The organism is Aquimonas voraii (assembly GCF_900101825.1).
GTDB classification, from domain to species: domain Bacteria; phylum Pseudomonadota; class Gammaproteobacteria; order Xanthomonadales; family Xanthomonadaceae; genus Aquimonas; species Aquimonas voraii.
On record NZ_FNAG01000001.1, the window covers coordinates 509038 to 566708 of the forward strand.

Sequence of the window (57671 nt, forward strand, 5' to 3'; positions counted from 1 at the left end):
TCTTCGAACTGCACGCCCGCTGCCGCCGCCTTGGCGCGGAAGCCGGCGTCGTTGAAGTCCAGAGGCAGCCATTCGCCAGTGCCGTCGGCATTGAACCTGGCCACGTACAGGGTGCCGCGGTCGAGTGCGTTGCGGGCGACGCTCAGCGGCGCAGGCAGATAGACGTCGCGGGTCACGAACTTGTAGATGTATTCGTTCTGCGAGTCGTCGCCCGAGTAGAAGGCCATCGGGCGGCCAACCTTGACCGGGGCGAACACGCAGCCTTCATGGGCAAAGCGGCCCATCGCGGTTCGCTTCACCGGCATCGCGCTGGGGTTGTAGGGGTCGATTTCGAGGATCCAGCCCTGACCGTTCGGCTCGTTGCGGTAGTCCGCTGCCGCCGAGTCGCCCCTCGGGCTCGCGTCGAAGCGCTCTTCCACGGTGTCCCAGCGGTAGCGGCTGTTGGAGGTCGGAACCCCGTAGCGGCTCTGGTCGCGGCCGCGCTGGCCGCGGTTGACGAAATAGCCGGCCCAGTTCTCCTCGCAGGTCAGATAGGTGCCCCACGGGGTGTAGCCGTTGGCGCAGTTGTTGATGGTTCCGCGCGTGCGGGTGCCATCCGGGCTGTACTTGGTGACCACATGGCGGCTTCCGCGGACCGGGCCGCCGATCTCGCAGGGCGTGTTGGCGGTGATGCGCCGGTTGTAGCGGGAGCCCCTGACCACGCTCCATTCACCGCTGCCCTGGCGTGCCACTTCCATCACGGTGACGCCGTGAGCGGCAATTTCCTTGCGCACGTCGTCGGCCAGACGCTTGCCGTCGACCAGCTGCTGGCCGTTCGGATGCAGCTCGCTCTGCTCGATGTATTCGTGGTTCATCACCAGCAGGCCGCGCTGGTTGCGCTGCGAGAAGTCGAGCGTGAAGTAGTGCATGCCGTCGTGGTTCTGACCAATGAGCTTCTCCTGGTCAGCCCCGGTATTGGTGCCATCGGGCTTGTAGGCCGGCGAGTCGGCAAACAGGGCATCACCCCAGCGGAAGGCCGGACGGGCGGTATAGCCCGCCGGTACGGTCACCGTGTCGGCGCGGGTCACCGCCACCGGCGCGAAACCCGGGCGGGTCGGCAGCGGCAGGGGCAAGTTCTTCTCGCCGTTGAGAAAGCCTTGCGGACGAGCGACGCCAGCCAGGACGTCGTGGCTGATGAACATGGCGCCGACCGCGGCGGCCAGGCTGCCTTTCAACAGGTCGCGGCGGCTGCGGCTGGCCAGCACCTCGGCGAAGTGCGGATTGCGCGAGCGGTTGCTGTCTTCGTGGTCGAAATCCACGGTGCCGTAGGGGGCGGGGCTGGCGTCGTGCTGCATGGCGTGCTCCTGGCTGCTTGCGGGGGGCTCACAGGCCCCGGAAGCGGTGCAGCATCGCGGCCGCAGATGACGGCCCGCGTACGCCCAGGTTGCAGTCACATGAAGCGAACATGACGGGTAGGCGGCGGGCGCGTCGGGCGCTATCTTGGCGTCCACACCATGCGGCGCCGGACGGGGTGCTCCGGACGCGGCAGACGATCACGAGGGAGGGACTGCAATGAGCTATTTCGTCACCGGCGCGACCGGCTTCATCGGCCGCCACCTGGTCAGCAACCTGCTGAAGCGCAAGGGCACCGTCTACGTACTGGTGCGCAAGAGTTCGCAGAGCAAGCTGAAGGACATCGGCGAGCGCATGGGTTGGGACATGGCGCGGGTGCAGCCGGTGATCGGCGATCTGGGCAAGTCAAAGCTCGGGGTCAGTCCGGCTCAGCTGAAGTCCCTCTCGGGCAAGGTCAAGCACTTTTTCCATCTCGCGGCTATTTACGACCTTGCCGCCAGCGCCGAGGCGCAGATCGGCCCCAACGTCGACGGCACCCGTCACGCCATCGAATGCGCCGAGGCGATCGGCGCCAAGACCTTCCACCACACCAGTTCGATCGCCGTCGCCGGCCTGTACAGCGGCGTGTTCCGCGAGGACATGTTCGCCGAGGCGGAAAAGCTCGACCATCCGTACTTCCGCACCAAGCACGAAGCGGAGAAGGTCGTTCGCGAGCGTTGCAGCATCCCTTACCGCATCTATCGCCCCTCGATGGTGATCGGCCATTCGAAGACCGGCGAAATCGACAAGATCGACGGCCCCTACTACTTCTTCACCCTGATCAAGAAGCTGCGCAGTGTGTTGCCGCCATGGATGCCAACCGTCGGCATCGAAGGCGGACGCATGAACATGGTGCCGGTGGATTACGTCGCCGACGCAATGGACCACATCGCCCACAAGCCCGGTCTCGATGGCGGCTGCTTCCACCTCACCGATCCCGCGCCGCGGCGCATTGGTGAGGTGCTGAACCTGTTCGCCCGCGCTGGACATGCGCCGCAGATGAGCATGCGGCTCGACGCACGCATGTTCAGCTTCATCCCCGCGCCTGTGCGCATGGCGCTGGGCAGCCTCGCCCCGGTCAAGCGCTTCACCGGCATGGTGCTCAAAGACCTCGGCATTCCGTCCTCGGTGCTGGGCCTCATCAACTATCCGACCCGCTTCGATTGCCGCGAGACCGAGCGCGCGCTGAAAGGCTCGGGCATACGCGTGCCCGACCTCGAAAGCTATGCGTGGCGCCTCTGGGACCACTGGGAGCGTCACCTCGACCCCGAGCTGTTCGTCGATCGCTCGCTGCGCGGTCGGGTCGCCGGCAAGGTCGTGTTGATCACCGGCGCTTCGTCCGGCATCGGCCGCTCTGCGGCCTTCAAGGTCGCGGCCGCGGGTGCGGTGACGGTGATCGTCGCCCGCGGCCAGGAGGAGCTGTTCAAGACCCGTGACGAGATCATCGCCGCCGGCGGCAACTGCCACGCCTATACCGCCGATCTCGCTGACCTGAACTCCTGCGATGAGCTGTTGCGGCAGGTCATGGCGGAGCACGGTCGGGTTGACATTCTGGTCAACAACGCCGGGCGCTCGATCCGTCGATCCATCGCGCTGTCCTACGACCGTTTCCACGACTTCGAGCGCACCATGCAGCTGAACTACTTCGGCTCGCTGCGCCTGATCATGGGCGTGCTGCCGGGCATGAGCGAGCGCCGTCGCGGCCAGATCATCAACATCAGCTCGATCGGCGTGCTGGCGAACTCACCGCGGTTCTCGGCCTACGTGGCTTCGAAGGCCGCGCTGGATGCCTTCAGTCGCTGCGCGCAGGGCGAGTTCTCGGGCCACGGTATCGCCTTCACCACGATCAACATGCCGCTGGTGCGTACGCCGATGATCGCGCCGACCAAGATGTACGACTCGGTGCCGACCATCTCGCCGGACGAGGCGGCGGACTTGATCGTGCAGGCGATCATCGAGCGGCCGGCGCGCATTGCAACACGGCTCGGCATCTTCTCAGCGGTGCTGAATGCCATCGCGCCCAAGGCCTACGAAGTGGTGATGAACACCGCCTTCCAGCTGTTCCCGGATTCCGCCGCGGCGCAGGGCCAAAAGGGCGGGGAAGTGCAGCCGTCCTCCGAGCAGATCGCCTTTGCGGCGTTGATGCGCGGCGTGCACTGGTAGGTCGCGCACAGGCCGGAGCGGCGATCCGTCGCCGCGAGGCGCGGCTCCAAAACGAAAACCCCGCGCCAGGCGCGGGGTCTTCGTTTGCAGCAGTTGCGCAGCGCTTACTTCATGCCGCGCAGATCGCTCAGCGGCCCCTGTTGCGCAGCGAAGTAGGCGGCGAGATCGGCCATCTGCTGCTCGTCCAGACCGGCGACGAAGCCGGCCATGATGGCGTTGTTGCGCTGGCCGGACTTGTAGGCCTTGAGCGCCTGCAGCAGATAGTCCTCGTACTGGCCGGCCAGATTCGGGTACTGGCCGTCGCCAATGCCGTTTCCGTCAGCGCCGTGACAGGCCTGGCAGGTCTTGGCCAGTTCGCGCCCGGCCTCAACGTTGCCGCGGCGGGCGTCCGCAGAGGTCGCAAAGAAGGTCAGCAGTGCGGCCAGGGCCGCCGAGGTCAGGATCTGCGCGCTCACTGGGCGTCACCCTTGTTGTAGCTGGAGAGGAAGGCCGCGATATCGCGCAGTTCCTGCTGGCTGTAGCCCTCGGCCTGCGCGCGCATGGTCGGGTGCGGACGCTCGCCGTTCTGGTAGGCCGTCAGCGCAGCCACCAGGTACTCGTAGTTCTGGCCGGCGATCTTGGGCACGTGATAGTGCGGGTAGACGTTCTTGTAGCCCGCGATCCCGTGGCATCCGGTGCAGGTGTAGGCCAGCAGCTTGCCGTTCTCGGCATTGCCTTCGGCCAGGGCGGGCAGTGCAGCAGTCGCCAGGGCGAGGCTCGCGACGATTCGCAGGATCGGCTTCATCGATGGGTTCCAGCGTCGAGGTGTGGCGTTTGGAGCGCGCTGGCCTGTCTTTCGGCAGGTTCACGGCACGTTGGAAAGCGGCGGAGTATAGCCTCAGCGGCGTGCAGGGAGCCAGCCTTGGTGGGTCAGGTGCGCACCCACCGCGGTTCTCTCGTTTCGACAGGGCATGCCGTCCTTCACGCGCATCAAGGGCGGGCTTCGTCCACGCTTCTGGCCGTCATTCCGCGGCATCGCCGGATTTGCAGACGCAGCCCAGTGGCTCAGTGCTTGACAATGGTGGTGATGTAGACAACTATAACACCACTCCCCCCCCAGCCTCTCCCCGGTATCCGCCATGCGCGCGCAATCCTCACCGCCCATCCTGACGACTCCCGTGCGCCTGCTCGGGGCCTGCGTCCTCGCAGCTGCCCTCGTGTTCGCAGCGGGCTGCGGTCGCTCCGAAAATGCCGCAGACACGGGCGATTCTGCAGCCCAGGCCGACCAGGAAAAAAAGACCGGCGGGCGTGAGGAGCAGGCGGTGCCCGTGGAATCCGCGCTGGCCGTGCGCCAAAGCGTGACCGCCAGCTACAGCGGAACGGCGCCACTGGAAGCGCCGGGCGAGGCCCAGGTGGTGGCCAAGACCTCGGGCGTTCTGCTGCGCCTGTTCGCCGAAGAGGGCGATCGCGTGAAGGCGGGCCAGGTGCTGGCGCGGATCGATCCTGAGCGCCCGCGACTGGAGGTGCAGCGCAACGAAGCCATGCTGCGCAAGCTGGAAGCAGAGTATCGACGTGCCCAGGAGCTGTTCGAGCGCAAGCTGCTCGCGGCCGAGGCGCACGAGCGCCTGCGCTTTGACCTCGATACCCAGCGCGCTGCCTATGAGATGGCCAAGCTTGAGCTGTCCTACACGGAGATCGTGGCGCCCTTCGACGGCGTGGTCGCCCAGCGCATGGCCAAGGAAGGCAATCTCATCCAGATCAACCAGGCCATGTTCCGGGTGGTCGACACCTCGCGACTGGAGGCCGTGCTCAACGTGCCCGAGCGCGAGCTGGCGACGCTCAAGGCCGGCCAGCCGGTGGCCCTGCGCGTGGATGCTGCGCCCGGCGTGGTCTTCGACGGTTCGATCGATCGCGTCAGCCCGGTGGTGGACGCCGCCAGCGGCACCTTCCGGGTGGTGGCGGCTTTCAGCGAGCCCAGCGGCGTGCTCAAGCCCGGCATGTTCGGGCGTATCGAAGTGATCTACGACGAGCGCCAGCAGGCGCTGACGGTGCCGCGCGAGGCACTGATCGAGGGCGAGGGCGTGCCTGCCGTGTTCGTGGTCCGCGAGGGCCGCGCGGTGCGTACCCCGATCGAAATCGGCCACCTGAGCGGCAGTGTGGCGGAAGTGCGCGGCGGCTTGAGCGAGGGCGATCGCGTAGTCACCACCGGCAAGGTCACCCTGCGTGATGGCGCCCTGCTGCAGCTGATCGGTGAACCGTCCGCGGGCGTTGACGCCGAAGCCATCGCCCAGGGCAAGCCCGCGACCGGCACCGCCGGTTGACCCCGGCCGCAAGGAACGCCTCATGAACATCGCCGAGATCGCCACCCGCCGTCGCGTGACGGTGGGGATGGTGACGATCACCTTCCTGCTGTTCGGCTTCATCGCCCTGCGCGACCTCAAGGTCAACCTGCTGCCCGACCTGAGCTATCCCACGCTGACGGTGCGCACCGAGTACACCGGCGCGGCCCCGTCCGAGATCGAGAACCTGATCACCGAGCCGGTCGAAGAGGCCGTCGGCGTGGTCAAGAACCTGCGTCGCCTGCGCTCGGTCTCGCGCACGGGCCAGAGTGATGTGGTGCTCGAGTTCGCCTGGGGCACCGACATGGACCGCGCCGGCATCGAGGTGCGTGACAAGCTGGAACTGTTGCGTCTGCCGCTGGAAGCGGAGAAGCCCGTGCTGCTGCGCTTCGATCCCTCGACCGAACCGATCATGCGCCTCGGCCTGGCGGGACGTGCCGATGTCACGGGCTTCGACATCGCCGAACTCAAGGACCTGCGTCGCTACGCCGACGAGACCCTGAAGAAGCGGCTGGAGCCAGTCGACGGAGTGGCGGCGGTCAAGGTCAGCGGCGGCCTCGAAGATGAAGTGCAGGTGCTGCTGGACCCGCAGAAGCTGGCGCGACTCAATCTGACGCCAGCACGGGTGATCGAGCGCCTGAAGCAGGAGAACATCAACATCTCGGGCGGTGCCATCGACGAAGGCAACCAGCGCTACCTAGTGCGCACCGTCAACCAGTTCGCCAATGTCGAGCAGATGCAGGAACTGCTGGTGGCGGTTGATCAGGGCGTGCCGGTGCGCCTGCGCGATGTCGCCTCCGTCGGCCAGGGCTTCAAGGAGCGCGAGGCGATCATCCGTATGGACGGCCGCGAGGCGGTCGAGCTGGCGATCTACAAGGAAGGCGATGCCAACACCGTCGCCGCCGCGGCTGGCGTGCGCCAGCAGCTGGAACGCCTGCGCGAGAACCTGCCGCCCAACGCCAGCCTGATCACGGTCGACGACCAGTCGGTGTTCATCCAGAACTCGTTGGACGAGGTGGGTTCGGCCGCGCTGATGGGCGGCCTGCTGGCCGTGCTCATCATCTTCTTCTTCCTGCGCGATGGCTGGAGCACCTTCGTCATCGCGGTGTCGCTGCCGGTCTCGATCATCGCCACCTTCTTCTTCATGCAGCAGGTGGGCCTGAGCCTCAACGTGATGTCGCTGGGCGGGTTGGCCCTCGCCACAGGCATGGTGGTCGATGACTCGATCGTGGTGCTGGAGTCGATCGCCAAAGCGCGCGAGCGGGGCTTGGGGATCATCGAGAGCGCCATCGTCGGCGCCTCCGAGGTGCGACTGGCGGTGGTCGCTTCCACGCTCACAACGGTGGCGGTGTTCTTTCCTCTGGTTTTCGTCGAAGGCGTGGCTGGCCAACTGTTTGGCGACCAGGCTCTGACCGTCAGCATTGCCATCATCATTTCCACGGTCGTGGCGATGGCACTGGTGCCCATGCTGGCTTCGCTGCGCTCGCGCCCGCCGCTGGCCTATCCCGAGGACCAGGCCGAGCTCGACGTTGCCCGCGGGCGGGTTGCGCGTCTGCGGTTGGCGGTGTCTCGCGGCCTTCTGCGCTTCGCCCGTCTCCTGGGCCGGTGGGTGGGTGGCAGCCTGAGCGCCATCGGTCGCGTGTTGCTCAAGCCCTATGACTGGCTGGAGGCCGCCTACGCCCGCGCCTTGCCGAAGGCGGTGGCGCGACCCGCGCCGGTCCTGCTCACGTCCACCGCGGCCTTCCTGTTCACCCTGGCCTTGGTGCCCGGCCTGGGCATGGATCTGATCCCGCAGCTCGCCCAGGGTCGCTTCGAGATGACCGTCAAGCTGCCGCCGGGTACGCCGCTGGCCGACAGCGATGCGGTGGTGCGAGAACTTCAGCGCCGCCACGCCGAAGACCCGCGGGTGCGCACCATCCACGGCGTCAGCGGCAGCGGCACGCGCCTTGACGCCAACCCCACAGAATCGGGCGAGAACATCGGCAAGCTGCTGATCGTCCTCGCCGAGGGCGCGGGAGAGAACGCCGAGGCCGGGCTGACGGAAGCCCTGCGCGAAAGTGCCGAAGCCTGGCCGCGGGCGGAGGTGAAGTTCTCGCGCCCGCAGCTGTTCTCGTTCGCGACGCCGTTGGAAATCGAGATCCGCGGCTACGACCTCGACCAGCTGCAGGCGGCCGGCCTGGAGCTGGCGCGACGGCTTCAGGCCGATGACCGCTACGCCGACGTCAAGTCCACGGTGGAGCAGGGCTTCCCCGAGATCCAAGTGGTCTTCGATGCCGAACGGGCGGCGGCGCTGAACCTCACCACCCGGCAGATCGCCGACCAGGTGGTGCGCCAGGTGCGTGGCGAAGTCGCTACCCGCTACAGCTTCCGCAATCGCAAGATCGACGTGCTGGTGCGCGCAGAAGAATCCGCCCGCGCCTCGGCGGCCGATATCGGCCAGCTGATCGTCAACCCGGAAAGCGAGCGTCCGGTCCGGCTGTCTGCCGTGGCGGATGTCATCAGCACCGAAGGCCCCAGCGAGATCCATCGCGTCGACCAGGAGCGCGTCGCCGTGGTCTCGGCCAACCTGCGCTACGGCGACCTCGGCACCGCGGTGGCGAACATCGAGCGCATGCTGGCGGAGCAGCCGCTGGGCGCCGGGCTCGACGTCAACATCGGTGGCCAGAACGAGGAGCTGCAGGCTTCGGTCAACTCGCTGGTGTTTGCACTGGTGCTGGCGATCTTCATGGTCTACCTGGTGATGGCCTCGCAGTTCGAGTCGCTGCTGCACCCCTTCGTCATCATGTTCACGATCCCGCTGGCGGCGGTCGGCGCGATTCTCGCCCTCAAGCTTTCGGGCAACGGCCTGTCGGTAGTGGTTTTCATCGGCCTTATCCTGCTGGCCGGCATCGTGGTCAAGAACGCCATCGTGCTGATCGATCGGGTCAACCAGCTGCGCGAGGAGGGCGTGCCCAAGCTCAAGGCGATCTGCGACGGATCGCACGAGCGCCTGCGCCCGATCGTGATGACCACGCTGACCACCCTGTTCGGCTTCCTGCCGCTGGCGATCGGTGGTGGCGAGGGGGCCGAAGTGCGTGCGCCGATGGCGATCACCGTGATCGGTGGCCTTCTGGTCTCCACGCTGCTGACCCTGCTGGTGATCCCGGTGATGTACGCGCTGCTCGACCGCAAACCGGATGCCTACTACTTCGAGCGCGGTGAGCGTACGCGCGCAGCCGCGGAAGCCGAGCGCCAGGCGCGCCTCGCTGCGGCGGAGTCCGCGGCATGAGCCTCTCGCGCCTCAGCCTGCAGCGGCCGGTGACCGCGAGCATGTTCTTCGTTTCCATGCTGCTGGTCGGTTTGATCGCTGCGTTCCGGTTGCCCCTGGAGTTCCTGCCTGAGGCGGATGCTCCCTTCCTCTACGTGGATTTTCCGTACCCGGGCTCCAGCCCTTCGGAGATCGAGGAGACGATCACCCGCCCGGCCGAGGAGGCGCTGGCGACCCTGCCGGGCATCAGCCGCATGTTCTCGCAGTCGCGCGCGGATGGCGCCGGCGTGTTCATCCAGTTCGACTGGAGTCGCGACATCCAGATCGCCGCGGCTGATGCGCGCGACCGCCTGGACGCGATCCGCGACGAGCTGCCGTCCGACTTCCAGCGCTACCTGGTTCTGAAGTACAGCACCAGCGATCAGCCGGTGCTGCGCATCCGGGTGTCCAGCGATCTCGACTTGCAGGCCCAGTACGACCTGCTGGACCGCGAGGTGAAGCGACGCATCGAGCGCGTGCCCGGGGTGGCGCGCGTCGATCTGTCGGGCATTGCCCCGCCCGAGGTCGAGATCGAGCTCAACAATGATCGCGTCACCGCGCATGGCATCGATCTGAACGCCTTGGCACAGCGGCTTTCCGCGGCCAACTTCTCGGTTTCGGCCGGCCAGATCACCGAGGCCGATCGACGTGTGCGCGTGCAGCCCGTCGGCGAGCTGCGCTCCTTGGAGGAACTGCGTGCGCTGCCGGTCAACGCGGCCGGTTTGCGCCTGTCCGACATCGCCGAGGTGCGACTGAAGCCGGGGCGCCTGGACTACGGACGCCGGCTCGACGGCCGCCCTGCGGTGGGCATCGACATCATGAAGGAGCGCTCGGCCAACCTGGTCGAGGTTTCGCGCGGTGTGCTGGCGGAGGTCCAAGCCATCCACGCCATGCCCGCCTTCGCAGACATCCAGCTGTTCGTCATGCAGGACCAGGCGGAAGGCGTCACCACCTCGCTGTCGGAGTTGGCCAACGCGGGGCTTCTGGGCACCGCCCTGTCGGTGCTGGTGCTGTACTTCTTCCTGCGCCACTGGCCCTCGACCCTGATGGTCTCGGTGTCCATCCCGATCTGCATCGTGATGACGCTGGGCTTCATGTATTTCTTCGGGCTGTCGCTCAACATCCTGTCGATGATGGGCCTTCTGCTCGGCATCGGCATGCTGGTCGACAATGCCGTCGTGGTGGTCGAGAGCATCTATCAGAAGCGCGAGAAGTATCCGGACAACCCCTTCCGCTGCGCCATCGAGGGCACCCGCGAAGTGCAGATCGCGATCTCGGCCGGCACCCTGACCAGCATCATCGTGTTCCTGCCGAACATCTTCGGCGAGCGCAACTTCATCACCATCTATCTGAGCCAGGTGGCCTACACCATCACCATCTCCTTGCTCTGTTCCTGGTTGGTGGCGATCAGCCTGATCCCGATGATCAGCGCGCGCCTGCGCGCGCCCAGGCATCTGGTCGATGCCTCGCGGCAGGCGAGCCGTTTCCAGGACCGCTACGCGCGCTGGCTCGACGCCTCGCTCCGGCACCGCTGGAAGACGCTGGCCGCGATCGCCGCGCTGGTCGCCGTGAGCCTGGTGCCGATGTTTGGCATCAAGGCCGACATGATCCCGCAGGGTGAGACTCGCGAGGCCGAGCTCAGCTACCGCTGGAACGGCAGCTACCGCCTGGAGGACATCTCGGCGGCGGTGAAGCAGGTCGAGGACTACCTCGAAGCCCATCGCGACGAGTTCGAGATCGTGCAGATCTACAGCTGGTACAGCGAGCGCGGCGGCGGCGGAACGCGCATCGATCTCGATCCCGAGGGGCGCACGCCAACCCCGCAGGTCATGGAGAAGATCACCGCGGGCCTGCCCAAGCTGGCGATGGGCGAAGTCGCGTTCCAGGAGAGCGAGGGCGGTGGCCCGGGCGGCGGCGAGGGCATGCAGGTGGCCCTGATCGGCGACAGCTCCATGCTGCTGGAGGAACTGTCCGAAGCCGTGGTGCCGGTGCTCAAGGCGCAGTCCTTCGTGCGCGATGCCTATGCAGACCTCGGCGCCAAGTCGCGCGAGATCCAGGTCCGGGTCGACCGCGACCGCGCACTGCAGTACGGATTCTCCGCCCAGCAGGTGGCGCAGTTCATCGGCATCGCCCTGCGCGGCACACCCCTGCGCGAGTTTCGCTCGGGCATGACCGAGGTGCCGGTCTGGCTGCGTTTCGAGGAGGCCGACAGCGCCAGCGTCGATGACCTTCGGGATTTCAAGCTGGCGAGCCCGCTCGGTGGGCAGGTGCCTTTGCTGGCAATGGTGGACGTGCAGGTTGTCGCGAGCCCGAGCACCATCAATCGCCAGAGCCGGCAGACGGCGCTGCCCATTCGCATCGCGCTGGCCGATGGCGTCACCATGGACGATGCCCGCAAGCAGATCGAACCTCTGATGGAGCAGTTCGAACTCCCCGCGGGCTACCGTTGGAACTTCGGCACCAGCTTCGAGCTGAACGACCAGGCTGGCGCGCAGATGGCCTTCAACACCCTGATCGCGCTGATCATGGTCTACATCGTGATGGCTGCCGTGTTCGAGTCGATCACCTTCCCGGCGGTGATCGTCAGCACGATTTTCTTCTCGGCGCTGGGTGTTTTCTGGCTGTTCTGGCTGACCGACACGACCTTCTCGATCATGGCGGCGATCGGCATCCTGGTGCTGATGGGTGTGGTGGTGAACAACGGCATCGTCATGGTCGAGCACATCAACACGCTGAGGCGGAGCGGCATGGACCGCCATGCCGCGCTGGTGGCCGGCTGTCGCGATCGCCTGCGACCGATCCTGATGACCATGGGCACGACCATCCTCGGCATGCTGCCGCTGACCATGGCTGGCACCCAGATGGGTGGCGACGGTCCGCCCTACTACCCGATGGCGCGCGCCATCGTCGGTGGCCTGGTGTTCTCGACTCTGATCTCGCTGTTCGCGCTGCCGACCTTCTACGCCATGGTCGACGACTGGCGGCTGCGTTCGCGGGCCCGCTGGAAGACCGCCTGGGCGCAGCTGCAGGGGGCGCAGGCCAGCCGCGCCTGAAGCCGCGCAAGGCAGCCTGTGGGGGCATTGCCTAAACTAAGGGGCCCTCGCCCCAGAGCCCTGCCCATGTCGCTTGACCAGGATGCCGTCCGCGCGCTGCTTGCCCCTCTCATTGATGAAAACACTGGCCAGAGCCTGGTCGATGGCGTCCGCGCCATCGGCGTGGATGGGCCCCGCGTGCTGGTCGAGCTGCAGCTGAGCTATCCGGCGGCAGGGTTCCGTGTGGCCTTGGCCGAACGCGTGCGAGCCACGCTGGAGGCCGACCCGCGCATCGAACGCGCCACCGTCGACGTTTCCTCGCGTGTGCTGGCGCACAAGGTGCGCGAGGGCCTGAGCCCGCTGCCCGGAGTCAAGAACATCATCGCCGTGGCCTCGGGCAAGGGCGGCGTGGGCAAGTCGACCACCTCGGTGAATCTCGCGCTGGCGCTGGCCGCCGAAGGCGCGCGCGTTGGCGTGCTGGATGCCGACATCTATGGGCCGAGCATTCCCCGCATGCTCGGGCTTTCCGGCAAGCCGGACAGCCCTGACGGCAAGACCATCACGCCCAAGCGCGGCCACGGCCTGCAGGCGATGTCGATCGGGTTTCTGATCGACGAGGACACGCCGATGATCTGGCGCGGACCGATGGTCACCCAGGCCCTGCAGCAGCTGCTGAATGAAACCGCCTGGGACAACCTCGACTACCTGATCATTGACCTGCCGCCGGGCACCGGTGACATCCAGCTCACGCTGTGCCAGAAGGTGCCGGTGTCGGCCGCGATCATTGTCACCACCCCGCAGGACATCGCCCTCTTGGACGCCAAGAAGGCCCTGCAGATGTTCCGCAAGGTCGAAGTGCCGGTGCTCGGCATCGTCGAGAACATGGCCATCCACGTCTGCTCGAACTGCGGCCACGCCGAGCACATCTTCGGCGAAGGCGGTGGCGCGCGCATGGCTGCGCAGTACGAGGTGCCCCTGCTGGGTGCGCTGCCGCTCGACATCCGCATCCGCGAACAGGCGGACGGCGGCGCGCCGACGGTGGCGGTAGACGCCGAGTCCGATCTCTCGAAGCGCTATCGCGAGATTGCGCGTCAGGCCGCGGGGCGACTGTCGCTGCGCGCGAAGAACAAGGCCTTCGGATTTCCGAACATCGTGATCAAGAGTGACTGATGGAGCTGGGATTGGGGGTGAGGCGGCCCGCTTGCGTGGCAATGGCGCGCAAGCGGGCCGCCTCACCCCCAATCTCCAATCCCGGCTCTCAAGCCCTATGCCAATTCGTCGCCCTGCACCGAAGTCGTAAGGGCGAATGGCACCGGCGGGCGTAGTCTCGGAGCCTCGTTCACGAGCCCTTGAGGATTCCGCCATGCCCGCGCAGCCGCTGTCGTCCACGCCCAGACCCGAGGCGCAGATCGCGCCCGCGCCGGCGCTGGATTACCTGCGGCGAATTCTGACCGCGCGCGTCTACGAGGTTGCGCGCGAGTCCGAGCTGGAGCCTGCGCCCCGGCTGTCGGCGCGGCTCGGCAACACGGTGTTGCTGAAGCGCGAGGACAACCAGGCGGTGTTCTCGTTCAAGCTGCGCGGCGCGTACAACAAGATGGTGCATCTGTCGCCGGAGGCGCGCGCACGTGGCGTACTCGCGGCGTCGGCTGGCAATCATGCGCAGGGCTTGGCCTTGGCCGCGCGCAAGCTCGGCTGCCGCGCGGTGATCGTGATGCCGGTGACCACGCCGGCGGTGAAGATCGAATCGGTGCGCCGACACGGCGGCGAGAACGTCGAAGTCATCCTGATTGGCGACTCCTACAGCGATGCCGCCGCCCACGCGCGCGCGCTTGAACGCGAGCACGGCTACACCTTCGTGCATCCCTTCGACGATCCCGACGTGATCGCCGGGCAGGGCACGGTGGCGATGGAAATCCTGCGCCAGCACACCGGGCCGCTGCATGCCATCTTCGTGCCGATCGGCGGCGGCGGCATGGCCGCCGGCGTGGCCGCTTACGTCAAGGCGCTGCGACCCGAGGTGCGGGTGATCGGCGTGCAGACCGAGGATTCGGACGCCATGGCGCGCTCGCTCGAAGCCGGACATCCGGTCACGCTGGACGACGTCGGCCTGTTCTCCGACGGCACCGCGGTGAAACGTGTCGGCGATGAAACCTTCCGCCTGTGCCGGCTGCATCTCGACGAGGTGCTGCGGGTCGACACCGATGCCCTCTGCGCGGCGATCAAGGACGTGTTCGAGGACACGCGCAGCCTGCTCGAACCCGCCGGCGCGCTGGCCGTCGCCGGCCTGAAGCAGTACGTCGCCCGCCAGGGCCTGCGCGGCGAGCCGCTGGTGGCGGTGGCCTCGGGCGCCAACCTCAACTTCGACCGCATGCGTTTCGTCGCCGAGCGCGCCGAGGTCGGCGAGCAGCGCGAGGCCCTGTTCGCGGTGACCATTCCCGAGGAGCGCGGCAGCTTCCGTCGCTTCGTCAACCTGCTGGGCGGACGCGGCATCACCGAGTTCAACTACCGCATCGGCGATGCCTCCGCCGCACACATCTTCGTCGGCATCAGCACCCGCGGCCCCGGCGAGGCCGAGGCCCTGGCGCAGGCCTTCGCCGACGAAGGCTTCCCGGCGCTGGACCTGACCCACGACGAGCTGGCCAAGCTGCACCTGCGCCACATGATCGGCGGACGCTCGCCGCTGGCCCGCGACGAGCGCGTCTATCGCTTCGACTTCCCGGAGCGGCCCGGTGCCCTGATCCGCTTCCTTGCAGCCATGAACCCGGACTGGAACATCAGCCTGTTCCACTACCGCAACCAGGGCGCCGATTACGGCCGCATCCTGGTCGGCCTGCAGGTGCCCGAGAGCGATCGTCCCGCTTTCGACCGCTTCCTGGCTGGGCTGGGTTATCCACACAGCAACGAGACCGACAATCCGGCCTACCGCTTGCTGCTGGGCTGAAGCGGGGCCCTGAACGGTGCCCAGCGTGCACTTGCAGCATCCCTTGTTTCGGCTAGGCTGGGGCCCACCTCGGGTTCAGCCAGTCGAGTAAGGAGAACGCCATGAGCAGCCAGGGCAGCGTATGCGGCATGAACCCGAACACCGGCCGCGTGGTGGTGCGCACCGAAGGCGGCTATACCGTGATGGACATCGAGCGCGGCATCGTCGGTCCGCGCGATGTGCTGGCCGGCCGCATCACCGGGCCCGGCCGGGCCATCCTGGTCAACACTTCTCGGGAGTCCAGCGAAGTCACCGTGCGCGTGGAAGTCATCGATGCCGCGCTCGACGTCGCGCGCGCGCTGCTGCACGAGGACGAGGTCGAGACCGACGTCGCCCGCAGCTGTGCGGAGGGCTCGGGGACGGCGTGATGAGCCGGGATTGGGGATTCGGGATTGGGGATTGGTGAACAGCGGGTTTGATCCCTGCCTGCGCTGGCCCCGCCACCGCAACCGGCACCGTCGGCGTCGGGCTCCCGGAGCGGTTTAGGCGCGTTGTCCTCCGGCCGCAACGAAGTCGGGCCGCGTGCGCGCAGGCCGGTCATCGGCGAACCGCGGTCGAAGGTCGTGTCCCCGCCGCTGAGTCAGCGTGCTCCCGCGGCACTCTCCACTTGACAACCGTTCGCTCCCGAACGCCGGATGCAAGGACTCACTCATGCCCCTGCCTGACACTCTGGTCTTCCTGCACGGCTGGTCGGTCACCAGCACCGAAACCTATGGCGGCCTGCCGGAGCGGCTGGCGGCCGAGTACGCCGCGCGCGGGCAGACGCTGCGGCTGCGCGACATCCACCTCGGCCGTTATGTGTCTTTCCACGACGAGGTGCGCATGGAGGACTTGGCGCGTGCGCTGCAGGCTGCGGTGGAGCGCGAGCTCGGCGCGCTGATCCAGTCCGGCCGGCGCTTCGCGGTGATCACCCACAGCACCGGCGGTCCGCTCGCGCGCGAATGGTGGTGGCGCTACTACGTGCAGCCGCGTGGGGCCCCGTCCTGCCCGATGAGTCATCTGGTGATGCTGGCGCCGGCCAACTTCGGCAGTGCGCTGGCCCAGCTCGGAAAGGGGCGGCTCGGCCGCATCCAGGCCTTCGCGCAGGGCGTGGAGCCCGGAGCCGGCGTGCTCGACTGGCTGGAGCAGGGCAGCCCCGAGGCCTGGGCCCTGAACGAAGCCTGGTGCCGCGGCCGCTTCGGTGAGCCGGGCGGAGAGCACGGCCGCGGGGTCTATCCCTTCGTGCTCACTGGCCAGAGCATCGACCGCAAGCTCTACGACCATCTCAACCCCTACACCGGCGAGAGCGGCAGTGACGGCGTGGTGCGGGTGGCCTCGGCCAACCTCAATGCGGCCCTGCTGGTGCTGGAGCAGGGCCGCAGTGGCGACCTGCAGCGCCTGGAGCCGGTCGGCGGCCTGAAGCGCGCGCCGCGCACGGCGTTCCGCCTGATCGCCGGCGCGGCGCATTCCGGCAAGGCGCGCGGCATCCTGCGCGGCGTGTCGGCGTCGGCGGGCGGGCAGGGGGGCGAGACCGTGCAGGCGGTGCTGCGCTGCCTCGAAGTCGACTCCAACGCCGCTTACGCGAACGTCTGCGATGCCTTCGAGCGCGAGTCAGAAGTGGTGCAGGACGCCGAGCGGGTCGAGATCGAAGCCGTGGCAGTGCTGCCCGATCGCGCACATCTGCACGATCGCAGCAGCCTGGTGATCTTCCGCCTGCAGGACAGCGAGGGCGGTGCGCTCAAGGATTACGACCTCGTGCTCACCGGCGCGCAGGACAGCCCCGACCTGCTGCCCGCGGGCTTCCTGCGCGACCGCCAGCGCAACAGCAGGCACCCGGGCAGCCTGAGTCTGCTGTTCAACCACGACCTGATGGCCGGCTGCGCCGCGATCCCGGACCCACGCCGTGCGGGCGCCGAACTGCGCGCCGCCCAGCCCGGGGTCGATCGACTAGGCCTGAAGCTGCGTCCGCGCCCGGAGCAGGGCTTCGTGCGCTACGCACAGGCGGCGATCCAGGCCGAGCCCACCCTGCTGCGGCAGGTGCTGCGGCCGAACCAGACCACCCTCGTCGACCTGCGGCTGCAGCGTCTGGTGGACCGCGCCAGCGTCGAGTTCGGCGCTGCCGGTGGGGTGCACTCGTTCAGGGGCGTGAAGCCCAGCGGTGAGTCGGTGCCCTGAGTCGCGGGCCGGTCGGGTCCTGCGCCGCCGCAGGTCGCCTTTGGCGCGGAGGTGGCCCGTCATCGCTCGACGCTTCTCGGATGCCGTCCCGAAGGGCCCTTGGGTCGCTTCGATCTCCAAGCGCCCCCCGGGCTCAAGCCCGGCGGGCGGCGCGCTTGTCCAAGCTCTGCTCCGCTGCGCGGCTCAAAAGCTGTACTGCGCACGCAGCCCGGTGAAGTGCCCGCTGTAGTCGCCGGGGCGGCTCACCCGCAGGCTGCGGTCGGCGTCGAAGTCGCCGTACTGGGCGGCGAACTGCCAGCGTGCACCCACATAAACGGTGGCGGCCAGGCCGATCTGGGTTTGTGCGCCGAGGTGGGCACCGCCCAGGTCGAAGTCGACCCGACTGATGCGCGCCGCCAGCTCGAAGGCGAGGCTGCCGGCCTCGAAGCTCGGCTTGCGCAGCGCGCCGTCGCGCAGGCTGCGAGCGTGCCCGCCGCTCAGCCAGCTGGCCTGCAGCGTGGCGCCGCGACCCTCGGGGTCATCGCCGGCGCGCTGGCCACGCAGGGCGAAGGCCTCGCCCTGCAGGGTCCAGCTGCCGCGCAGCCAGGCCGCTTCCGCGCCGAGGCGCAGGCTGTCGTCGGTATTCGCGAAGTTGCCGAGATCCAGCGGCGCCAGCGGCAGCAGCCGCGACTCCGGGCGCGCGCGCAGGCGCAGGCGCTCGTCTTCGCGGGCCTCATAGGCCGCCGCGAGGCCAAGGTGTAGATCGGGGCGGGCGACACTGACGAGTCGCAGGGCCGCACCGGCCGTGCCCGAAACCTGTTCCGCGGTGCCGGCAAAGCCGCCGGCCTGCAGCTGCATGTCGCCGAGCCGCTGGGTCCACATCAGGCCGACCCGGCGGCCGAAGTTCGAGGCATCGTGCACCTGCGAGCGCTCCAGCAGCATGAGGTCGCGCGAGGAGCCCTGCTCCTCCAGCGAGAAAGGCTGTTTGTACTGGCCGATGCGCAGCTTGCCGGCGCCCAGGGGCAGATCGGCGTAGACGTCGGTGACCGTGCCGATGGCGAAGTCCCATTCGCCGCGCAGCTCCAGGCCCGAGCTGTGGCGAGCGCGCAGGCCAACGCGTGAGCGCCGCGCACCGTCGGCATCGCCATCGCTGCCGCCGTCCACGCGATACTCGATGTAATCGTGCTGAAACGAACCGGCTGGCGTGAAGCTCCAGTCGGAGGCGCTGCACAAGGTGGAGGCGGGCAGCAGGACAGCGGCCACGTACAGGGCGGGACGGTGCAGGCGCATGGGCTGGGATCCGGTGGAGAGGGTCAAGGCGAAGAGAATATTGCGGAGAGATGGCAGTTTTGTGACACCTTGGCCCGCGTGATGTCCCCCACGGGCCTTGAAAATCGGCCCGGCGCCGCCCTGCGGGCACGTGCCGTAAGCCTGCTGTCATTATTCCTTCATGCCGGCACGCGCTTCTCGCCGCTGCCGCGCAGCGCCGTGCACCCACCAAGCCGGGTAGCCCGGGTCCGAACGCTCTCCACTTGTAGCGATGGCGCGTTTCCTGCTTCGCTGCGAGGCATGGTCCGCCTCCTTTCCTGCTTCGCACTGTGGCTGCTCCTGGCTGGCTCGCTGCCGGTCCGCGCCGCCGCGGGCGAGTTTCCGCTGGACGTGCGCGTCCTCCCCGCCGAGTCAGAGCCTGCCGCCGTAGCGCGGCCCTTGCCGGAGCCCGGCTGGCGCAACCGCGTGCTGTCCAGCGCCGCGCCGCGCGCGACCCTGCTGATCCGTCCGCAGTCAGGGGCCTGGCCACCCGGCGACTGGGTGCTGCAGTTGCGCATCTCGCCCCTGCATCGCGTGCAGCTTGAGCAGGGCGAGCAGCGCAGCGCTTGGACGCGTGGCCTCAACCCGCAGCCGGGGCTGCATGCCGGCCACGGCGACGTGGCGTTCGCCCTGGCCGAATTGCCGCCGGGCAACGCCCCGCTGCGCGTGCATCTGGACTCAAGTGGCGTGCTCGCCTCCACGATCGCCCTGCGCCTGCTGCCCGCCGATGAGTATCGGGCGCAGGACGCCGCCTGGCTGGCCTATGCCGGCGCCACGCTTGCAGTGATGGTGGCCATGGCGATGATGGCCCTGCTGTTCGCAGCCTACCTGCGCGATTCAAGCTTTCTCTGGTACGCCGGCTATCTGCTGGCCTACGTGTGGATCCTCGGGTTGCAGAGCGGGTTTCTCGCCGCTCCCCTGGGCTTGAGCTTTACCGCCGGGGGCAGCCCGCTTTCCGGGCGTATCGCCACCGCCGCCGCCGTGGCCTGCGCCGCCATGTTCCTCGATCGCTTCGCCCACCTTGATGTGTACGCCCCCCGCCTGCGTCGCGGCCTGCACCTTCTGGCCGGCGCGATCGTTCTCTCCAGCCTCGCCTCGGTGCTGCCTTCCGAAGCATGGGTGCAGGCTGCGCGCGCGCTGACCAACCCGCTGATCATCCTCGGCGGTCCGCTGCTGCTGGTGACGGCGCTGTGGGCCGCCCTGCGCGGCTCGCGCTATGCCCTGATCTTCGCCATCGGTTGGGCGCCCCTGCTGGCGGTGACGGTGATGGGCAGCCTGCAGATGTTCGGCCTGTTCAGCGCCTGGCGCTGGCTGGACAACGCTGGCATGGGCGCCGGCGCTTTCGAGGCATTGGTGCTGTCGGCAGGCCTCGCCTACCGCAGCATGGAGTTGCGCCGCGATCGCGACTCGGCGCGCCACCTCGCCGACGTCGATCCCTTGACTGGCCTGCTCAATCGCCGGGCCTGGAGCGAACGCGTGCGCCGCCTGATGGCGGACCAGCCCGATGGGCTCTGCGTGCTGTTCATCGACCTCGATCACTTCAAGGCCCTGAACGACGCCCACGGCCATGACCTCGGCGACCGCGCCCTGGCCGATGTCGCCGCCTGCCTCAAGCGCAGTCTGCGCGCCCATGACCTGCTGGCTCGCCACGGTGGCGAGGAGCTGGTCGCTGCGCTGCCGCGCTGTGGCCTCGATGCGGCCGCCCGCATCGCCGAACAGCTGCGCCGCGCTGCCTCGAACCTGCGCTTCGCCGCCGAGGGCCCGCAGGGGGAATCGCCCAGGCTCACCTTGAGCATTGGTGTGGCACGCCAGCGCCCGGGCGAATCGCTCGAATCCCTGATCCGTCGCGCCGACGCCGCGATGTACACCGCCAAGCGCAGCGGGCGTGATCGGGTCGAGGTCGATCGGGAGGGCGCTTGAGCGCGTCTGACTGCGTGCTTCTGCCGCCCCGGCCGATGCGCCTGGCCGAGGCCGCGGATGCGCTGGCGCAGGTGTTGGGAACCGTCAGGCCGACCTGGGTCGAGCGCTGGCTCGCCAATCAGGACTACGACTTCTGCTCTCGGCGGTGCGCCGCCGGCTTCGACAGCGAGCTCCGCTGTGCTGGCTGGGAGCGCGAGTCCCCGCAGACTGAATTCCGGCTGTTCGGGCTGTCGCCGCCTGACCCGCAGTGGCAGCCTCTGGTGCAGCAGGCCGGCTGGCAGTTCGGCGCGTCCACCCCCTCGACCTGAGCCCCTTCACGTGAGTCCGCGCTGATCGCCTTGCTCCCGCGGGCGCTATCGCTGTCGGGCCTGCCGGATGCCGCTATCGAAGCTTGAGGGCGCACCATCGAGGCGGCTCGGGCCGCCAAGGCGGGGCAGTGGCTGGGGCGCTGTCGGGCGCACCCGGAGAGGCGCCCCGCGCCTTCCGCCTGTAGAATCGCGTTTTCCCGCTGCGTGTTCCCCCATGACTCCCCTGATCTTCGTCACCGGTGGCGTGGTGTCCTCGCTTGGCAAGGGCATCGCTTCAGCCGCACTCGCGGCTATCTTGGAATCGCGCGGCCTGCGCGTGACCCTCATGAAGCTGGATCCGTACATCAACGTCGATCCCGGCACCATGAGCCCCTTCCAGCACGGTGAGGTCTACGTCACCGACGACGGCGCCGAGACCGACCTCGACCTCGGCCACTACGAGCGCTTTGTGCGCACGCGGCTCGGCCGCATGAACAGCATCACCACCGGACGCATCTACGAGAACGTGATCCGCAAGGAGCGTCGCGGTGACTATCTCGGCGCGACGGTGCAGGTGATCCCGCACATCACCGACGAGATCAAGCGCTGCATCGATGCCGCCACCGCGGGTTACGACGTCGGCCTGGTCGAGATCGGCGGCACCGTCGGCGACATCGAGTCGCTGCCCTTCCTTGAGGCGATCCGCCAGATCCGCAGCGAGCGCGGGCCGGACAAGGCCCTGTTCATGCACCTGACGCTCGTGCCCTACATCGCCGCCGCCGGTGAGCTGAAGACCAAGCCCACCCAGCATTCGGTGAAGGAGCTGCGCAGCATCGGCATCCAGCCCGATGTGCTGCTGTGCCGCTGCGAGCAGCCGCTGCCGGAAGGCGAGCGCCGCAAGATCGCGCTGTTCACCAACGTGCCCGAAAAGGCCGTGATCTCGGCGATCGACGTCGCCAACATCTTCAGCATCGTGCCCTGGCTGCACGAGCAGCAGCTCGACGAGCTGGTCGTGCGTCAGCTGCATCTGCCGGCCAAGCGTGCGGCCGAGCTGGGCGACTGGATGGAGGTGATCGATGCGGTCGACCACCCCGAGGACGAGGTCACCGTCGCCGTCGTCGGCAAGTACGTCGACCACCAGGACGCCTACAAGTCGGTCGGCGAGGCGCTGAAGCACGGCGGCCTGCGCCAGCGCACGCGCGTGCGTCTGAAGTGGATCGAGTCCGAAGATGTCGAGCGTGAGGGCGTGTCGGTGCTGGCCGGCGTCGACGCCATCCTCGTGCCCGGCGGCTTCGGCGATCGCGGCTTCGAGGGCAAGGTGCGCAGCGTGCAGCATGCGCGCGAGCAGGGCATTCCCTACTTCGGCATCTGCTACGGCATGCAGGCGGCGGTGGTCGATTTCGCCCGCAACGTCGCCGGACTGCGCGATGCCAACACCACCGAGAACGACCGCAACGTCGCCCATCCGGTGATCGGCCTGATCACCGAGTGGCGCACGTCCACCGGTGAAGTGGAGCGCCGCACCGAGGCCTCCGACCTCGGTGGCACCATGCGCCTCGGCCTGCAGGAGTGCCGCCTGAAGCCCAACACCCGCGCGCGCGAGCTGTACGGCCGCGATGTGATCGGCGAGCGCCACCGTCACCGTTACGAGTTCAACAACTACTACCGCACCCAGCTGGAGGACGCGGGCCTGGTGATCGCCGGCAAGTCGATGGACGATCTGCTGGTCGAGATCGTCGAGCTGCCGCGCGAGCAGCATCCCTGGTTCGTGGCCTGCCAGTTCCACCCTGAATTCACCTCGACCCCGCGCGACGGCCACCCGCTGTTCATCGGCTTCATCCGCGCCGCGCGCGAGCACAAGGCGGCTGCCGCGAAGGAGGCCAGCGCATGAATCTCTGCGGGTTTGAAGTCGGCCTGGACAAGCCGCTGTTCCTGATCGCCGGGCCCTGCGTCATCGAGTCCCTGCAGCTGCAGATCGACACTGCCGGCACGCTCAAGGAAATCACCTCCAAGCTGGGCGTGCCCTTCATCTTCAAGTCGAGCTTCGACAAGGCCAACCGCACTTCGGCGACCAGCTTCCGCGGCCCGGGCATGGAAGAGGGCCTGAAGGTATTGGCTGAAGTGAAGCGCCAGCTCGGCGTGCCGGTGCTCACGGACGTGCACGAATACACGCCGATGGACGAAGTCGCCAGCGTGGTCGACGTTCTGCAGACCCCGGCCTTCCTGTGCCGGCAGACCGACTTCATCCAGAAGGTGGCGCGCGCCGGCAAGCCGGTGAACATCAAGAAAGGCCAGTTTCTCTCGCCCTGGGAGATGAAGCACGTCACCGACAAGGCCAAGGCCACCGGCAACACCCAGATCATGGCCTGCGAGCGTGGGGTGAGCTTCGGCTACAACAACCTCGTGTCCGACATGCGCAGCTTGAGCGTGATGCGTGACACCGGCTGCCCGGTGGTGTTCGACGCCACCCATTCGGTGCAGCTGCCCGGCGGCGCCGGCGGCAAGAGCGGCGGCCAGCGCGAATTCGTGCCGGTGCTCTCACGCGCGGCCGTGGCCGTGGGCATCGCCGGCCTGTTCGCCGAGACCCACCCCGACCCCGACAACGCCCTGTCCGACGGCCCCAACGCCTGGCCGCTGGGCCGAATGGCCGAGCTGCTCGAAAGCCTGGTCGAGATCGACCGGGTTGTGAAGAAGCGGCCTTTCATCGAGAGGGGTTGAGCGGCCTGCGCCGCGAGGCCCGATCCTTAGCTACCGCGAATTCCCACCCTCACGGAAACCCTCATGAGCACGATCCGCAGCATCCACGCCCGCGAAATCCTCGACTCCCGCGGCAATCCCACGCTGGAAGCCGAAGTCACGCTGGAATCCGGCCAGGTCGGCCGCGCCGCCGTGCCCTCGGGCGCGTCGACCGGCACCCGCGAGGCGGTGGAGCTGCGCGACGGTGACCGCACGCGCTACCTCGGCAAGGGCGTGACCCGCGCGGTGGCCAATGTGCGTGGCGCGATCAACGACGCCCTGCGCGGTTTCGACGGTGCCGATCAGGCGGGCCTGGACCAGCGGATGATCGCGCTGGACGGCACCGAGACCAAGAGTCACCTCGGCGCCAACGCGCTGCTGGGCGTGTCGCTCGCCAATGCGCATGCGCAGGCTGCCGCCCGCGGTCTGCCGCTGTGGCAGCACCTCTTGGGCGATCGTCAGGCCCTGCTGCCGGTGCCGATGATGAACATCATCAACGGCGGTGCGCATGCCGACAACAACGTCGACATGCAGGAGTTCATGGTGCTGCCGGTCGGCCTGCCGAGCTTCGCCGAGGCCCTGCGTGCGGGCACCGAGATCTTCCACGCGCTGAAGTCGGTGCTGAAGGGCCGCGGCCTGTCGACGGCTGTCGGCGACGAGGGCGGCTTCGCGCCGGACCTGCGCTCCAACGAGGAGGCCGTGGAGGTCATCCTGGAGGCGATCGGCAAGTCCGGCTATCGCGCCGGCGAGGACATCTACCTCGGTCTCGACTGCGCGGCGTCCGAGTTCTACGAGAACGGCAAGTACCAGCTGGTCGGCGAAGGCCAGCGTCTGTCCTCCGAGCAGTTCGCGGATTTCCTGGCCGGCTGGACCCGTCAGTACCCGATCATCACCATCGAAGACGGCATGGCCGAGGACGACTGGGACGGCTGGGCCGGCCTGACCGCGCGCCTGCGCGAAAACGTGCAGCTGGTGGGTGACGATCTGTTCGTGACCAACCCCAAGATCTTCCGCGAGGGCATCGCCAAGGGCATCGCCAACGCCATCCTGATCAAGGTCAACCAGATCGGCACGCTGACCGAAACGCTGGAGGCCATCGCGATGGCCGAGGCCGCCACCTACGCGCAGGTGATCTCGCACCGCTCGGGCGAAACCGAGGACACCACCATCGCCGATATCGCGGTGGCGACCACGGCCACCCAGATCAAGACCGGCTCGCTGTGCCGCTCGGATCGCGTCGCCAAGTACAACCAGCTGCTGCGCATCGAGGAAGCGCTGGGCGCTTCGGCGCGCTACGCCGGTCGCGCCGCGTTCCCGCAGCTCAAGCACTTCCGCTGAACCCCGCGCCCCGCCTGGGCCCGCATGTTCCGACTCGCCATCCTTGCCCTGCTTGCCCTGCTGGTCTACCTGCAGGTGCAGCTGTGGACCGGTGCGGGCGGGCGGGCCCAGGTCGAGGAGCTGGCGAAGGCCGTCGAGCGCCAGCGTGTCGAGAACCGCCAGCTGGAGCAGCGCAATGCCGCGCTGGAAGCCGAGGTTCTCGATCTCAAGGAAGGCGCGTCCGCGGTCGAAGAGCGAGCGCGCGCCGAGCTGGGCATGATCCAGCCCGGCGAGGTGTTCTACCGCGTGGTGGATGGCGACAAGGTGCCTGAGCCGGCGTCCTCCGAGCCCGTCGAGGGCACACCCACCGCCGTGTCGCGTCCGCGGCAATGAGTCCGCGCGTCTGGGCGGTACTCCCCGCCGCTGGCAGCGGCCAGCGCATGGGCTCCGCCGTTCCCAAGCAGTACCTGACGCTGGCTGGAGGCAGCGTGCTCGAGCACAGCCTGCGCGCGGTGCTGGCCCATCCCGAGGTGGCCGGCGCCGTGGTTGCGCTCAGTGCGGGCGACGCGCGCTGGCCGGGTTGGACAACGCTCGATGGCAAGCCCGTCCTGCGCGTCGAGGGCGGTGCCGAGCGCGCCGACAGCGTGCGTGCCGCGCTGCGCTTGCTGGCCGCGCGGGAGGATGCCGACGCGCTGTGGGCGCTGGTGCACGATGCGGCGCGGCCGTGTCTGCGTGCGGAAGATCTCGATCGCCTGATCTCGCGCTGCCTTGCGGCAGGCGAGGGCGGTCTGCTGGCGGCGCCGGTACGCGACACGCTGAAGCGCGTGGATCCCGCGCGACCAGCTCGCGATCAGCGCGCGCTCGGCACCGAGCCGCGCGCAGGCCTGTGGCGCGCGCTGACGCCGCAGCTGTTTCCCCTGCAGGCGCTGCTGGCTGCCCTGGAGGCGGCCGAGGCGCAGTCGCCCGCGGTCACCGACGAGGCCATGGCCATGGAGCGCGCTGGCGTGCGGCCTTTGCTGGTGGAAGGCGCGGACGACAATCTCAAGATCACGACCCCGGCCGATCTGGCGCTGGCGGAGTTCCTGCTCAGCCGCCGCTGAGCTCGCCACGCTCCGGTTTCGCAGGGGTGACATGGTGCGCCTCTCGAAGAGGGGCGTCCGCGCTTCACATCCAACGGCGAGCGACAAGCCCACGCGCAGGGCCGGTCGGCCGGGGGTGGGGTGCAGGTTCTCAGAGGCTCAGCCGCTGCGCAGCCGCCAGGACGTCGCTGAACACGCCCGCCGCCGTGACTTCGGCTCCCGCGCCAGGCCCGCGCAGGGTGAGCGGCGGCTGCTGCTGCAGATCAGTGCGGATCTCCAGCACATTCTCGCGCGGCCGCGCACTTGCCAACACATCGTCGAGAGGCAACGAGGCGACGCCGACCCGGCCGCCTGCCGGGCCGACTCGAGCCACCACGACCAGGCGCTCGCCCCGCGCCTTTGCGGCCGTGATCCGCTCGCGCCAGTGCGCGTCCTCCGCCCTCAGCGCCTTCTGCAGGGCGTCGCCATGGATGGCACTCGCGGTCGTCAGCGGCTCGACCGCGATCTGCTTGGGCTCCAGCGGGAAGCCGGCTTCGCGCCCAAGGATCAGCAGCTTGCGCGCCACGTCCTGGCCGCCCAGATCCTCCAGCGGATCGGGCTCGGTGTAGCCCAGATCGCGCGCCTCGATCACCGCCTCGGAAAAGGCCGCGCCTTCATGCAGTCGCGAGAGCAGGTAGGACAGCGAGCCCGACAGCAGGCCGCGAATGCCGAGCACGCGCTCGCCGCGCAGGCGCAGATCGCGCAGCGGGCCGAGCACCGGGATCGCTGCCCCGACCGTGGTTTCGTAGTGCCAGGGCGTGCGCCGCGCACGCTCCTGCAGCGTGCTGTAGAAGGCCCAGGGGCGCGCGCCGGCATGCTTGTTGGCGGCGGCGATGGCGATGCCTCGACCCAACAGGGCCGGGTAGTCAGCCGCGACCTCATCGCTGGCCGTGCAGTCCACCGCAACCGTGTGGGCAGCGCTGCCCACTCGCGCCCACAAGCGGTCGAGATCGCCGGCGCTGCGCGGCGCGAGCAGTGCGTCCACGCCGATCGGATCGAGACCGTGCTCGCTTTCCGCCAGGCCGCGACGGTCATAGGCCGCGCGCAGGCGCAGATCGATACCCAGCCCAGCCCTCAGGATCTCGCTGCGCTCCGCGAGGCGCGCCCGGAACGCGCTGCCTACGCGGCCGCGGGCGCCGATCAGGACGAGGTCGATGCGTTTGGGGCTGGAAGCGGGCGTGCAGGCGGACAGGGCGGACATGGCGGGTGTTGGCGGTAGGGGCGGGCGCCGAATAAGACCACACATGCATCGCGATGAAAAGATATGTTTTGTCCCATGCCGTTCCGTACGGCGTCGCAGGATCGAGCCCAGAGTGGGCAAGGGCCCATCATGGGCTGCATGCTCGCCCCGGACGGATCGCGCTGAGCTTCAGTTGCTGAACCCAAGGCAAGGCTGAAGAAATCAGTCTTATCGCGCGCCATCGAGGCCGCGTCCGCGGATCGAGCGTGCAAGTGATTGATCCAGCGCCAGCGAGTCCGGATCTGGGCAGGACTCGCGAGCACTGATCAAGGCCAGGATGGACGCGATCCGTATTGCCCCAAGCTCGACCCCGTCCGCTCGGACCACAGGCCGCTCCGGCTCAATGGGGCCTGCGCGAGTGCCTCAAGGCCGTTCCGCGACCAGCCACTCGATCAAACTTGAGAGCGCCGCCGCGCTCGCCTCGTTGAACGCCGCCACCACCGCGGCCGCGTCACCCGCGCGCACCCCGGCCGAGGCCTTGAAGTCACGTTCGGCGACGATGCGCTGCCGCGGGTCCACGCGCTTGGCGTGGAAGTGAATGTGTACCTGCTGTGTCTCGCGCTCGAACTCGAAGCGGCGCAGCTCGCCGATCAGCCGCTCGTCGCCGGCCAGCACGTCGCGCTCGCGGCCGGCGCGCAGGCGGCCGTCGTCCTCGATGGCGCGGATCACGAGTCCCTGCCAGAGCTGCGGCAGGGGCGTACTCCATCGCGCGCCGCGCAGCAGGCCAAGCTCGTCGACGCCAGCACGCACCACGATGCGATCGGAGTCGAGCAGGCCGGCCGCCGAGGGCGCGTCCACCAGCACCTGTCGATTCCCGTTGCCACCTGCGTGAGCGGCGATGTCGACGCTGAGCGCGAACACCCGCGTCTCGCCCTCGCGCGCCTGCGGCAGCGCACAGGCGCCGAGTGCCACGAGCATCAGTACGGCGCCCATCCGGGCCAGGACAGCCAGCGGCCGACGAACACAGGGGAAGGCACTCATCGCGGGTCGTACTCCTTGGGCTGGTCGCGGCCCAGCAGCAGGCCGGAGGCATCGCGCTCGATGCGCTGGCTGAGCGCCGACAGTCGCGCGAGCGTCTCGCGCAGCTCGGCCAGGGTGGGGGCCAGCTGCGGCAGGCCCTGTTCGCCGAACCGATCGATCGCCGCGCGGTTGTGCTCGACCAGCTGCTGGGTGCTGTCGGCCAGGCGTCGCGTGGCCTCCAGTGTTTCGTGCAGGCTGTACAGGATCGGCTCTGCGTCGCTGGCCAGCAGGCCGTCCGCACGTGCGGCGATCGAATCCAGCCGCTGCAGCAGCTGTTCGGCCTGGGCCAGCGAGGTGCGCAGCGATTGACCCGCGGCGGAAAGATCCTCGAGCGCCCGGCCGACCGCATCGCCATGCTCGGCGAGCGTGGCGCTCAGCGATTCGATGTGTGCGAGGGTCGCGCTCACTTTCTCGACGTTGCCTTCGCTGAGCAGGCTCGATGCGCGCGCCATCAGCTGGTTGACGTTGAGCACCACGTCTTCGCCCGAAGCGAACAGCTTGGCCAGGGCGGAATCTTCGGCGACGATCCGCGGCACGGTGTTGTCGGGCGCTTCCAGGCGCGGCGCCTCCGCGCTGCCGCCTCCCAGCTGGATGATCGCGACACCGGTCAATCCGGTGAAGGTGAGCTTGGCCGTGGTGTCGGTCTTGACCGGCGTATCGCTGCCGACGCGGATGTGGGCGATGACTTGGCTGGGGTCTTCCGGCGCCAGCTGCAGCCGCCGCACTTCGCCGACCTGGATGCCGTTGTACTGCACGGCCGAACCGACGGTGAGCCCGGTGACGGCCTCGGCGAACAGCACGTCGTAGTAGGCCCATTCGCGGTCGAGCGACAGCTTGCCCAGCCAGAGCACGAACAGGAAGGCGAGCACGAGCACGGCCAGCGCGAAGCTGCCGATCAGCACGTGGTGGGCGCGGGTTTCCATGAGCTCAGGTCCTCATCGTTTGCGCCTGCGCGCTGCGACCGCGTGGGCCATTGAAGCATTCGCGGATCCACGGGTGCGGATGGGCTTCCACCACATCGACCGTGTCGGCCACCTGTACGCGAGCGTCGGCCAGCACGGCCACCCGATCGCAGATGGCGTACAGGCTGTCCATGTCGTGGGTGACCAGAAAGACGCTGAAGCCGAGTGCAGCGCTGAGCGTGCGGATCAGCGCGTCGAAATCCGCCGCGCCGATGGGGTCCAAGCCCGAGGTCGGCTCGTCGAGGAACAGGATCTCCGGGTCCAGCGCCAGTGCGCGTGCCAGCCCCGCGCGCTTGCGCATGCCGCCCGAGAGCTGGCTCGGGTACTTGTGCGCGGCTTCGGCTGGCAGGCCGGTGAGGCGGATCTTCAGCAGCGCGAGCTCGTCGAGCAGGTCCGCGGGCAGATCGTAATACTCCAGCAGCGGCACCTTGACGTTCTCGATCACCGTCAGCGAGGAGAACAGGGCGCCGTCCTGGAAGAGCAGGCCGAAGCGGCGCTCATAGGGCCGTCGAGCCTCTTCGTCGAGGTGGGTGGTGTCGTCACCGAACAGTCGCACCGTGCCGCCATCGGGCTGCTTCAGGCCCACGATCGAGCGCAGCAGCACCGACTTGCCCGCGCCCGAGCCGCCGATCACCCCCAGCACTTCGCCGCGGTAGAGGTCGAGGTCGACGCCGTCATGCACGCGCTGTGCGCCGAACTGCGAGATCAGCCCGCGCACCTCGATCACCGCCTCGCGCGTCGGTGCATTCATACGCCGAGCTCCATGAAGAACATCGCGAACAGGGCGTCGAACAGGATCACCAGGAAGATGGATTGCACCACCGACGAGGTGGTGTGGCGGCCGACCGACTCGGCGCTGCCGGCGACCTTCATGCCCTCGAGGCAACCGACCACCGCGATCAGGAAGGCGAATACCGGCGCCTTGATCATGCCCACCCAGAAGTGGCGGATCTCGGTCATCTCGTAGAGCCGGCTTATGAACATGCCCGGGCTGATGTCGAGCGCGGCCGAGCCGACCAGGGCGCCGCCGAGCAGGCCGCTCATCATGCCGATGAAGGTCAGCAGCGGCAGCATGATCAGCAACGCGAGAAGCCGAGGCAGCACCAGCAGCTCGACGGCATCGAGGCCGAGCGCGCGGATGGCGTCGAGCTCTTCGCGACTTTTCATCGAACCGATCTGCGCGGTGAACGCGCTACCCGAGCGCCCGGCCAGCAGGATGGCGGTGAGCAGCACGCCGAACTCGCGCAGGAAGGAATAGGCCACGAGCTCCACGGTGAAGATGGACGCGCCGAAATCGCGCAGCACGGTGGCGCCCAGAAAGGCCACCACGGCGCCCACCAGAAAGGTCAGCAGGGCCACGATCGGCACGGCGTCGAGGCCGGTCTGCTCCATGTGGAAGACCGTCGAGGTCAGGCGCAGACGACGGCGCCCGCTCAGCACTTTCGCGAGGGTGGCCAGGGTCAGGCCGACGAAACCCAGCAGTTGGCGGGTATCGAGCCAGAAGCTTTCCAGCGCCGCGCCCATCCGCGCCAGCACGGCGATGAAGCCGTGCGGCCGCGCCCTGGGTGCTGCCGGCGCACTGCGGCGTTCGATCAGCAGACGCAGCAGATCGGCATCGGCCGGGCGCAGTCCCTGCAGATTCTCGAGGGTGTCGCCATGGCCGGCGCGCTGCAGCAGACGCAGCAGGATCAGCGCGCCGCAGGTGTCGAGGCGATGCAGGCCGGTGCAGTCGAAGGCCGCGTCTGTCTCGATGCTTCCGAGCACGGACGCCGACTCCGCCAGCGGCCGTGCATTCGCCAGCGTCCAGTCGCCGCGGAGCGCGAGGCCAGTCGGCGTGCGCTCGATGCGGGCGGGCAGGGTGGTCGTATCGGACATGGGGCGGAACATAGCATCGCTGCGGCGGGGCCTGGCTTGGCTTTGCTCAAGTCAGGCAGCGCATGTTGAAAACCTGCGCGCCGCGCGAAGTCGCTGCTTGCTCCCCTCTCCCCTCTCCCCTTGTGGGCGAGGGGCCGGGGGAGAGGGGGCAGCTCGCGTGAGACTTGATGTCCTCGGCTGACGATCAGCCCGGTCCCAACCAGAACCAGAGCCTGGATGCGCTGGACCGACGAGGGCCGATGGAGTGATCGCCCTGTTTGGCTGGGATTCCTGCTACGCCGCTGCGCACCTGTTCCAGCCAGCCGGTACCCGCGCGCAGCGTTGCCGGCTCGGATGGGCTGGGGAAGTGCCAGTGCTCGCCGCCTGGATCCCGTCGGATCACCCACAGTTGAGGGGCGATCCAGGCGGCTGCCCGGTTGTTGGGAATTGCGAGTTGCCGCGGCGACGGCTCAGAGAGACGTACCTTGCCCTCGCTGTCAGGGTGCCGACGCAGCGCATGGATCAGTTCGAGGAGTGAGGCGCAGCCCTCGCCATCCGCATTCAGATGCCAACCGGGAAAGTGCTTCTGATTCTCGGTGTATCGCCAGAGCGTGATCCTGCCTCGCTGTTTCCAGCCCGGCGCCGCACTCAACACTCCACGCCCCCCGCCACCCGCAGATCGCTTGGCGTCTCCAGCGCCGTGCCGATGGCGATGCCCAGGCCCTTGGCCAGGGTCGCCAGCGACATGCTGGGCGCGCCTGGATGCCGGCAGGCCTGTTCGGGCAGGTAGGGGATGTGAATGAAGCCGCCGCGCACGCCGGGGCGCACCGTCGAGAGGTGATGCATCAGCGCGAAGAACACCGCGTTGCAGACGTAGGTGCCGGCGGACAGCGAGAGCTCGGCCGGCACGCCGTGCTGGTTGAGGCTGGCGTGCAGCGCCTTCACCGGCAGCGAGGCAAAGTAGGCGTTTGGCGCTCCCTCGATCAGCGCGCTATCAATGGGCTGGGCGCCGCTGTTGTCGGCGATGCGCGCATCCGCGAGGTTGATGGCGAGGCGCTCGATCGACATCCGCGCGCGGCCACCGGCCTGGCCGACGCAGACCACCAGGCTCGGCTTGACGCGCTCGATGGCATCGATCAGCGCGCGAGGGCCATCCGAGAAACACACCGGCAGGGCAGCGGGCTCGACCCGATGGCCGGCAATGCGTTCGCCCGAAAGCTCATGCAGCACTTCCAGCGCGGGGTTGATCGGCTCGCCGTCAAAAGGCTCGAAACCCGTCAGCAGCACCCGCGGCAGACCGGCCATCAGTAGTTCGAGGCCAGCACCTGGGTACTGACGGCGACGAAGTGGAAGCTGCTGCCCGCGAGTACGAAGAGGTGCCAGATGGCATGCGCGTAGGGCAGGGAATCCCGGTGGTAGAAGAGGGTGCCGAGCGTGTACGCCGCACCTCCGGCGAGCAGCCAGGCGATGGTGGCGGTGGACAGCTCTTCGACCATCGGGCCGAAGGCGATCACGATCAGCCAGCCCATGGCGATGTACATCATCGTCGACAGGCGCGGGAAGCGTCCGGTGAAGAACAGCTTGAACACTACGCCCAGCACGGCCAGCACCCAGATCACGCCGAACAGGGTCCAGCCCCAGCTGTCGCGCAGGCCAAGCAAGGTGAAGGGGGTATAGGTGCCCGCGATCAGCAGGAAGATCGCGCAGTGGTCGAGCACCTTGAGGCGCTGCTTGAGGCGCTCATGGCGCGCCGCGTGGTACAGGGTCGAGGCGATGTAGAGCAGCGACAGCGTGACCACGAAGACAATGGCGGTGCCGAGTTGCCAGGCATCGCCCCAGAGCGCGGCGAGGGTGATCAGCACGGCGCCGGCGGCGGCGCTGGCGAACACGCCGACACCGTGGGTCAGCGCATTGAGCAGTTCTTCGCGGTGCAGCGGCGTGGCGAGGTGCATATCGGTCCTGTGCATGGTCGGCCCTGCGGCTTGGATGACAGTGGGGTCGCGCCTTGGCGCGACGCGCAGTGTGGCATGCTGCGGCGGCGGGTTAGCATACCCGTCGGTTCAGTAATTCCGCATCCGCCCATGATCCCGATGCAGCCGGCATTCACCACCCTGCGCGTGCGCAGCCCCGACGGCGCCGAGGCCGACCTGCGTCTCGCGATGCCGCCGGAGCCGGTCGCGGGGCTCTACCTGCTGCCAGCGCTGGGCGTTGGCATCCGCCCCAACGAAGCCTTTGCCGCCGCGCTCGCCGAACAGGGGGTGGCGGTGGCGATCCACGAATGGCGCGGCCTTGGCGGCAGCAGCCTGCGCGCCTCGCGAACCTGCGACTGGGGCTATCGCGAACTGCTGCAGCAGGACATTCCCGCGGGACTCGCCGCTGCGGAGGCTGCACTGCCGGGGCTGGGCTGGTCGATCGCCGGCCACAGTCTGGGTGGCCAGCTCGCACTGATCTCGGCGGCGCTGCAGCCCCGGCGCTTCCAGCGCGTGCATGTGCTGGCGAGTGGCCTGCCGGACTGGCGCGCCTACCCGCGTCTGCGCGGTCTGGGGATCATGGCGGCCCTGCATTTCATGCCGCTGTCGGCGATCCTGCTCGGCCATTACCCCGGCGAGCGCTTGGGCTTCGCAGGGCGTGAAGCCCGCGGGCTGATCCGCGACTGGTCCTACAGCGGACGCCGTGCGCGCTATCGCATCCGCGAGGGCAGCGTCGATCCGGAACAGGCCTTGCGTGAGTTCAAGGGCGAGGTGCGGGCCCTGCATCTGGCGTCCGACTGGCTGTGCCCGCGGGCCTCGCTGGAGGCACTGGCGGCCAAGACCCCGCAGGCGCGCTGGCAGATCGAGACCCTCTACGACCCCGAGTTCGCCCCGCGCCGCGCTGACCATTTCAGCTGGCTCAGACAGCCCGGGCCGGTGGTGCGCAGGCTGCTGGCGGCGTAAAGCGGGCTCGCGCGATGCCCCTCTTGGGCCGCGGTGCCTTCGCGCTCGGCACGCGGGGTCGGCATCGCCCGGGACGCGCCGCAGATCGGGTCGACCGGCGCGCCTGCGAGTGCGGAAATGCGCGTGCGACCCGGGCCGCGGGGTCAGCGGTCCGTCGGGTGGGTCAGCAGCGGCCGGCCCCGCGTCGGGTCGCACGCCCGGTTCGCGCGAATGTCGAAGAGTCGCGCGCTTGCGACACCGCTTTTCGGTTTCCTCAGGGCGTGGAAAACTGCGCGCCTTTCCCCGGTCATTGACTCCCTTCTGGCATGCACATTTTCGGTCTCGGTCTGCACGTTCTGATTGCGCTGTATTTCGCCATCCACGCGGTGCGCAGCGGTCGGGAGATGTACTGGCTGTTCGTGCTGTTCGCGTTTCCGCTGCTGGGCAGTGTCGTGTACGCGCTGGCCATCTGGCTGCCTGAGCAGCGCGGCAGCCGTGCCTTCCGCAACGTCAAGCGCGCGGCTGGAGAACTGATCAACCCCGGCCGCGAGCTGCGTGAAGCGCGTCAGGCGCTCGAGGCTTCGCCGACGCCGGCCATGCATCTGCGCTTGGCCGATGCGCTGTTGGCCATGGGCCAGGCCGAGGCGGCGCTTGAGCATTACAGTCAGGCCCGGCGCGGTTTCCATGCCGAGGATCCCGAGATCGAAGTGCGGCACGCGCATGCGCTGCTGGACGCCGGGCGACCCGGGGACGCGCGCGCCATGCTCGACGCGCTGATCGAGCGCCGGCCCGACTTCCGCTCGCCGCGCGGGCACCTGGTCTATGCGCGCGCCGTTGCCGCCTTGGGCGACCGCGAGCGCGCGCGCGAGGAGTTCGATGCGGTCATCGAAGGCTTTGCCGGGCTCGAGGCGCGCGCGCGCTATGCCGAAACCCTGCTGGAGTGGGGCGCCTTGAGTGATGCCGCGGAGGTGGCAGCCGCGGGTTTGCGCCTTGCCGAGCGCATGCCGGCGCATTCGCGCGAATTGAATGCCGAGTGGCGGCGGCGTCTGAAGACCGTCGCTGCGCGCGCCCGGGCGAGCTGATCGCGCCAAGCTCTGCGTCCGCGGTGAGCGGATGCAAGGCTTGAACAGGAGGGGCCCTGGCCCACCCCGGGCTCGAGCGCGCTGCGTGTCCTGAGCCTGCACCGTGCCCTGCGCTCGCAGCATGGGCGCTCGCCATCTCACCGCGTGTGGCGAGCCTCCGGCCAGGGTGGGGCAGTGCCATTTGCGGGGAGCGTGTTGAGAGACCCCCTTGTGGGGAGTGTTTCAAGTCGGCGGTGCGGCGCAGGTCCTCACTGCCTCCCGACACAAATCGCTTGTGCACTTGCTTCGTCGTCCCGGCCATGCCTGGCCGGGCAGGCAGGCTGTTTTTCAATAGCCTGCTAGAGCTGTTGCTGGACCTCGCGATGCCAGTCGGCGAGGGCGTCGAACAGGGCGAGGGCTTCCGGATCGGCCGCATGCTGGGCCCGCAGTTGAGCGAGCAGTGCCGGATAGCCGTCCAGGTCGTATTCCGAGCGCCCCGAGGCCGGCGCCAGACGCCGCTGCAGGTAGTCGCGCCAGCGCATCTGCTCGTCCAGCGACAGTGTCTGTGGCCAGTTGCGCGCACGGTAGCGGAACAGCAGCGCCTTCAAGCGCGGGTCGCGCAAGCGGGGCTCGAATGCGGCCAGCTGCTCGGGCCGGCTTCGCCGCAGGGCCTCGAACTCCGCGCGGTCGGCGTCGGGCAGAAAGCCGGCGTACAGCGCGCCGTCGGCGTCTTCGTCCTCGAAGCTGCGCCCGCGCGCGAACACCGCGCGGACCTTTTCGGCGAGACCCGGTGTTTGCTTCAGCAGCGCATGGGTCTGCAACGCGCGTTCGCGGTCGAGCTTGAGCCGCGCCAGCTCGGCCTCGCTGACGTGACGCAGTTCGATCAGGGCCGGGCATCGGTTGGGGTGGATCTCTTTCAGCGCGACACGCTGCTCGCCTTCAGGCAGGTCGGCCTGGGCCACGTAGAGGCGGTCGGCGATGTCGTCCGGCGCAAGCTCCAGCAGGCCCCGCGGGTCGCTGCCGAGATCGAAGGCGATGATCCGCCCCGGCACCAGCGGATGCTCGGCGATCGGCGCCACGATCGCCGCACAGCCGTGTTCGGCGCTGAACATGCCCGACACGTGCAGCACCGGCGTCATGTTCGCCACGTCGAGCAGGCCGAGCGCGCGCGGCTTCTTGCGGAAGCCGTAGTAGTACTCCCACATCCGCGGCTGGGCGCGACGGAACACCCGCGCGAGGTCGATCAGGGCCTCGACGTCGGACAGCGCGTCGTGCGCGCGGCTGTGGCCGCAGCCGTTGGCGCGGGCCAGTTGTTCGAGCTTGAAGCTGGGCAGGCCGTCCTCGCGGGTCGGCCATTGAATGCCCTCGGGACGCAGCGCGTACAGCAGGCGGGCCAGATCCAGCAGGTCCCAGCGCGAGTTGCCGCGCGCGTACTCGCGCTGGTACGGATCGAAGAAGTTGCGGTAGAGCGCGTGGCGGAGGTGTTCGTCATCGAAGCGCAGGCTGTTGTAGCCCACCGAACAGGTGCCGGGCTGGGCCAAAGCCTCGTGCACGCGGGCGAGGAACTCCGGTTCGATCAGGCCGTCGCGGCGCGCCTGCTGCGGCGTGATGCCGGTGATCAGGGTGGCCTCGGGCGAGGGCAGCAGGTCCAGCGCCGGCTGGCAGTACAGCATCAGCGGGGCATCGACGACCTCCAGTTCGGCGTTCGTGCGGATGCCCGCGAACTGCGCGATGCGGCTGGTGCGCGGGCTGCGGCCGAAGGTTTCAAGGTCGAACCAGAGGAAGGTGTCTTTCATTGAGCGACGGGATTCGGGATTCGGGATTGGGGATTCGGGATTCGCGGAGCGCTTCGCTGGTCTCCCGTGTGGGGTGTCATCTCCCTGGGCTTTTCGACAGGGAGCGGGACGACTGCGAGGGCGGATGATCACTAGGTGGCCTAGAAGATCCACGCGAACGCGAACAGGCCGAGCATCATGAAGGCGATGGCGACCTTGAGCACGGCGCCGACCACGAAGCCGATCCAGGCGCCGACGCCGACATGGGTCGCGCGCTGCAGGCTGCTGCCGGCGATCAGTTCACCCAGCAGGGCGCCCAGGAAAGGCCCGAGCAGCAGGCCGAAGATGCCGAAGAAGAGCCCCGCGACTGTGCCCACCGCTGCGCCGACCAGCGCCCACACGCTGGCGCCCACGCGCTTTGCGCCCAACAGTCCGGCGACGAAGTCCGCCAGCAAGGCGAGGCCGGTCAGCACCGACAGCGCCGCGATCCAGCCCCAGCCGACCTGCTCGAATCCCCCTGCCCAGGCCGAGAGGATCATGCCGCCCAGCATCAGCGGAATACCCGGCAGCGCCGGCAGGATCGTGCCGGCCAATCCCACCAGAATCAGCACGACCGCGATGGCGTGCAGCAGGATGGGTAACCATTGGGAAAGGTCCACGCGTGCTCCGGTCTGGTTTGATCTGTGGCGGAAAGATGGGTGCTTGGGCGGCGCGTGACAATGGCGACTCCGCTTGCACCGCCCCATCGGGGCGATGCGCACGAACAGCGCGCTGGGGCCCGCCTGGGCTGTGATGCCGAGGCGATCTTACGGTTCTGCGAACTCGCAGCTGCCGCGGCGCTGCTAGACTCCAGGAGGGCCGGGGGAGCCGGCACTTCAAGGAGAAAGCCCGTGGATCCGAACCAGACGCCGCCACCCAACCCCTACGCCGCACCGCAAGCGGCTGTCTCTGATGTTGCCGTGGACACCGTTGGCGAGCTGGCCTCGCCCTGGCTACGGCTCGGGGGCTACATCATCGACTTGTTGATCCTGATGGTCGTGGTGTCGCCGGTGTACTTCATGCTTTTTTGGAGTGCCGTGAGTTCTGGTCAGCAACCTGGCTTTTTGACGGGTCTGGGTTTCTCGGTGTTCGTTTTCATCGTGTTTGTAGCGCTGCAGGGCTACTTCCTCAATCAGAGCGGTCAGACCATTGCCAAGAAGCTGCTGAAGATGAAGATCGTCGACGAGAACGGCAACAAGCCGGAGTTCGTGAAGCTGATCGGTCTGCGCTATGGCGTGGTGCAGCTTGCTCAGATCGTTCCATTTCTAGGCTTCCTCTACGCCATCGTCGATGCGCTCTTCATTTTCCGCGATGACCGCCGCCGCATTTCCGATCTGCTGGCGGGCACGCGCGTGGTGATGACCGAGTAAGGCGCCACCTCCGCCGCGAGCGGTACCGCAGGGGCGGCGCCGGCAGGCGTCGCCCCTGTGCTTTTGGGGCGCTGCGGGGCATTTCGTGCGCCTTGCCAGCGCTTGCTCGAGTCGCGCGCTCTTGATCTTCTGAGGCGCCTGTGTCCTATTGCATTGCAGCACGCGCGGCATCGGCTCGGGGGAGCCGACAGCGCCGGGACGCGCCGATCGGCCGTCGCAAGGGGAGGGACAGGGGGCGTGGCTAACCAGTACTTCGACGAGATGAATACGGATCCGCAGGGCTTGGCGTCGGCCGCCGTGCGTCCGCACTACCGGGCCTTCCACGAGTGGCTGCAGAGCACGCCGGAGCCGCGGATCGCGCAGAAGCGACGCGAGGCGGAGGTCGCCTTCCATCGGGTCGGCATCACCTTCACGGTCTACGGCGAGAAGTCGGGCACCGAGCGCCTGATTCCCTTCGACATCATCCCGCGCATCATCCCGGCCCACGAGTGGCGCCTGCTCGATACCGGCCTGCGACAGCGGGTTCGCGCGCTGAATGCCTTTCTGGCCGACATCTATGGGCCGCAGCGCATCGTCGAAAACGGCGTCATTCCACGCGAGCTGGTCCTGTTCAACGGTCAGTACCGGCCCGAAATGCGTGGACTGGGCCTGCCCGGCGACATCTATGCACACATCGCCGGCATCGACGTGGTACGTGCTGGCGATGGCGAGTACTACGTGCTTGAGGACAATCTGCGCGTGCCCTCGGGCGTGTCCTACATGCTCGAAAACCGCAAGATGATGATGCGGCTGTTCCCCGAACTGTTCGCAAGGCAAAGCATCGCGCCGGTCGAGGACTACCCCGATGCCCTGCTCGACATCCTGCGCAGCGTGGCGCCGGCCGGCGCTGAAGAGCCGACCGTGGCCCTGCTGACGCCCGGCGCCTACAACTCGGCCTACTACGAACACGCCTTCCTTGCCCAGCAGATGGGTATCGAACTGGTGGAGGGTCAGGACCTCATCGTCAGGGACGACACCGTCTACATGCGGACCACACGCGGTCCCCAGCGCGTGCACGTGCTGTACCGCCGCGTCGACGACGATTTCCTCGATCCGGAAGTGTTCCGCTCCGATTCGATGCTGGGCGTGCCAGGCCTCATGCGGGCCTACCGTGCGGGTCGGGTCAACCTGGCGAACGCCATCGGTACCGGCGTGGCGGACGACAAGTCCATCTATCCCTACGTCCCGGACATGATCCGTTTCTACCTGGACGAAGCGCCCATCCTCAACAACGTGCCGACCTGGAAGCTGCGCGAGCCGGAGGATCTGCGCTACGCGCTCGATCACCTCGACGAGCTGGTGGTCAAGGAGACCCAGGGCGCGGGCGGCTACGGCATGCTGATCGGGCCGACGTCGTCGCGCGCCGAGATCGAGGAATTCCGCCAGCGCATCCTTGCCAACCCTGCCGGCTACATCGCGCAGCCGACCCTGGCACTCTCGACCTGCCCGACCTTTGTCGCGACGGGCATCGCTCCGCGCCATATCGACCTGCGTCCCTACGTGCTCTCCGGCGAGGAGGTGCGGATCGTGCCCGGCGGGCTCACCCGGGTCGCCCTGCGCGAGGGCTCACTGGTGGTCAACAGTTCGCAGGGCGGCGGCACCAAGGACACCTGGGTTCTTGAGGAGGACGCCTGATGCTGTGTCGTACGGCCAGTGACCTGCTGTGGATGGCGAGGCACATCGAGCGCGTCGACAACGGTGCGCGCCTGATCGACTACGCCCATCGGGTGGCGCTGCTGCCCGATCGCCTGGAGAAAGGGCGTGCGCTCACCGAGTCGTGGGGTGCGGCCCTGAGCGCACTGGGCCTCGAAGCCGAATACGCGCGCCGCTACGGGCGGCTCGATGAGCATTCGGTCCTGCAGTTCCTGATCTTCGACGCCGACAACCCGAGCTCGATCTACGCCTGCCTGCATGCGGCGCGCGAATCCGGCCGCGCCCAGCGCGGTGCCATCAGTGCGGAGATGTACGAGGATCTCAACTCCAGCTGGATGCGCGTGCGTGACCTTGACTGGGACCAGCTCAACAGTGAGGGGCTCTCGCAGTTCCTCGACTGGGTGAAGCGCCGGTCCGCCGCGTTCCGCGGCATCACCCTGGGCACGCTGGTGCGCGACGAGGCCTACACCTTCCTGCAGCTGGGCACGTTCCTGGAGCGCGCCGACAACAGCCTGCGCCTGCTCGACATGTATTTCGGCGAGACGCGGCAGCGCCCCGAGCAGGAGGCGAGAAGCGCGGTCGAGTACTACCGCCTATCGGCCCTGCTGCAGGCGCTCTCGGCCTTCGAGACCTATCGCAAGATCTACCGCGACACCGTCGCTCCAGCGCGTGTCGCCGAGCTGTTGGTGCTGCGATCGGATATGCCGCGCTCGCTGGCGACCTGCGCCTCGGCGATCCACCGCAACGTCGAAAGCCTGGCCGGCGGACGCCGTCTGGAGGTCGTCCGCCAGTGCGGGGCGCTGGCGTCCGAGCTGCGCTATGCGCGCATGGAAGCCCTGCTGGCGCCTGGAACGAGCGCGTTTCTGAAGTCGGTGATGGCGCGACTGTATGCGATCTCGGACGGCATCTTCCGCGAGTTCATGCTGTCGACCGACGTGGTGTCGGCATGACCGCGCCGGACGCTCCCGCTATGCTCTTGCGCCCCGTTTGGCCGGATCGACCATGACCTACTGCCTCGGCATGAATCTCGACGCCGGCCTGGTGCTGGTGTCCGACTCGCGCACCAATGCGGGCGTCGACAACGTCGGCCGTTTCGAGAAGATGCGGGTCTTCGCGCGCGAGGGGGAGCGGGTGGTGGTGACACTGTCCGCGGGCAACCTGTCCGTCACCCAGAACGTGCTGAGCCTGCTCGAGCAGCGTGCCCGCGGCGGCGGTGAGCACAGCCTGTGGTCCGCCGAATCCCTGTATGACGTGGCCTGCCTGCTCGGCGAGGCCATGCGCGAAGTGCAGCGGCGTGACGGTGACTATCTGCGCAAGCACAACATCGATGCATCGGCGAGCTTCATTGTGGCGGGACAGATCCGCGGCGAGGCGCCGCGCATGTTTCTCGTCTACACCGAAGGCAATTTCATCGAGACCTCGCACGACACGGCGTTCTTCCAGATTGGTGAGATCAAGTACGGCAAGCCCATCCTGGATCGCGTGATCGAACCCTCCACCGCCCTGCACGATGCGGTGAAGTGCGCGCTGATCTCCTTCGACAGCACCATGCGCAGCAACATCTCGGTCGGCCCGCCGCTGGACGTGCTGGTCTACGAGCGCGACAGCTTGAAGCTGGGCCTGCAGAAGCGGCTGGACGAAGGTGACCCCTACCTGCAGCGCATCCGCCAGCAGTGGGGCGAAGGCTTGCGACGCGTGTTCACCGGGCTCGAAGGGCCGGATTGGACACGCGCCTGAGTTCCGGTTGAAGGGTGGGCGCACTGTGGCACCGGGCACCCAGCATGGGGCCGTGCGTCGAAGGGCGGGTGGCGTCCGCTGAGTCCGCGCTGCCCGAGCCGGGTGCCGGCCGACGGCGGCTCGCGCTCCCGAGTCTCGTGAGGCAACAAGGTCGCGGCTCTGTCCGCTGATCGGGCATCGAAGGACGCCACCGGGCATCACCGATCCTGAATTCCTCAGCCTTGCCTCAGGAATGCGAGCAGATCGTCTGCCTGCATGGGCTTGGCGAACAGGTAGCCCTGACCCACATCGCAGTCCAGCTCCTTGAGTCGGCTGAGCTGGGCGGGCGTTTCCACCCCTTCGGCAATGGTTTCCAGCCCCAGTCGGCCGGCCAGGCCCACGATCAGGTTGGCGATCGATGGATCGGTTTGCAGCATGCCCACGAAGGAGCGGTCGATCTTGATGCGCTGCACCGGCAGGCGGCGGATCACCGAGAGCGAGGAGTAGCCGGTGCCGAAGTCATCGACCGAAATGCTCGCGCCCAACTGGCGAACCCGTTTCAGGGTCTCGACGATGTGATCAAGATCCTCGATCGCAACCGATTCAGTCAGCTCGATCTCCACGTCGCGCGGGTCAGTACCGCAGTCGGCCATGGCGCGCTCCAGCGAGTCGACGAAATCGGGCTCCCTGAACTGGATGTGCGAGACGTTGATGGCGATGCGGAAGGGGCCGCTCGCCGCGGCCTTGAAGCGCCGATGTTCGCGGAAGGCGACGCGCATGATCCATTGGCCGAGCGGCACGATCAGGCCGGATTCCTCGGCCAGCGGGATGAAGCGATCCGGCGCGACATAGTCACCCTGGTCGTTCTTCCAGCGCAGCAGGGCCTCGGCACCCAGGATGGCACCCGTGGCGAGTTCGACGAAGGGCTGGTAGACGAGGAACAGGCGCTCGGCCAGGAAGGACGCGCGCAAGTCGTTGAGCAGCAGCAGCCGCTCCTTGGCGGCTTCCGATTGGCTGGACTCGAAGTAGAGGCACTTGCTGCGCGCCAGCATCTTGGCCTGCTTCAGCGCGATCGAAGAGTTCTGCAGGGCCGCGCGGCATGTAGTGTTTTCCTGTCTGCAGTCCACCAGGCCGCAGGTGGCGGTGAGCCGAAGTGCGTGATCGCCCACCTGGAAGGGCTCGGAGAACAGCGCGGCCAGGGTGTCGGCGTTGACCCGCTCCCGCGGCCCGGCAAGGCCGAACACGTCGGTTCCGAGTCGTGCGGCGATCACGGGGTCCGGGAACCGCTCTTCGATCCGTCTCGCCACGGCGAGCAGTACCTCGTCGCCGAAGCTGAAGTCGAGCACGCTGTTGATGCCCGAGAAGTTGTCGATGTCGATCTGGGCCACCACGGCATCGCCGTGGCCGAGATCGCGCACCCGCTCGATGAAGGCATTGCGATTGGGAAGGCCGGTCAGCGGATCGACATAGGCCAGCTGTGCGATCCGCTGCTGCAGGAAGACGTTCTCGAAGCCGGCGGTGATGTTGGTGCTGAACACCTCGACGAGGTGCTGGTCAATGCCGTCCAAGGGGGCGGGGGTATCCAGATAGGCGGCGACGCCGGCGCTGTGGCTCACCGGAAAATGCAGGTAGGTGCCGGCATCGGTGATGGCCCTGCGCAGTCGCAGGGCGTCCTTGAGGCGTGACGCCACGCGCGTGTCGGGCAGGGCCTCCAGCGGCAGCCCGATGAAGGGGGCGAACCGGCCAGCCGCAGCAAGCACCATCGGCGGATCGCCGGGTGAGGGCGCAGAGGCGCAGACCAGGCCCTCGGGCTCCATGCCGAGCAGGGCGCAGAGTTGGGTGACCACTCCATCGGCGAAGCGCTTGATCCCCTTTGAGCGGCCGAGATCGATGCTCGCCGCAATGATGTTCTCCAAGCCCTCGCGCGTAGCCTCGAGCTGGCGGATCTGCCGGTAGGAGCGGATCGCCACGGTCAGGCTGGTGAACAGACGTATACGCGTCAGCTCAGCCTTGGATTTGTAGTCGTTGATGTCGTATCGGGTGATGGTCTCCACCTCGGGCGCGTAGCCAGGCTGGCCGGTGCGCAGCACGATGCGAAGCTCGCGACGCTCCAGCCCCTCGCGCGCATACCTGACGAGATCGAGGCCGGCTCTCTCGGACTCCATCACCACATCCAGCAGCAGCACGGCGATGTCGGGATGGGCGGCGAGCACCTCCCGAGCCTCGCTGGCCGAGTGGGCGTGCAGGAACAGCAGCCGCCGACCCTCCATCTGGATGTCGCGCAGGGCCAGAAGGGTGGCGCTATGCACGTCCGGCTCGTCGTCGACGATCAGGATCTTCCAGCAATCGACGTGAGGATGCGTCTCGCGGTCGCCCGAGGGCTCCGGAGCGAAGTCGAAGAGCGGCTCACTGTTCGGATGGGCGGTTGGCACCATGGGGGATTCCGGCGGGGCGTCCTGGGGCTTGGCGTGCAAGCGTCATGCCGTCCGTTTTGCGCCCCGCGAGTCGGGAATCTCGATGGTGAACGTGGTGCCTTCACCCAGCCTGCTGTCGACCGAGATCCGCCCCCCGAGAACGCTCGTCACCAGGTTGTAGAGGATGTGAAGCCCAAGCCCGGACCCCCCCTGCCCGAATCGGGTGGTGAAGAAGGGCTCGAAGATGCGGCCCAGGTGCTCGTCGGCGATGCCCGCGCCGTCGTCCCGCACGCTCAGCTGCACCCAGCCGTTGCCTGCGCGGCGTCCATCGATGTGCAGCGAGCCCTGTTCACGCTCGGTGTAGGCATGGGTGACCGCATTGCTGATGAGGATCATCAGGGTTTGCGAGAGCGCGCCCGGGAAACTGTCGAGCTGGATCTCCGGCTCGATGTCGATGCCCAGTTGGATGCCCGCCTTGCGCAGGGAAGGGGTCATCACGATGCCCACTTCGGCCACCAGATCAGCCAGCCCGAAGCGTCGCTGCTGATGGCTGGCCTGGTCCACCGCCAGCTGCTTGAAATTGTTCACGAGGTCGGCGGCGCGCTGCAGGTTGCGGCTGAGCATGTCGGAGGCCTCGCCCACGGTGTCCATGAAGGCGTGCAGTGCCTGTCGCGTCAAGCCGCTCTCCAGCGATCTCTGCAGAGCTTCGTGCGCATGCTTGACCGTCGAGGCTACGGTGATGGCGTTGCCGATCGGCGTGTTCAGTTCGTGCGCCACCCCGGCGACCAGCGAGCCGAGGGCGGCGAGCTTCTCGGATTGGATCAGGTCCTGCTGGGTCCGGCCAAGGTCCAGGAGCGCTCTTGACAGCTCGCCCGTACGTTGTTGCACGCGGGCCTCCAAGTTCTGGTTGAGCTCTTCCAGCTTGCGCTCGACCTCCTTGCGTTCGCTGATGTCGCGGACGAAGCAGTTGTTGTATTCCCGGCCATCGAAGGCCAGGTAATTGGCGATAACCTCCACCGGGAACAGCGTGCCGTCCTTGCGCCGATGTCGCGTCTCGAAGCGCAGGCGTCCGCGCTCACGGAGTTCTTCGAAGACGGCCTTCGCGCTTGCCGCCGGGAAGTCGGGATCGATGTCTGCAACCTCCATCGTTGCCAGTTCTTCCCGCGTGTAGCCGAGGTTGGTGCAGGCGGTGTCGTTGACGAAGAGAAAACGCGTATCCGGGGCGATCAGGAAGAACGCATCGCCTGCGCGCTCCACTGCGAACTGGGTCAGCCGCAGCGCGGTTTCGTCCTGCTTGCGCTGGGTCAGGTCGCGCGTCAGCCAGACGCCGATTCGGCGATCGCCAAGCTCGATCCGCTTGGCCGAGACCTCGCAGTAGAGCGTGCTGCCCGAACGGTCACGGCAGGTGATCGGCGCGGATTCCACCTGTCCAGCGCGCGCGAGCTGATCGATCAGCTCGCGGTAGCGGCTCGGGTCGGCAAACAGTCCGAGTTCCTCGCCGCTGCGACCGACCGCGACCTCACGATCGATGCCGAAACATTCGCCCCACCTTCGATTGACGTCGATGAAGCGGCCGCTCTCGATATCGAGGGTGGCGAGCGGCTCAGGCATGAGCTGAAAGGTTGCCGCCAGCAGGGCGCGACTGTCGCTGAGGCGATCCTCGGCCTGCTTGCGGTCGGTGATGTCGGTGATGAAGCCATCGAGGTAGAGCACCTCGCCGCGGGCGTCGCGGACGGCGCGCCCGGTCTCGGCCACCCAGCGGTAGTAGCCCGCACGGTGGCGTACCCGGTACTGGATCTGCCAGCTGCGATCCGCCCGGATCGCGGCATGCACTTCCGCCGCCACGCGGTCATTGTCCTCGGGGTGGTTGAGCTTGCCGTAGGAGATCACCGCGTTGTTCAGCAGTTCCTCGGCGCGGTAGCCGGTGATGCTGTCGATGCTGCTGCTGAGGTAGAGCATGGTCCAGTCTTCATCGCATCGGCAGCGGAACGCCGTGCCCGGCAGGTTCTCGAGCAGTGACTGGAACTGATCGTGGCTGGCGCGCAGTTCCGCCAACGCGCCCTGCGACTGCGCGAATTCCTTGTCTGTGGCCACAGCGCTGCCTCTTATGACGGGGGTGCAGTCCGGGCGTGATCGCGTTGTGAGGACGCGCGCAGCCCGTGGATTCACCCGCCCATGCAAAATCGGCGCCCGTATGGGCAACCGCGCGGGTGGGCCCGTGGCGGCGCTCACAGTCGGGCGACTGGGCTATTGGACCGCGGTCCGCGAGCGCCCGCCTCTGTGGGCCGCCAGCGCGGACGGGCGCGCCGGGACAGCTCAGCCCCAGTCGCCGCGCAGGGCTTGCAGCGCCGCCAGGGCGGCGATACCGGCGGTTTCCGTGCGCAGAATGCGTGGCCCGAGGCGCAGGCCCTGGGCGCCGGCCGCGCGCAGCTGTCCGAGATCGCGTGGACTCAGGCCGCCCTCGGGACCGATCACCAGGGTCAGTCGTTCGAAGGCCGGCAAGGCGGACAGGCTGTGTTCGCCGTCGGGATCCAGCGCCAGGATCAGGTGGCCGTCGGCCCTTGAGGCCGCGAGGAAATCCGCCAGCGCGCGCGGCTCCTCGATCTGCGGCAGGCGCGCGCGTCCGCACTGCTCGCAGGCGCTGGCGACCACGCCGCGCCAGTGCTGCAGTCGCCGGTCGGCGCGTTCGGCATCGAGTTTGACCTCGGTACGCTCAGTGACCACGGGTGCAATTCGGCTGACGCCCAGCTCGGTGGCTTTCTGCAGCACCCAGTCCATCTTCTCGCCGCGCGCCAGCGCCTGCGCCAGGGTCACCTGCAGCGGCGATTCGCGCTGGACCTCTATCCGCGCTTCGACCTGCACCTCGGCGCTGCGCTTGGCGACCGCACTGATCCGCGCGCGGTAGTCGTAGCCATCGCCGTTGAACAGCAGCACCTCGTCGCCGAGGCCAAGGCGCAGCACGCGCAGCAGGTGGGTGGCGGCGGATTCGGGCAGGGCGAGGGTCTGGCCCTCGATCAGCTCGGCGTCGATATGGCTGCGGATGCTGCGCATGGCGGTGTCTGGCATCGGAAAACAGGCGTGAATGTACCAGCGGTCTCGCATGGCGCTTGCGTCGATGCGGCACACGCGCGTCGGCGCAAAGAGCGCGGGTGACGGGGTCGGCGCGCGCCCGTGCGCCCCAGTCTCAGGCCCTGAGACAGCGCTGCGCTTCGCTTGCCGCCCCGCGCTTCGAGCCCGTCGCCATGTCCCTGCCTGCGCCCTTGCCCTATGCCCCGCAGCTGATCGAAACGCACAGCCGTGCCATCGCCGAGGCGCCGCGCATCGAGCGAGTCCGTGCCGACCGGCTCACCGGCAAGCTCAAGCACAAGTACGGCAGCCGCATCACCGGGCATTCGGTGCAGCCGGCGCGCGAGGGCCGCTACGCCGAGCTGCCCGCCGACCTGCCGGCACCGATCGCGAATGCGCTGCGCGCGCGCGGCATCGAGCGTCTCTACAGCCACCAGGCGGAGGCCTGGCAGCGCGCGCAGGCCGGCGAGAATTTCGTGGTGGTGACACCGACCGCCTCGGGGAAGACGCTCTGCTACACCCTGCCGGTGCTGGCCGGCGCCATCGAGAATCGCAGCAAGGCGCTCTATCTGTTCCCGACGAAGGCTCTGGCTCAGGACCAGCTGGCCGAGCTGCTGGAGTTGAATCGCGCCGGCGGGCTCGGCATCAAGGCCCACACCTTCGACGGCGACACGCCCGGCGATGCGCGCCAGGCGATCCGCCTGCACGGTGATCTGGTGATCAGCAATCCGGACATGCTGCACCAGGCGATCCTGCCGCACCACACCAAGTGGGCGCAGTTCTTCGAGAACCTGCGCTACGTGGTGATCGACGAGATCCACAGCTACCGCGGCGTGTTCGGCGCGCATCTCGCCAACGTGCTGCGCCGGCTGCAGCGGATCTGCGCCTTCTATGGAGCGAAGCCGCAATTCATCCTGGCCTCGGCGACGATCGGCAATCCGGCCGAGCATGCCTCAGCGCTGATCGGCGCGCCTGTCGAGGCGATCACCGACAGCGGCGCACCCAGCGGCGAGAAACACCTGCTGCTGTGGAACCCACCGATGGTCAATCGCGAACTCGGCATCCGCGCCTCGGCGCGCTCGCAGAGCACCCGCATCGCCCGGCTGGCGATCAAGGCCGGCCTGAAGGCGCTGGTATTCGCGCAGACGCGGCTCTTGGTCGAGGTCATCACCAAGTACCTTAAGGACGTCTTCGACCACGACCCGCGGCTCCCGCCGCGGATTCGCGGCTACCGCGGCGGCTACCTGCCGACCGAGCGCCGCGAGGTCGAGCGGGCCATGCGCGAGGGCCGCATCGATGGCCTGGTAGGCACCTCGGCGCTGGAGCTCGGCGTCGATATCGGGGCGCTGGATGTGGTCGTGCTGAACGGCTATCCGGGCAGCATCGCCGCGACCCGCCAGCGGCTCGGCCGCGCTGGCCGCCGTGGCCAGCCCAGCTTGGGCGTGCTGGTCGCCGGCAGCACCGCGCTGGACCAGTACATCGTGCGGCATCCGGAGTTCTTCGAATCGGCCTCGCCGGAGATGGCGCGCATCCACGCCGACCATCCGCTGATCCTGCTCGACCACATCCGCTGCGCGGCATTCGAGCTGCCCTTTGTCGAAGGCGAACGTTTCGGCGGCGTCGAGCCCGCGCCCTGGCTGGAGGTGCTGGCCGAGGCCGAGGTGCTGCACCAGGAGTCCGGCCGCTGGGAATGGATCGCCGACAGCTTTCCGGCCAATGCGGTGTCGCTGCGCTCGATCGCCGATGGCAATTTCGTGGTGGTCGACCGCAGCGACGGGCGCCAGCAGATCATCGCCGAGGTCGACTACTCGGCGGCCGCGCTGACGCTGTACGAGGGCGCGATCTATCTGCTGCAGTCGCAGCCCTTCCAGGTCGAGAAACTCGACTGGACCGGCCGCAAGGCCTACGTCACACGGGTCAGCGTCGACTACTACACCGACGCCATCGACTACACACGCCTGCGTGTGCTGGAGCGCTTCGACGGCAGCAAGGCGGGCGAGGGCAGCTGCCATCACGGCGAGGTGCACGTCGTGCGCCGTGTCTCGGGCTACAAGAAGATCCGCTACTACACCCACGAGAACATCGGCTATGGCCCGGTCAACCTGCCGGACCAGGAGCTGCACACCACGGCGCTGTGGTGGTCGCTGCCGGCGGAGGTGCTGGAGTCGGGTTTCGACAGCCGGCAGGACGCGCTGGATGCCTTCCTCGCCGCCGCCCACGCGCTGCATCTGGTGGCGGGGCTGTCGGCCATGGCCGAGGCCCGCGACCTGCAGCAGTCGGTCGGCAGCGCCGATGGCAGCTGGAGCCGGGTCGAAGGCTTCGGCCGCGACTTGCCCGATGCCGCCGAGGCAGACAGCCGCTTCGCGCCGGCAGTGTTCCTCTATGACAACTACCCCGGTGGTATCGGTCTGTCGGAGCCGCTGTTCAAGCGTCGAACCGAACTGGTGCGGGCGGCGCTGGATCTGGTCGAGGCCTGCGACTGCGCAGCGGGATGCCCGGCCTGCGTGGGGCCGGCCCTGCAGGTCGATGAAGAACAGGGCAAGCAGGGGGCGGGACCGAAGGGGTTGGCCCAGCGCGTGCTGGAGCTCTGGGGCGGGCAGGCTGCGCATGGCTGAACTCGCCGAGCGTCTGCGGCGCCTTCGAGCGCAGGCCGGTGCACCGCCAGAGCCGGTGCCCGTGCGTACCGCGCCAACGGTCGACACAAGCCCGCCCGCAATGTCCACGCAGTCGGCGCTCCATCCACCGCCAGCGCGCGTGGACGGCCTCAAGGTTCTGCTGCGGCGGCAGGTGGCGCGGTCGGGCCACGGCGCTGTTTCGAACGTGGCGGCAGGCCCTCCAGCAGAAGGGGAGGGCGTCCTGATCCCGGGGCCGACTGTGGGTGTCGCGATTTCGTCGCAGGCTCCCGGCACCGAGATCAGCCACGGCCTGTTCGAGCATCGCGAGCTGCTCGCGATGCCTGCGCCAGTGCCCTGGCTGTGGCTGCCCGATCTGCATCCGCAGCTGCTGCCCACTGATGCCCTGCTGCACTTCGATACCGAGACGACGGGCCTGGCGGGCGGCACCGGCACGCGAGCCTTCATGTTGGGATTCGCGCGCTGGCGGCCTGAAGGGCTCGAGGTCCGCCAGCTGTGGATCAATGCCCTCGGCGCCGAGCCGGCGATGCTGGAGCGCTTTGCGCAGTGGCTCGCCGAAGGCGCCTTCCAGCTGGTCAGCTACAACGGCCGCAGCTTCGACGCGCCTCTGCTGCGCGCGCGCTATCGCCTCAGCCGTCAGCGCGATCCGCTGGCGGGGCTGCCGCACCACGACCTGCTGCACGCGGTGCGGCGCCGCTTCCGCCGTGAGTGGCCGAACTGTCGGCTGGCCGAAGCCGAGGCGCGCCTGCTCGGCGTGCGCCGGATCGATGACCTGCCCGGTGCGGCGGCGCCCGCGGCTTTCCTGGAAGCCCTGCGCGGCAGCAGCGCGGCACCGCTGCAGCGCGTGCGCGCGCATCATTTCCAGGATCTGGTGAGCCTGGCTGGGTTGCTGCCGCGGCTGTGCGAGCTGGCGTTCCAGGCGCCGCGCAGCTGGAGCCTGCAGGCCTCGCTGGCAGTTCGCGGCGGCGGATGAGTCGCCGACCATCGCTGCGGTCTTGTTCTGTGTGAAATTTCCTTTGACGGATGTCTTGGAAAAGTGATATTTCGACTATCACGTCTGGGAGCAGCTCGGCTTCCGAGCGGCAGCTGCGCGGACGGAGGCGGAGCGAGTGGCCTCGCGTTGAGAGTGGCGTCTGTCGGCCCTCAGGCACCCCACTTCCGAACCCGAGGCTGCCAATGCGTCATTCCCTGCTGCGTTCCGCCCTGCTGCTTGCCCTTGGCTGTTCCGCCGCGCTACCCGCGGCCGCCAGCGTCGTCCGCGAATGGAACGAGACCCTGCTGGAGGCGGTGCGTGAAAACGCGCCGCGGCCAACCGTGGTCTCGCGGACCCTGTTCATGACGTCGGCGGCGGCCTATGACGCCTGGGCCGCCTTCGATGCGCGCGCACTGGCGGCAACGCCGGCGAACCGCGGCCTACGCCGTCCGTCCGCCGAGCACACCGAGGCGAACCGCCGCATCGCAGTCAGCCATGCGATGTTCCAACTGCTCCTGCACGCCTACCCGAGCGAGCGCCCGCGCTTCGAGGCGCGCATGCGTGCGCTGGGCCTGGACCCCGGCTTCCAGTCGACCGATCCGGCCACGCCGGCCGGCCTCGGCAACCGGGTCGCGCAGAACGTCATCAGCGCCCGCGCCAACGATGGCAGCAACGCCGCCCGCAATTTCGCGGACACCGCCAATGCGGTGTTTCCCGTGCCGTATGCCGCGGTCAACGCGGCTGACCCGGCCGCACCGAACGCCCCGGGCGGTGCGCAGTTCGATCTCAACCACTGGCAGCCGCTGCGCGTGCCCACCGGCACCGTACGCGACGCTCAGGGCCAGCCCGTGGTCGACCCAACGCGGCCGGAGTCCTACCGCGACCAGACCTTCCTAACCCCGCACTGGGGCTCGGTGCGGCCGTTCGCGATCGCCTCGGCTGCCGCCCTGCTGCCACCGGCGCCGCCGCGCCATGGCTCGCAGGAGCCCTATGTCGATGCCATGGGCCAGCGCAGCACCTCGCATGAGGCCTTCGTCCGCCAAGTTACCGAGGTGCTTGAGATCAGCGGCGCGTTGGACGACCGCACCAAGGTGATCGCCGAGTTCTGGGCGGACGGCCCGCGGTCGGAAACCCCGCCCGGCCACTGGAACCAGCTGGCACAGGGCGTGTCGCTGCGCGACGGCCATGACATCGGCGCGGATGTGCGCCTGTTCCTGGCCCTGAACGGTGCGCTCATGGACGCTGGCATCGCCACCTGGAATGCGAAGCGCGTCTACGACCTCGTGCGTCCGGTCTCGGCCATCCGCCATCTCTTCCATGGCGAGCAGGTGCGCGCCTGGGTTGGGCCGAATCAGGGCACCGGCATGATCCTGGGCCAGCATTGGCAGCCCTACCAGGAGTCGACCTTCGTGACGCCGCCGTTCTCCGAGTTCACTTCGGGCCACAGCGGCTTCAGCGCGGCCTCCGCGGCGGTGCTGGAGGGAATGACCGGCAGCCCGCGCTTCTTCGACGGGGTCACCCGCATCGACCGCGATCTGGATCGCGACGGCCAGCCCGATCTGATCGGCGAGTTCCGCGCCCAGCCGGGCTATCTGCGCTTCGAGACCGGGCCGGCCGCCCCTGTCGTGCTGCGCTGGCCGACTTTCAAGGACGCCGCGGACGAGGCCGGTTTCTCTCGACTCTACGGCGGCATCCACTTCCAGGACGGTGACTTGCGCGGACGCGAGATTGGCGAGCAAGTGGGCGCCGCGGTGCTGCAGCGCGTGCAGGCGCTGGCGTCCGGTGCGCTGCCGATCGGCGCCGGGTTCACCGGCGTGTGGATGGACCCTGCGCGCGATGGCGAGGGCCTGTCGCTGCAGATCGATGCCGCCGGCACCGTCGTGGTTCAGTGGAATACGTATGACAACGAGCGTCGGCAGATGTGGCTGGTGGGTTCGGCCCGGGCCAATCCCGATGGCAGCGTGACGGTGCCGCTGATTTCAACTTCGGGCGCGCGCTTCGGCGTCGCGTTCAACCCCGCCGATGTGCGCACCCAGGCCTTCGGCAGCCTCAGCCTGCGTTTCACCGACTGTGACCGCGCTGAGGCCAGCTACACGCCCACCGTGGCGGGCTACGGCGCCGGCCAACTCAGACTGCAGCGCCTGTTCAACCCGGGCGGCAGCCGCTGCGGCGAGCTCTGAAACGACGAAGGCAAGGCTGAAGAGTTCAGGGTTGTCGCGCGCCATGGAGGGCGCGCCCGCGGATCAAGCACCGGATCCCTGATCCAGCGAAAGCGAGTCCGGACCCGGGCCGGACTCGCGACCACGGGTCAAGGACAGGAGGGACTTGGTCCGTGTTGCCCTAAGGGACGACGCAGGTGCGTCGTCCCTTCCGTTGCTTGCCCGCGCTCGCGGTTGCGTTGCCGCGGCGCTCAGATCGCCTTGGAGAAGCGCACCGGCTGCGCGGGGTTGCGCAGGTAGCGGTCGAAGCACATCGCCACCACACGCATGAGCAGACGCCCACGCGGGGTGATGCGGATGAAGTCTGGCTCCAGGCTGACCAGCCCGTCCTCAACCAGCGGCGGTAGCTGTAGCAGGGCGTCTTCGAAGTAGCTGTCGAAGTGGATGCCGTAGCGGCCCTCAAGCCCGCGCTTGTCGATCTCGCCTTGGCACATCAGGTGCTGGATCAGGTCGGCGCGCAGCACATCGTCGGTGTCCAGGGTCAGCCCGCGGACGATCGGCAGGCGGTCCGCCTCGACCGCCTCCACGTAGGCACCGAGTTCGCGGGCGTTCTGTGCGAAGTGGTCGCCGATCCGGCTGATCGCACTCATGCCCAGTCCGATCAGATCGGTCTCGGCATGCGTGGTGTAGCCCATGAAGTTGCGCTGCAGGCTGCCGGCTCGCTGGGCGCGCGCGAGCTCGTCCTCGGGCAGGGCGAAATGGTCCATGCCGATGTAGTGATAGCCCGCCGCCGAGAGCTTCTCGATGGCGAGCTGCAGCAGGCGCAGCTTCATCTCCGGCGGCAGCAGGTCTTCAATCTTGATTTGCTTCTGTGCCTTGAACAGGTCCGGCAGGTGGGCGTAGCTGTAGACCGCGAGACGGTCCGGGCGCACCGCAATCACGGTGTCCAGCGTGCGCGCGAAGCCCTCGAGGTTCTGTCGCGGCAGGCCGTAGATCAGGTCGATGTTGACACTGCGAAAGCCGTTGTGGCGGCAGGCCTCGATAACGGCCAAGGTGTCCTCGACGCTCTGGATGCGGTTCACCGCTTCCTGCACATCGGGGTCGAAATCCTGCACGCCCAGGCTGGCGCGGTTGAAACCCAGCTCGGCCAGATGGGCGATACCGGCGGGATCGACGCTGCGGGGGTCGAGCTCGATCGAGAAATCGCGGTCGCTGCGGGTACTGAATTTGAATTCGCGGCCGAGGCTGAGGATCAGCTGCTCCATCAACTCGGGCTTTAGGAAGTTGGGTGTACCGCCGCCCAAGTGCAGCTGCACCACTTCGCGATCGCGGTCGAACAGCGGTGCCACCAGGCCGATCTCGCGCTGCACGTGTCCAAGGTATTTCTCGCCGCGGCCCAGATCGCGCGTGATGATGCGGTTGCAGCCGCAGTAGAAGCAGGGCGACAAGCAGAAGGGGACATGCACGTACAGCGAGAGCGAGCGTGGGATCGGATCGGCATTGCTCTCACGAGCGGCCAATCGATAGGCGCGGGCATCGAACTTCTCGGTGAAGTGCGGTGCGGTCGGGTAGGAGGTGTAGCGCGGACCGGGACGGTCATAGCGGCGCAACAGCTCGGCATCGAAGGGCGGGAGGGTCGGCATGGCGCGCAGTCTTGCGCCGACGCTACGCGCCCGCGTTGATCGCGATCAACCCAGGCGGATGCATGCCTCAACGCGCAGGCGGGTTGGCCAGCATTCGCCCCAGCTCTGCGTCCTTCTCTGCCCACAATCCGTTGAGCCAGCTCTGGAAGCGCTCTCGAAACTCGGCGTCTTCCTGATAATCGCGGCCCAGCAGATCGCGCGGCAGCGGGCGTGTCCGCACGCGCAGCCGGATCTCGGGAATGCGGCCCGCCAGCAGGTCGTACAGGCTGGGCCGGCCGGCAGGGTAGGCAATGCTCACGTCCACCAATGCCTGCAGGCTGTCGCCCATGGCCTGCAGCACGAAGGCGACACCACCGGCCTTGGGCGCCAGCAGGTAGGTGTAGGGCGAGTTCTGGCGCGCATGCTTGCCCGGCGTGAAGCGTGAGCCCTCGACGAAGTTCATCACCGACACCGGGGTGTAGCGGAACTTGGCGCAGGCTCGGCGGGTGGACTCGATGTCCTTGCCGCGCAGGCTGGGATCACGCGCGATCTGCTCGCGGGTGTGGCGGCGCATGAAGGGAAAGTCCAGCGCCCACCAGGCGAGGCCCATCACAGGCACCCACATCAGCTGTTGCTTCAGGAAGAACTTCAACATCGGAATGCGGCGGTTCAGCGCCATCTGCAGCACCGGGATGTCGACCCAGCTCTGATGGTTGGCGATGACCAGGTACCAGCCCTCGACCTGCAGCGCGTCGAGTCCCTCGAACACGTAGCGGGTCGGCGTCAGCAACCGCATCAGCGCGCTGTTGACCGCCACCCAGCTGGTGGCGATCGCGATCAGCAGCCGGGTCAGCCCAACCTGTGCCGCGCGGAAGCGCAGCACCAGTTTGAACAGTGCGAACAGCAGCAGCACCGGCACGTGGATGGCGGTGTTGAGCGCGACGAGACTGAAGGTGAACGCTGCGCGCAGCGACGCCAGAACGGGTTTCATCAGTGAGCGAGGATGGCGGCGGGGTGCGGGGAGTATGCCTTGGAGCGGAGATTGGAGATTCGGGATTCGGGATTCGCAGGGCTTTGCTGGTCTCGGGAGCGCCCAGTGCAACCCTTGATCAAGCACCCTCACGCGAGGTGAGCAAGCCTCGGGCCCCAATCAGCCGCGCCCGCTGCCAACGAATCCCGAATCCCCCACTCCCGAATTCCGGCTCTCAGAACATCTCTTCCCCGATCGCCATCAGGGTGTCCGCGCCCGCGCGTGCGGCGCGGAAGTGGTAGGCCGTTTCCGGCAGCAGGCGGCTGAAGTAGAAGCGGGCGGTATGCAGCTTGCCGGCGTAGAAGGCGTCGCCGCTGTCCTTTTTCTCCAGCGCGATGCGGGCCATGCGTGCCCAGAAGTAGCCGTAGACCAGATGGCCGACGATGCGCAGGTAGTGGGTCGCCGCGGCGCCCACCTCGTCCGGGTTGCCCATGGCCTTACCGCCGAGCTCCATGGTCAGCTGGGTCAGCTTCTGGCCCAGTTCGGCCAGCGGCGCGATGAACTCGGCCATGCCCGGATAGGCCTGTTCGGCCTCGGCGAACTTCGCGATCAGGGCGCCGAACTTCTGCAGGCGCTTGCCGCCGTCGCCCAGCACCTTGCGGGCCAAGAGGTCCAGCGACTGGATGCCGTTGGTGCCCTCGTAGATCATGTTGATGCGGGCGTCGCGGAGGTACTGGCTCATGCCCCATTCCTCGATGTAGCCGTGACCGCCGAACACCTGCTGGGCGAGCATGTTGGTTTCCCAGGTGTTGTCGGTGATGAAGGCCTTGACGATCGGTGTCAGCAGGGCCACGAGATCCGCGGCTTCCTCGCGCGCCGCCGGATCCGGATGCGACAGCTCGCGGTCGATGAGCTGGGCGATCCAAGCGGTGAACGCGCGGCCGCCTTCGGTGTAGGCCTTGGCGGTCAGCAGCATGCGGCGCACGTCGGGATGCACGATGATCGGATCCGCGGCCTTGTCCGGGTGCTTCGGCCCCGTCGCCGAGCGGCTCTGCAGGCGGTCGCGCGCGTAGGCCACCGCGTTCTGGTAGGCGGCTTCGGCCAGGCCCAGCGACTGCATGCCGACGCCGAGGCGCGCCGAGTTCATCATCACGAACATCGCATTCAGGCCGCGGTTCGGCTCGCCGATCATCCAGCCGGTGGCGTCGTCGAGGTTCATCACGCAGGTGGCATTGCCGTGGATGCCCATCTTGTGCTCGATCGAGCCGGCCTTGATGCCATTGCGGGCGCCCAGGCTGCCGTCTGCATTCGGCACGAACTTCGGCACCAGAAAGAGCGAGATGCCTTTGGTGCCGGCGGGCGCATCGGGCAGACGTGCCAGCACCAGATGCAGGATGTTCTCGGCCATGTCGTGCTCGCCGGCCGAGATGAAGATCTTGGTGCCCGACAGACGATAGCTGCCGTCGCCGTTCGGCTCGGCGCGGGTGCGCAGGATGCCGAGGTCGGTGCCGCAGTGCGGCTCGGTCAGGCACATCGTGCCGGTCCACTCGCCGGAGACGATCTTCGGCAGGTACAGATCCTTCTGTTCTTGGCTGCCGTGCGCCTTGATGCACTCGTAGGCCGAGTGCGACAGACCCGGGTACATCAGCCAGGCCTGGTTGGCCGAGTTGAACATCTCGTAGACCGAGTTGTTCAGCACGATGGGCAGGCCCTGTCCGCCGTAGGCGGGGTCACAGGCCAGCGAAGGCCAGCCCGCTTCGATGTACTGCTGGTAGGCCGCTTTGAAGCCGGTCGGGGTGGTGACCACGCCATCGCCGTGGTAGGTGCAGCCCTCACGATCACCGACCGCATTGAGCGGGTGGATCACGTTCGACGCGAACTTGCCCGCCTCTTCCAACACTGCATTGAGCATTTCCGCGTCGACCGCCTCGTAGGCAGGCAGGGTCTTCAGCTCGTTCTCCGCGTTCAGCAGTTCGAACAGCACGAAACGCATGTCGCGCAGGGGGGCGGTGTAGCTGGGCATGGTGGAGCTCCGGCAGGCCTTGAGGAGGACAGCCGCGGGCGGAAAGCCATACGCGGCCGTATGTTGGCGCCGCGCAGTATGCCGGAGAGGCGCGCTGATGTCAGCGCGGAAAGCGTGAAACCCTTTGGGAATCAGTTGTTTCGAATGGTGAAACAAGCGTTTGAAAGCGCGCGATGGCGATTGGGACTGACGCCACGACCG

At 68.0% G+C, this 57671-nt stretch carries 43 protein-coding genes (1 of these 43 running past the window's edge); 24 read left to right on the top strand and 19 right to left on the bottom strand.

Annotation, left to right across the window (positions count from 1 at the left end):
• Positions 1-1334, bottom strand: partial view of a PhoX family protein gene (locus BLP83_RS02235; RefSeq protein ID WP_091238272.1) — the 5' portion only. Its footprint begins 655 nt before the window's first position; the window shows 1334 of its 1989 coding nt (coding positions 1-1334); its start codon is at positions 1332-1334; its stop codon lies beyond the left edge, outside the window.
• 217 nt (positions 1335-1551) lie between these two features.
• Between BLP83_RS02235 and BLP83_RS02240 the strand changes: the two genes are divergently transcribed.
• Positions 1552-3534, top strand: a complete 1983-nt coding sequence (locus BLP83_RS02240) for an SDR family oxidoreductase (protein ID WP_091238275.1) — start codon at positions 1552-1554, stop codon at positions 3532-3534.
• A gap of 104 nt (positions 3535-3638) precedes the next feature.
• Here the strand turns inward: BLP83_RS02240 and BLP83_RS02245 are convergent, their stop codons facing one another.
• Entirely contained in the window at positions 3639-3989 is a 351-nt protein-coding gene (locus tag BLP83_RS02245; RefSeq protein ID WP_176763972.1) for a c-type cytochrome, read from the bottom strand.
• A complete protein-coding gene (locus BLP83_RS02250) occupies positions 3986-4318 on the bottom strand; it encodes a c-type cytochrome (protein ID WP_091238278.1) in 333 nt (110 codons plus the stop codon). Before BLP83_RS02250 ends, BLP83_RS02245 begins: the two co-directional genes overlap by 4 nt.
• 334 nt (positions 4319-4652) lie before the next feature.
• Between BLP83_RS02250 and BLP83_RS02255 the strand changes: the two genes are divergently transcribed.
• The 7 genes from BLP83_RS02255 to BLP83_RS02285 all read left to right on the top strand — a co-directional run bounded on the left by BLP83_RS02255 (position 4653) and on the right by BLP83_RS02285 (position 17304).
• Positions 4653-5834 carry an efflux RND transporter periplasmic adaptor subunit gene (locus BLP83_RS02255; protein ID WP_091238282.1) on the top strand — a complete coding sequence of 394 codons (1182 nt, stop codon included), beginning with the start codon at positions 4653-4655 and terminating at the stop codon, positions 5832-5834.
• A 22-nt stretch (positions 5835-5856) separates the two neighbouring features.
• Positions 5857-9120: an efflux RND transporter permease subunit gene (locus tag BLP83_RS02260; protein WP_091238285.1), complete on the top strand. Its 3264-nt coding sequence runs from the start codon at positions 5857-5859 to the stop codon at positions 9118-9120.
• Positions 9117-12191, top strand: a complete 3075-nt coding sequence (locus BLP83_RS02265) for an efflux RND transporter permease subunit (RefSeq protein WP_091238288.1) — start codon at positions 9117-9119, stop codon at positions 12189-12191. The genes BLP83_RS02260 and BLP83_RS02265 overlap by 4 nt, the downstream gene beginning before the upstream one ends.
• Positions 12192-12257: 66 nt before the next feature.
• Positions 12258-13340 carry an iron-sulfur cluster carrier protein ApbC gene (gene apbC, locus BLP83_RS02270; protein WP_091238290.1) on the top strand — a complete coding sequence of 361 codons (1083 nt, stop codon included), beginning with the start codon at positions 12258-12260 and terminating at the stop codon, positions 13338-13340.
• Positions 13341-13533: 193 nt separating this feature from the next.
• A complete protein-coding gene (gene ilvA / locus BLP83_RS02275) occupies positions 13534-15111 on the top strand; it encodes a threonine ammonia-lyase, biosynthetic (protein ID WP_091238293.1) in 1578 nt (525 codons plus the stop codon).
• Between the two features lie 101 nt (positions 15112-15212).
• Positions 15213-15518 carry a hypothetical protein gene (locus BLP83_RS02280; protein WP_143006521.1) on the top strand — a complete coding sequence of 102 codons (306 nt, stop codon included), beginning with the start codon at positions 15213-15215 and terminating at the stop codon, positions 15516-15518.
• A gap of 283 nt (positions 15519-15801) precedes the next feature.
• Positions 15802-17304 carry an esterase/lipase family protein gene (locus tag BLP83_RS02285; protein ID WP_091238300.1) on the top strand — a complete coding sequence of 501 codons (1503 nt, stop codon included), beginning with the start codon at positions 15802-15804 and terminating at the stop codon, positions 17302-17304.
• 183 nt (positions 17305-17487) lie between these two features.
• Here the strand turns inward: BLP83_RS02285 and BLP83_RS02290 are convergent, their stop codons facing one another.
• Entirely contained in the window at positions 17488-18573 is a 1086-nt protein-coding gene (locus BLP83_RS02290) for a porin (protein WP_091238303.1), read from the bottom strand.
• A 279-nt stretch (positions 18574-18852) separates the two neighbouring features.
• Between BLP83_RS02290 and BLP83_RS02295 the strand changes: the two genes are divergently transcribed.
• From BLP83_RS02295 to ispD, 7 genes are all read left to right on the top strand, one after another.
• On the top strand, positions 18853-20511 hold the full coding sequence (locus BLP83_RS02295; RefSeq protein ID WP_176763974.1) for a GGDEF domain-containing protein: 1659 nt from the start codon (positions 18853-18855) through the stop codon (positions 20509-20511).
• The gene (locus BLP83_RS02300; RefSeq protein WP_143006522.1) at positions 20508-20819 is read left to right on the top strand and encodes a hypothetical protein; all 312 of its coding nucleotides are present in this window, start codon (positions 20508-20510) and stop codon (positions 20817-20819) included. The genes BLP83_RS02295 and BLP83_RS02300 overlap by 4 nt, the downstream gene beginning before the upstream one ends.
• Positions 20820-21033: 214 nt before the next feature.
• Entirely contained in the window at positions 21034-22689 is a 1656-nt protein-coding gene (locus BLP83_RS02305) for a CTP synthase (RefSeq protein ID WP_091238313.1), read from the top strand.
• Positions 22686-23516, top strand: coding sequence for a 3-deoxy-8-phosphooctulonate synthase (gene kdsA / locus BLP83_RS02310; protein WP_091238316.1), 831 nt, complete (start codon positions 22686-22688; stop codon positions 23514-23516). The genes BLP83_RS02305 and kdsA overlap by 4 nt, the downstream gene beginning before the upstream one ends.
• A 63-nt stretch (positions 23517-23579) precedes the next feature.
• The gene (gene eno / locus BLP83_RS02315; protein ID WP_091238319.1) at positions 23580-24872 is read left to right on the top strand and encodes a phosphopyruvate hydratase; all 1293 of its coding nucleotides are present in this window, start codon (positions 23580-23582) and stop codon (positions 24870-24872) included.
• Between the two features lie 24 nt (positions 24873-24896).
• On the top strand, positions 24897-25244 hold the full coding sequence (gene ftsB / locus BLP83_RS02320) for a cell division protein FtsB (protein WP_091238322.1): 348 nt from the start codon (positions 24897-24899) through the stop codon (positions 25242-25244).
• Positions 25241-25951, top strand: coding sequence for a 2-C-methyl-D-erythritol 4-phosphate cytidylyltransferase (gene ispD / locus BLP83_RS02325; protein WP_091238323.1), 711 nt, complete (start codon positions 25241-25243; stop codon positions 25949-25951). Before ftsB ends, ispD begins: the two co-directional genes overlap by 4 nt.
• Before the next feature lie 130 nt (positions 25952-26081).
• Here ispD and BLP83_RS02330 read toward each other — a convergent pair whose 3' ends face one another.
• From BLP83_RS02330 to trhA, 7 genes are all read right to left on the bottom strand, one after another.
• On the bottom strand, positions 26082-27170 hold the full coding sequence (locus BLP83_RS02330; RefSeq protein ID WP_176763975.1) for a homoserine dehydrogenase family protein: 1089 nt from the start codon (positions 27168-27170) through the stop codon (positions 26082-26084).
• Positions 27171-27572: 402 nt separating this feature from the next.
• Positions 27573-28190 (bottom strand): ABC-type transport auxiliary lipoprotein family protein, encoded by a 618-nt coding sequence (locus BLP83_RS02335; protein ID WP_091238329.1) that lies wholly within the window; start codon positions 28188-28190, stop codon positions 27573-27575.
• Positions 28187-29152, bottom strand: coding sequence for an MlaD family protein (locus tag BLP83_RS02340; protein ID WP_091238332.1), 966 nt, complete (start codon positions 29150-29152; stop codon positions 28187-28189). Before BLP83_RS02340 ends, BLP83_RS02335 begins: the two co-directional genes overlap by 4 nt.
• Positions 29153-29156: 4 nt before the next feature.
• A complete protein-coding gene (locus tag BLP83_RS02345; protein WP_091238334.1) occupies positions 29157-29942 on the bottom strand; it encodes an ABC transporter ATP-binding protein in 786 nt (261 codons plus the stop codon).
• Positions 29939-31066 carry an MlaE family ABC transporter permease gene (locus tag BLP83_RS02350; protein WP_091239408.1) on the bottom strand — a complete coding sequence of 376 codons (1128 nt, stop codon included), beginning with the start codon at positions 31064-31066 and terminating at the stop codon, positions 29939-29941. The genes BLP83_RS02345 and BLP83_RS02350 overlap by 4 nt, the downstream gene beginning before the upstream one ends.
• A gap of 627 nt (positions 31067-31693) precedes the next feature.
• Positions 31694-32350 (bottom strand): pyroglutamyl-peptidase I, encoded by a 657-nt coding sequence (pcp, locus tag BLP83_RS02355; protein ID WP_218121169.1) that lies wholly within the window; start codon positions 32348-32350, stop codon positions 31694-31696.
• The gene (gene trhA / locus BLP83_RS02360; protein ID WP_091238337.1) at positions 32350-32997 is read right to left on the bottom strand and encodes a PAQR family membrane homeostasis protein TrhA; all 648 of its coding nucleotides are present in this window, start codon (positions 32995-32997) and stop codon (positions 32350-32352) included. The genes pcp and trhA overlap by 1 nt, the downstream gene beginning before the upstream one ends.
• A 129-nt stretch (positions 32998-33126) precedes the next feature.
• On the opposite strand from trhA, the gene BLP83_RS02365 reads away from it, so the two are divergent.
• Both BLP83_RS02365 and BLP83_RS02370 read left to right on the top strand, forming a co-directional pair.
• The gene (locus BLP83_RS02365; RefSeq protein WP_143006523.1) at positions 33127-33978 is read left to right on the top strand and encodes an alpha/beta hydrolase family protein; all 852 of its coding nucleotides are present in this window, start codon (positions 33127-33129) and stop codon (positions 33976-33978) included.
• 305 nt (positions 33979-34283) lie between these two features.
• Positions 34284-35039: a tetratricopeptide repeat protein gene (locus tag BLP83_RS02370; RefSeq protein ID WP_091238342.1), complete on the top strand. Its 756-nt coding sequence runs from the start codon at positions 34284-34286 to the stop codon at positions 35037-35039.
• Positions 35040-35377: 338 nt separating this feature from the next.
• Here the strand turns inward: BLP83_RS02370 and sbcB are convergent, their stop codons facing one another.
• Both sbcB and BLP83_RS02380 read right to left on the bottom strand, forming a co-directional pair.
• Positions 35378-36814: an exodeoxyribonuclease I gene (gene sbcB, locus BLP83_RS02375; protein ID WP_091238344.1), complete on the bottom strand. Its 1437-nt coding sequence runs from the start codon at positions 36812-36814 to the stop codon at positions 35378-35380.
• Between the two features lie 140 nt (positions 36815-36954).
• Complete coding sequence (locus tag BLP83_RS02380; protein ID WP_245679932.1) at positions 36955-37452, bottom strand: DUF456 domain-containing protein; 498 nt, start codon at positions 37450-37452, stop codon at positions 36955-36957.
• Positions 37453-37683: 231 nt separating this feature from the next.
• Between BLP83_RS02380 and BLP83_RS02385 the strand changes: the two genes are divergently transcribed.
• The 4 genes from BLP83_RS02385 (at position 37684) to BLP83_RS02400 (ending at position 41631) form a co-directional block, all read left to right on the top strand.
• Positions 37684-38202: an RDD family protein gene (locus tag BLP83_RS02385; RefSeq protein ID WP_176763976.1), complete on the top strand. Its 519-nt coding sequence runs from the start codon at positions 37684-37686 to the stop codon at positions 38200-38202.
• Between the two features lie 237 nt (positions 38203-38439).
• A complete protein-coding gene (locus tag BLP83_RS02390) occupies positions 38440-39876 on the top strand; it encodes a circularly permuted type 2 ATP-grasp protein (protein ID WP_245679933.1) in 1437 nt (478 codons plus the stop codon).
• Entirely contained in the window at positions 39876-40844 is a 969-nt protein-coding gene (locus tag BLP83_RS02395; RefSeq protein ID WP_091238350.1) for an alpha-E domain-containing protein, read from the top strand. Before BLP83_RS02390 ends, BLP83_RS02395 begins: the two co-directional genes overlap by 1 nt.
• A 52-nt stretch (positions 40845-40896) precedes the next feature.
• On the top strand, positions 40897-41631 hold the full coding sequence (locus BLP83_RS02400; RefSeq protein WP_091238352.1) for a proteasome-type protease: 735 nt from the start codon (positions 40897-40899) through the stop codon (positions 41629-41631).
• A gap of 215 nt (positions 41632-41846) precedes the next feature.
• Here BLP83_RS02400 and BLP83_RS02405 read toward each other — a convergent pair whose 3' ends face one another.
• From BLP83_RS02405 to BLP83_RS02415, 3 genes are all read right to left on the bottom strand, one after another.
• Positions 41847-44045: a GGDEF/EAL domain-containing response regulator gene (locus BLP83_RS02405; protein ID WP_091238354.1), complete on the bottom strand. Its 2199-nt coding sequence runs from the start codon at positions 44043-44045 to the stop codon at positions 41847-41849.
• A gap of 42 nt (positions 44046-44087) precedes the next feature.
• Positions 44088-46118 (bottom strand): PAS domain-containing sensor histidine kinase, encoded by a 2031-nt coding sequence (locus BLP83_RS02410; protein ID WP_176763977.1) that lies wholly within the window; start codon positions 46116-46118, stop codon positions 44088-44090.
• Between the two features lie 222 nt (positions 46119-46340).
• Positions 46341-47075: a 16S rRNA (uracil(1498)-N(3))-methyltransferase gene (locus BLP83_RS02415; RefSeq protein ID WP_091239416.1), complete on the bottom strand. Its 735-nt coding sequence runs from the start codon at positions 47073-47075 to the stop codon at positions 46341-46343.
• Positions 47076-47266: 191 nt separating this feature from the next.
• Here BLP83_RS02415 and BLP83_RS02420 point away from each other — a divergent pair, with 191 nt between their 5' ends.
• From BLP83_RS02420 to BLP83_RS02430, 3 genes are all read left to right on the top strand, one after another.
• The gene (locus BLP83_RS02420; protein WP_091238359.1) at positions 47267-49705 is read left to right on the top strand and encodes a DEAD/DEAH box helicase; all 2439 of its coding nucleotides are present in this window, start codon (positions 47267-47269) and stop codon (positions 49703-49705) included.
• Positions 49706-49964: 259 nt separating this feature from the next.
• Positions 49965-50696, top strand: coding sequence for a ribonuclease H-like domain-containing protein (locus BLP83_RS02425; protein ID WP_245679934.1), 732 nt, complete (start codon positions 49965-49967; stop codon positions 50694-50696).
• A 203-nt stretch (positions 50697-50899) separates the two neighbouring features.
• A complete protein-coding gene (locus BLP83_RS02430) occupies positions 50900-52876 on the top strand; it encodes a vanadium-dependent haloperoxidase (RefSeq protein WP_091238364.1) in 1977 nt (658 codons plus the stop codon).
• Positions 52877-53106: 230 nt separating this feature from the next.
• Here the strand turns inward: BLP83_RS02430 and hemN are convergent, their stop codons facing one another.
• The 3 genes from hemN to BLP83_RS02445 form a co-directional block, all read right to left on the bottom strand.
• Positions 53107-54498: an oxygen-independent coproporphyrinogen III oxidase gene (gene hemN / locus BLP83_RS02435; protein ID WP_091238366.1), complete on the bottom strand. Its 1392-nt coding sequence runs from the start codon at positions 54496-54498 to the stop codon at positions 53107-53109.
• A gap of 67 nt (positions 54499-54565) precedes the next feature.
• The gene (locus BLP83_RS02440; protein WP_091238369.1) at positions 54566-55468 is read right to left on the bottom strand and encodes an acyltransferase; all 903 of its coding nucleotides are present in this window, start codon (positions 55466-55468) and stop codon (positions 54566-54568) included.
• A gap of 214 nt (positions 55469-55682) precedes the next feature.
• The gene (locus BLP83_RS02445) at positions 55683-57470 is read right to left on the bottom strand and encodes an acyl-CoA dehydrogenase C-terminal domain-containing protein (RefSeq protein WP_091238370.1); all 1788 of its coding nucleotides are present in this window, start codon (positions 57468-57470) and stop codon (positions 55683-55685) included.
• Positions 57471-57671: the final 201 nt, after the last annotated feature.

What these genes read in the sequence shown, in the direction of transcription:
- BLP83_RS02240 (WP_091238275.1), top strand. Translation starts at nt 1,552, where the DNA reads ATGAGCTATTTCGTCACCGGCGCGACCGGCTTCATCGGCCGCCACCTG.
- BLP83_RS02250 (WP_091238278.1), bottom strand. Translation starts at nt 4,318, where the DNA reads ATGAAGCCGATCCTGCGAATCGTCGCGAGCCTCGCCCTGGCGACTGCT.
- BLP83_RS02255 (WP_091238282.1), top strand. Translation starts at nt 4,653, where the DNA reads ATGCGCGCGCAATCCTCACCGCCCATCCTGACGACTCCCGTGCGCCTG.
- BLP83_RS02260 (WP_091238285.1), top strand. Translation starts at nt 5,857, where the DNA reads ATGAACATCGCCGAGATCGCCACCCGCCGTCGCGTGACGGTGGGGATG.
- BLP83_RS02265 (WP_091238288.1), top strand. Translation starts at nt 9,117, where the DNA reads ATGAGCCTCTCGCGCCTCAGCCTGCAGCGGCCGGTGACCGCGAGCATG.
- apbC (WP_091238290.1), top strand. Translation starts at nt 12,258, where the DNA reads ATGTCGCTTGACCAGGATGCCGTCCGCGCGCTGCTTGCCCCTCTCATT.
- ilvA (WP_091238293.1), top strand. Translation starts at nt 13,534, where the DNA reads ATGCCCGCGCAGCCGCTGTCGTCCACGCCCAGACCCGAGGCGCAGATC.
- BLP83_RS02280 (WP_143006521.1), top strand. Translation starts at nt 15,213, where the DNA reads ATGAGCAGCCAGGGCAGCGTATGCGGCATGAACCCGAACACCGGCCGC.
- BLP83_RS02285 (WP_091238300.1), top strand. Translation starts at nt 15,802, where the DNA reads ATGCCCCTGCCTGACACTCTGGTCTTCCTGCACGGCTGGTCGGTCACC.
- BLP83_RS02290 (WP_091238303.1), bottom strand. Translation starts at nt 18,573, where the DNA reads ATGCGCCTGCACCGTCCCGCCCTGTACGTGGCCGCTGTCCTGCTGCCC.
- BLP83_RS02295 (WP_176763974.1), top strand. Translation starts at nt 18,853, where the DNA reads ATGGTCCGCCTCCTTTCCTGCTTCGCACTGTGGCTGCTCCTGGCTGGC.
- BLP83_RS02305 (WP_091238313.1), top strand. Translation starts at nt 21,034, where the DNA reads ATGACTCCCCTGATCTTCGTCACCGGTGGCGTGGTGTCCTCGCTTGGC.
- kdsA (WP_091238316.1), top strand. Translation starts at nt 22,686, where the DNA reads ATGAATCTCTGCGGGTTTGAAGTCGGCCTGGACAAGCCGCTGTTCCTG.
- eno (WP_091238319.1), top strand. Translation starts at nt 23,580, where the DNA reads ATGAGCACGATCCGCAGCATCCACGCCCGCGAAATCCTCGACTCCCGC.
- ftsB (WP_091238322.1), top strand. Translation starts at nt 24,897, where the DNA reads ATGTTCCGACTCGCCATCCTTGCCCTGCTTGCCCTGCTGGTCTACCTG.
- ispD (WP_091238323.1), top strand. Translation starts at nt 25,241, where the DNA reads ATGAGTCCGCGCGTCTGGGCGGTACTCCCCGCCGCTGGCAGCGGCCAG.
- BLP83_RS02330 (WP_176763975.1), bottom strand. Translation starts at nt 27,170, where the DNA reads ATGTCCGCCCTGTCCGCCTGCACGCCCGCTTCCAGCCCCAAACGCATC.
- BLP83_RS02335 (WP_091238329.1), bottom strand. Translation starts at nt 28,190, where the DNA reads ATGAGTGCCTTCCCCTGTGTTCGTCGGCCGCTGGCTGTCCTGGCCCGG.
- BLP83_RS02340 (WP_091238332.1), bottom strand. Translation starts at nt 29,152, where the DNA reads ATGGAAACCCGCGCCCACCACGTGCTGATCGGCAGCTTCGCGCTGGCC.
- BLP83_RS02345 (WP_091238334.1), bottom strand. Translation starts at nt 29,942, where the DNA reads ATGAATGCACCGACGCGCGAGGCGGTGATCGAGGTGCGCGGGCTGATC.
- BLP83_RS02350 (WP_091239408.1), bottom strand. Translation starts at nt 31,066, where the DNA reads ATGTCCGATACGACCACCCTGCCCGCCCGCATCGAGCGCACGCCGACT.
- pcp (WP_218121169.1), bottom strand. Translation starts at nt 32,350, where the DNA reads ATGGCCGGTCTGCCGCGGGTGCTGCTGACGGGTTTCGAGCCTTTTGAC.
- trhA (WP_091238337.1), bottom strand. Translation starts at nt 32,997, where the DNA reads ATGCACCTCGCCACGCCGCTGCACCGCGAAGAACTGCTCAATGCGCTG.
- BLP83_RS02365 (WP_143006523.1), top strand. Translation starts at nt 33,127, where the DNA reads ATGATCCCGATGCAGCCGGCATTCACCACCCTGCGCGTGCGCAGCCCC.
- BLP83_RS02370 (WP_091238342.1), top strand. Translation starts at nt 34,284, where the DNA reads ATGCACATTTTCGGTCTCGGTCTGCACGTTCTGATTGCGCTGTATTTC.
- sbcB (WP_091238344.1), bottom strand. Translation starts at nt 36,814, where the DNA reads ATGAAAGACACCTTCCTCTGGTTCGACCTTGAAACCTTCGGCCGCAGC.
- BLP83_RS02395 (WP_091238350.1), top strand. Translation starts at nt 39,876, where the DNA reads ATGCTGTGTCGTACGGCCAGTGACCTGCTGTGGATGGCGAGGCACATC.
- BLP83_RS02400 (WP_091238352.1), top strand. Translation starts at nt 40,897, where the DNA reads ATGACCTACTGCCTCGGCATGAATCTCGACGCCGGCCTGGTGCTGGTG.
- BLP83_RS02405 (WP_091238354.1), bottom strand. Translation starts at nt 44,045, where the DNA reads ATGGTGCCAACCGCCCATCCGAACAGTGAGCCGCTCTTCGACTTCGCT.
- BLP83_RS02415 (WP_091239416.1), bottom strand. Translation starts at nt 47,075, where the DNA reads ATGCGCAGCATCCGCAGCCATATCGACGCCGAGCTGATCGAGGGCCAG.
- BLP83_RS02420 (WP_091238359.1), top strand. Translation starts at nt 47,267, where the DNA reads ATGTCCCTGCCTGCGCCCTTGCCCTATGCCCCGCAGCTGATCGAAACG.
- BLP83_RS02430 (WP_091238364.1), top strand. Translation starts at nt 50,900, where the DNA reads ATGCGTCATTCCCTGCTGCGTTCCGCCCTGCTGCTTGCCCTTGGCTGT.
- hemN (WP_091238366.1), bottom strand. Translation starts at nt 54,498, where the DNA reads ATGCCGACCCTCCCGCCCTTCGATGCCGAGCTGTTGCGCCGCTATGAC.
- BLP83_RS02440 (WP_091238369.1), bottom strand. Translation starts at nt 55,468, where the DNA reads ATGAAACCCGTTCTGGCGTCGCTGCGCGCAGCGTTCACCTTCAGTCTC.
- BLP83_RS02445 (WP_091238370.1), bottom strand. Translation starts at nt 57,470, where the DNA reads ATGCCCAGCTACACCGCCCCCCTGCGCGACATGCGTTTCGTGCTGTTC.